The sequence below is a fragment of the Rhizobium sp. NZLR10 genome (assembly GCF_019685125.1).
In the GTDB taxonomy this organism is placed as follows: Bacteria; Pseudomonadota; Alphaproteobacteria; order Rhizobiales; family Rhizobiaceae; genus Rhizobium.
Genome location: NZ_JABDWE010000003.1, coordinates 1 through 56,335, shown reverse-complemented (window position 1 = coordinate 56,335; position 56,335 = coordinate 1). Strand labels below are relative to the sequence as shown.

Here is a 56,335-nt window from a genome sequence, read left to right as displayed (position 1 = left end):
GCACACTCTCCGTTACTCGCCAGCACAGGACGCGTTCTCTTTCACTCCCTGTTGAGCCGAATGTTGCAGCCGACCGCTGAACGGATTTTGAGTTCCACCCACGCATCCCGCACATTTTTCTCCCGATGCGCCTCCGCCCTTCCTTTCCGCCGCAATAGCTTCACAATCAACCGACAGAAAGTGGTTCCGGGAAACGACAACTAGGGAATGAAACATGGCGCCGATTCTCTCCAAAACTATTCTGATGACTGCCCTTCTGGCTCTGCCGCTTGGCAGCGCAGCGCCCGCATTGGCGCAGGAAGCAAAGCCGCGCGAGGCGGTGATCTCGGTGACGGGCGATGGCGAATCGGCCATCGCTCCCGATATGGCTGTCGTCAATCTCGCGGTCGTCAAGCAGGCGAAAACCGCCCGCGAAGCGCTCGACGAGAACAACAAGGCGATGAACGAGGTGCTTAAGGCGCTGAAGGACGGCGGCATCGCCGAGCGCGATCTACAAACCTCAGGCTTTTCCATCCAGCCGCAATATAACTATCCGCAGCCGGTCGATGGCCAGCAACAGCAGCCGCAGCTGATCGGCTACCAGACCATCAATTCGGTCACCGTCAGGCTGCGCGATCTCGCCAAACTCGGCCAGGTGATCGACCAGTCCGTCACCCTCGGTATCAACCAGGGCGGCGACATCCAGTTCACCAACGACAAGCCGGAAGCAGCCCTCGAACAGGCGCGCAAGAATGCCGTCGCCGAGGCCGTCAAGAAGGCGAAGACGCTGAGCGAAGCCGCTGGCGTCAAGCTCGGCCGGATCATCGAGATCAACGAGAACGTCCCTCGCCCGATGCCGCAGCCCGCCTATCGCGCCACGATGATGAAGGAAGCTTCCGACGCTGCCGTTCCCGTCCAGGGCGGCGAGAACAGTTACAATGTCAGCGTCACCGTGACCTTCGCCATCGATCAGTAAGCATGACAGCGCCGCGTGTCCTTCAGACGCGCGGCGCTGTCAAAGAATTACACAAAAAGAAAACCGCCCTTGCCGATCCGGGAGACTGGCAAAGGCGGTCGGTATTCTAGTCGATATCAGCGACGCAGAGCGGGGCAGCCGCGGACGTTGCCGAAGCTTATCTGGTCGGGGCCGCGACGTGTCCAGCCCTGGACGATGACGCGGCGCGGCGTGACGTCGACGACGCGGGCGCGGCGGAAGCCGAAATCGCGGGCCATATCTTCAGCGAGACGCGGATCGCAACCGCGCGGCCGGCGATCGTAGCCCAGAGGCGGACGGTCGTAGCCGGGCGGCGGACGGCGGTAATCCCGCGGCTGATCACGATCCTGATCGCCGATAATGATATTCAACTGCGCGGCGGCAGGCGCCATCGTGCCGGCAAGGGTGCCGGCTGTCAGCATGGCGGCAAGACCCGCCTTTGCCAAAAACTGCATCATTTAAAAACCTTTCGTTTGAAAGTCGGTGCGGCCGAGCCGCCCGCCTATTACTCCGCATTCCGCCGAAGCGTCATTTGGGAATCACCCATACGGGCTAGAGAAGAGACAAGTGAAAGTGTCGCCGTCAAGGCAAAAGCGGCCGGCAAGCGCCGTGTCGGTGCTTGCCGGCTCAGTCCTCAGCGCCGGATCAGCGGGCAGCCGCGGACATTTGCGAAGGTGATCCTGTCCCAGCCGCGACGCTCACGCCCCGCAACGACGACGACGCGCGGCGACATGCGGGTGATGCGGGCATCGCGCAGGCCGAAGTCGCGCGCCTTGCGCACCGCATGCATCGGCGAGCAACCGCGGATCGGACGATGGTATTGCGCTTCGACGACGAGGTTCGTCTGCTGCCCTGCGGCTGCCGCGGTCGAAGCCGTGACCGGAATGGAGCAGAGGGCGAGCAATGCGGCAAGCGAGGCTTTGGCGAGCAAATGCGTCATGGGGCGTCTCCGTCGATTTGTTCTTTGTTTTTACGCATGTCGTAATTGCGCGACATGCTCGAACTCTCCCTTCAGGGATTGTCTCGACAGTAAACGCTGCAAACTGAATGGCGTTCGAACCGCGCATTCAGTTCTCATTCAGAAGGATTAATCCTTTCAGGCACTGAGATGCAGGACGATTTCGCGCCGGTGCGGCCGGTCGCGATGTTCGAACAAATAAAGGCCCTGCCAGGTGCCGAGCATCAGCCGCGCCCTCGCGACGGGGATGCCGATCGACACCTGAGTGAGCGCCGCCTTGATATGCGCCGGCATGTCGTCCGGCCCCTCGGCCCTATGCACGACCCAGCCCATCGCGGGATCGGAGGCCGGCGGCACGAGGCGGCGGAAGAAGGCGAGAAGATCGGTTTGTACGTCGGGATCGGCATTTTCCTGGATCAGCAGCGAACAGGAAGTGTGCCGCACGAAGACGGTGAGAAGCCCCTCCTCCTGCCCAGCCGCTCTGACGAAGGCCTTCGCCTGGTCGGTGAATTCGTAAAGTCCCTGCCCACGTGTGGCTAGTGTAAGGACCGTCTGGGGCAAGGCGCTCTCCCGTCTCGGAGTGATATCCCCGCGAGTTGGCGCGTCATGGCGGCCAAGTCAATGCCTCGAAAAGCGGGAGCGCCGGCATCAGAGCCTGAGCAGCGTCTCGAAGCCACCATAGATCATCCGCTTGCCATCAAACGGCATCTGCCATTGGTCGCCTTTGAGCCTGGGATCGGCCATCACCTTGGCATTGATATCGTCGCGCTCCTGCCGCGACCGGTAGACGATCCAGGAAAACACCACCACCTCGTCCTCTTTGGCTTGCACGGCGCGAGGAAAGGAGGTCAGCGTGCCATAGGGCACGTCGTCGCCGATGCATTCGACATATTCGAGCGCGCCATATTCCTTCCAGATCGACCCGGCGAAGGCCGAGAATTCCTTATAGGCTTCGATATTCTCCTTCGGCACCGCCACGATGAAACCATCGACATAGGACATTGCACGCCTCCTCCATCTATCTCACGCTGACGGGAGAAATAGGAGACCAGTCGGGTAGTTCCAGACCGACCGACCGTTCACCCGATCGAAAGCGGGCTGGCAACACGGCTGTATCGAAATTTACTGATTTATTCTCCACTTATATAATGAACGCCTAAAATTTGACAGTATTGCTCCGCGATCTAATGTTACCTGACAGCACCCGCCTACGCGGCGTGTGCCCGCGTTCAGGCGTCGACATCAATACAGCTCTTGGAGGATGTATTCATGATCAAACTTGCTTCTATCGGAACAGCCGTCGCCCTTGGTATCGGAGCATTTACCTTCGCGTCTCACGCGAATGCGCTGACGATGAACGAATGCAGCGCCAAATACAAAGCGGCACAAGCGGCCAACAGCCTGAATGGAATGAAGTGGAACGATTTCCGTAAGGCGCAGTGCGGAACCGATGCCGCGGCAGCACCTGCGGCCACAGCACCTGCTGCGGGCGATGCCAAGAACGAAGAGCCGACGATGGCCAATACGGACAATGCATCCGAACCGCCGGCAACCACGACCAAGGCTCCGAAGGGCGTGGTCTTCCCCACCAAGGTCTCGGCGAAATACGCAAGCGAGACCCCGGGTAAGGCGAGAATGCATACCTGTCTCGATCAATACAAAACCGACAAGGCCAATGACAGCCTGGGCGGCCTCACCTGGATCAAGAAGGGCGGCGGCTATTACAGCATCTGCAACAGCAAACTCAAGTCCTGACGTCTTTTCGCTCGGCTATCACAGGCGTCGCCACGCGGCGGCGCCGATCACGATCTACACGGAGGATGCGATGAGTCTCTTTGATAATTTGGGCGGCATGCTGAGCAAGGCGATCAGCAACCATCCGGGCGGCCTCGGCGGACTGATGTCCGATGCCTTTTCCCAATTCGGCGGCCTGGACGGCGTGGTGACGAAACTGAACGACGCCGGCCTCGGGTCGCGTGTCAATTCCTGGCTCGGGCGTGGCGAAAACCAGCCGATCACCCCAGACGAAATCCGTTCCGCACTCTCGAACGAATATCTCGTCTCGCTTGCGCAGAAGCTTGGCGTGCCGACGGACCAGGTGGCGAATATCCTCGCGCAACACCTGCCGGTCGCGGTCGATCAGGCAAGCCCGGACGGCACGATCCGGACGCCCTGAGTCTCAACACGCCATAGCGGCCTTCCCTTGGCACGCTTCGGCCCGATCAGGGCCCATTGACCAGCTTGAGGATGAGCTGCTGGATATTTCCGCCGTCGCCGAGTTCGATCTTGTCGAAGTCGCGGCCGCTCTGGCGTTGCCTCATGGAAATCTCGCCGAGGCGGCGCGTCAGCTCGATCCGGATCTTCTTGCAGTCGGGATCATCGGCGACGGTGAGGCCGATGCTCATCGCCTCGATTTCCCTGACCATCGCCTTGATGGTGTCGCCATGCACCCGCTCATGGGCGTACACGCCCGTAATGAAGGCATCCCAGCTGCTTCTAACGGCAGGCGCCAGCGCTGCCGATGGCTTCGGCAGCGTATAGGTGATGATGAGCTTCGGCCGGTTGGTGATGATGACGCAGGCATTGCCCTGCGGTTCGTATTTCCGGGTCCATGTCAGCTTGAACGTCGTATGCGCGATCGCCCGGCTCGCGCCGGCTTCAGGCCCCCGCGCCCCGATCGATTCGTAGAGTTCGGCGCCGGTCGTTCCCGATATCGAATAGGGCCGCACCTCTTCCACAGCCTGCCAATCGGCCAGCGCCACGATCGGCGCCGATGCGAACACGGTCGCGAGCACACAGGATAGAAAAACTTTCGTCACGCGCGGTCCCCGCCGAATAATGTTTCGGGCGAACCTAACGGCGGCCGCCGCTGCTTTCAACGCACCAGCCATGCATCAGCCCTGCAGCGTCTTGACCTTGGTCAGGTCGGGGAAGAGCCGCACCCACAGGAGCACGACGATAACAGTGCCGAGCCCGCCGACGATGCCGGTGGCGACGGGACCGAGGGCTGCCGCCATCATGCCGGATTCGAATTCGCCGAGCTGGTTGGAGGTGCCGATGAACAGCGAGTTGACGGCGCTGACGCGGCCCCGCATCTCGTCCGGCGTCAGAAGCTGCACCAGCGAGCTGCGCACGACGACGCTGACCGTATCGGACGCGCCGACGACGAGCAGTGCGGCGACGGAAAGCGCGATATTGGTGGAGAGTGCAAAGACGATGGTGGCGACGCCGAATACCGCAACGGCGGCAAGCATTTTGCGCCCAACATTGCTTTCGAGCGGCCGGCGGGCCAGCACGATCGACATGGCGAGCGCGCCGACCGCCGGTGCGGCGCGCAAGAAGCCCAGTCCCCAGGGGCCGGCATGCAGGATATCGCTGGCAAACATCGGCAGCAGCGCGGTTGCGCCACCGAGCAGCACTGCGAAGAGATCGAGCGAGATGGTGCCGAGCATCACCGGCCGGCTGCGGATGAAGGAGACGCCGGCAAAGACCGAGGCAAGCGTCACCGGCTCGCGCTTGGCAGGCGCCCATTGCATGCGGATCGAGATGACGTTGACGCTCGCGACGGCAAAGAGCAGCGCCGACACGGCAAAGGGCGCGACCGGGTTCAGCCCGTAAAGCAGGCCGCCGAGTGACGGGCCGATGATCAGCGCCGTCTGCATCAGCGAAGTGGAGGTTGCGACCGCCTTTTGCAGCATCGAGGCCGGCACGATATTCGGCAGCAGCGCCGCCATGGTCGGCCGCTCGAAGGCGACGACGGCGCCGAGCACCGTGACCGCGACAAGAATGCCGGCTGGCGTCAGCCGTTGCTGCCAGGTGGCAACCGCCAGCACCAGCGCCGTCACCGACTCGATCACCTGGCAGACGAGGCCGATGCGCCGCCGGTCGAACCGGTCGGCGACATGGCCGACGACGAAGGTCAGCAGCGCCATCGGCAGGAACTGGCAGAGGCCGACGAGGCCGAGCGCAAAGGCGCTATGCGTCTGGTCATAGATCATCCAGCCCATGGCAATGCCGATGGACTGGAATGCAAGCGAGGAAAACACGCGGGAGGCAGCGAAGTTCAGATAGCCTGGGTGGCGAAGAACGCTCCGCGGGCCTTGGGATATGTCCATTGCGATGTCACCGGCAGGCCGCGGCTGCGCCAGCCTTCTTGGGAGTTCTGGGAAGGTCGGAACGGTGTTCTGCCCCGATACGCTGTTTGTCAATCGGAATGCGCTGGCGCGACCCGGTTACGCCATACGGGGCGCCGCATGACGCAAGCTTAATCCCGGGCGCTTTAGCGCGGCTCACTGTGGATGCTGAGATAGGCGGGATCGAATTCGGCGATTTCCTGCAGGCGCTCCCAATCGACGATGGTGATCGTCCGGTTCTCCCAGGTAAACACCCCCTCGCGCCGCAGCGCCTGCAGCGTCTTGTTCAGATGGACGACGGAAATGCCGAGCACGTCGGCCATCTCGATCTGCGTCAACGGAAATTGGAAGCTGGCGCCCCGCGTCCGCTTGACGACCTGCAAGCGCACGAAAAGCTCGCAGACGAGGTGGGCGATCTGAGCCCGTTTCGAGCGCCGGCCCATGGCGACGATCCATTCCCGGTGAATGGCGCCATCGATCAGAGTATCGAGCCAGAGCAGCCGGGTCAGATGCGGCATGCGCTCGGTGATCGCCCGGAGATCGCCATGATCGGCGAAAGCAACATGACAGGCCGAGAGCGCAACGATGCCGTGATCCATTTTCTTGAGGGGAAAGGCGTGCAGGTCGACGAAATCGCCGGCGACATGCAGCGCGGTGATCTGGCGGCTGCCATCGGCCATCACCTTGTAGCGCGCAGCGAAACCATCGAGCAGCAGCGTGCTGTAGGGCGGGCGGCTGCCTTCGGCGACAATATCCTCTCCGGCAGCAAAGTGCCGGTCCTTGACCAGGATCGACCTGAGACGGTTTTCCTCCTCGGTCGACAGCACATCGCGGCTTCCAAGGTTGAGCAGCAGGGCTTCAATCACGAGCTCGTCCGCCGAGTTCGAAAGAGGGGATCATGACGATGCGACCTGTATTTTCTATAGGAATCAATGCCTGGCCTCGGGAACAATTGTCTTCATCTGTAATTTCCCCTGTGACGCACAGGAAAGAACATGGCTCGCTATTTTTTCGATCTGCATAATGGCGAAGGTCCCACACGCGACGAGCACGGCACCGAGCTCAGATCGCGCGAGGACATTTCGAAAGAGGTGACCCGCATCCTGCTGGATGTGGCCCGTGACGAACTGCCTGCGGGTGATCGCGCCGTCATCGCCGTCACCGTTCGCAACGAAAGCGGCGACCCGGTGACGGTTGCCAGTCTCGTCTTCAACAATGAATGGCTCGACGTCTTGCGGTAGCGGCAACGGTTTCAGGGTTGCCGCAGGTCTCCGGCACCAATCCCACTCGGTCGCCGCTACGCTTAGGCTCTTTTTTTATGCATGTCGTTCGCCCGGAACCGCTGCACACCTCCGGGCGACATGCATTAAGACCCGCCTCCACCGCTGGCAATTAAATTTGACATAGTCGCGCCATTGCTCTGACAAACATCGCAAGCAGCATTCCGGCCTCGGCTATTTCGCGATTTCCTCGAGAATCAGCCGGATTTCCGCAATCGGCCGCCGGCTTTCGTCGAAGAGTTCGACCGACAGCATGTTCAGAGGTTCCGCCGGCAGGCCTTCGGCGGCCATCTCGGCGAGCACGCGCCGCGCCTCCGCTTTGGCGGCCTCGATGGAGGCGAATTGATATCCGGTCTCGGTCGCCCCGACACCATCACGATCGAGGAGCTGAAAGTAGAATTTAGGCACGACACATCCCCTGCTAGAACACGCTAACGATCCCGCGGGCAACATGTTCCGACTGCCGTGATCAGAAGGTGCCGGCTTCCGGTGAAGCCATTTCCTCGATGCCGTCGACCCGGTCGGGATAGAAGGCGAGATGGTCCTTGATATTGCTGACCGCGGCATTCGGCGCCTCGTACGTCCAGACCGCATTCTTCGACCGATCGCCGCCCGCAATGATACTGTAATAGGCGGCACCGCCCTTATAGGGGCAATGGCTGGTATGGTCGGTGCGCTGCAGCAGTGCCATGTCCACATCCTTGCGCGGAATATACTGCACCGGCGGATAGGAGGCTTCGCGAAGCGTCAGCGCATCGTGGCTATCGGCAATCACCTTGCCGTCAAGCGTGACGACGACGCGGGAGGGATTGTGTTCTACGGTGATCGGATGATCCGGCCCCGGGATCTTGATCGATTTGTCTGACATAGGGTTCGCCTCCAGGAAATGTCGATGCCGTGGAGATAGGGTGGGCATGCGGTTCGTCCAAGGCCTGAAACGCCGGCATCTAGAATTCGAAAAGCGGTGATCTCAGGCTCAGCATCGCCGTTTTCGGCGCCGCCGGCCAGTGACGTGTCAGTGCATCCGCGAGCGTTTCGATCAGCGTGCCGATATCCTCGGCCGCGGAGTCATGCAGGGCCTCGGCAACGATCAGCACCGAGTGCGTCGTCTGCCGCACCGCCGAAAGCCCGCTCTGCCGGTTCGTCCAGCGCCGAGCATGCGCCCTCTCTGCACTGTCTGCGAAAATCACTTCGTTCGGTTCCGGATGTTCGATTTCGCCGCCGAAGGTAAGATAGGTCTCGTGGCCCCCGGCTCGCCGGACCTCGAGATCATCAGTGATCTTCTCGGTGTCGAAGACGGCAATCGGAATGGCGAAGGCGAGCGAAATCGCATTGCAGAGATCGATCAGCGGATGCAGGCGCGGCAGGCCATGCTCCTGGCGGAAGCGGCGCAGCAGCGCTTCGGAGGCCGAGCGATATTGCGTCGGCTTCAGCCCCATTCGGGAAAAACCGCGCCGCCACGCCTGGATTTCAGGAAACTCGCCTTCCGGCGCTGCGGCCAGCCGGGCCTCGGCAATCGCGCCGAAGCTGGCGATCGCCGCCTCGACATCAGCATCCGCATGGATACTTTCCACATGAAGCGCACCGGCGCGAAGCTCCGGAAAGTCCTGCCAGATGGAATCGGAATGACGGAATTGCATGGCCTATCTCCCTCCGGATATTTTCAGCGCCACCCGGCTGTCGGCAAGGGCAAGCCCGAGCACGGCCGCCAGCACGCAGGCGATGCCGGCGATTTGGTTGAGCCCGACCGGCTCGCCGAGGATGAGGAAAGCCAGCATGACGGCGGAAACCGGCGCGAGCGCCGTGAAGAGCGCGGCTTCCGTGCCGCTCACCCTTGCCGCACCGGCATACCAGAGCAGGAAGCCGCCGACAGTCGGCACCAGCGCATAATAAACGACGGCAACGACAGCGCTTGCGGAAATCCCCGGCGCGACAGGCGCTTCGAACACCGCCGGGATGATGGCGACGACGAGGCCGATGCCAGCCATTAGCGTCGACTGGGCAAGCGGCGGGATCACCGCCCTCAGCCTCTTGTTCAGCAGGATGAACAGCCCTTCGCAGACGACGGCGCAGAAGATCAGCGCATTGCCGGAGAATGATCCGCCTGAAGCATCCGGGCTGAAGGCGATCGAAAACACGCCTGCCGTCGCCAGCGCCACTGCAACAAGCAGGGCGGGCTTCGGCCGTTCGCCAAGCAGCAGGATGGAGATCGCTGCCGACACCACCGGCAGGGTGCCGATGATCACGCCGGCGCCGGCCGCCGAGGTCAGGCGGAGGCCGGAAATCAGCAGCGTCGTATAACCGACGCTGCCGGCGCCGGCCTGAATGACGAGGATGAGGCAATCTTTCTTGGAGAGTTTCGGCAGCCGCACGCCGGTCACGCGCATCGCCACCAGCAAGATGGGAAAAGCCAGCGCGAAACGCAACGCCGTGGCACTGAACGGCGGCAAGCCGGACGCAATCAGCTTGCTGGCAATCACCGTGCTTCCCACAGTCAGCATGGCCAGCGCCAGATAGAAATACCCGTGAGCTTGTCTCGACATTCAACGTCTCCTGTTGGACGCGCCGAGGAAACAGCAGGGACGTGTTTGGGTCTTGAACGAAATTGCAGGCGCGGGCTCTTTACATAAAGCCGCCGGCATAGAGGCCCGGTGACAGGCCGTATTTGCGCACGAAAACCCGCGTCATGTGGCTCTGATCGGCAAAGCCGCTGGCAAAGGCCGCTTCCGCAAGCGGCGTTCCCTGAGCGATCAGCCGCCGTGCGAGGTGAATGCGGGCCTGGACGAGATAGGCATGCGGCGTCAATCCCGTCGCCTTGGCAAAACCGCGCAGCACCTGAAAGCGGCTGAGCCCGCTTTCCCGGGAGAGATCGGTCAGCGAGACGGCGGCGAGCGGATCGTCGTCGATCAGATCTCGGGCCGCGCGGATCGACGCGGGCACCGGCGGCTGCTCGTCGCTGCCGCCGCGTTCGCGCATGACATCGGCCACAAGCTGCAGAAGCAGTTGCTCGCGGAGCAGAGCATCGGCCACTCCACCGCCAGTAACCGCACGAAACAGGACCTCGAAACGGGCGGCGATCGCCCTATTGCGGATGACGGGATGCGGGATTTCTGATCGCCCTGCCCCGCCGTCGCCGATCTCTCGCGCCAGGCCGGCGACGATCTCAGGATCGAAATAGAGGATGCGCCACGACCGCCGCTGGCCGATCGGCGCGCCGTCATGCACTTCGTTCGGATTGACGGTGATGATGTCGCCGGCCTCGGCCTCCACCACGCCGCGGCCGCTCAGCGACGACTGCGCGCCGGCCGAAATCAGCCCGATGCCGAATTGCTCATGCGTGTGCCGGGAAAAACTGTGATGTGTTTCCGCTTCCACCGCTTCGACGCCCGCCAGCGCCGAGCGCAACATCCTGAATTGGTTTTTCGCCATCATCTGCCCGCAGATCCGATCGCCGGCCACTCTGCCAGCCGCGGCGACTTGACGCAATCGACCTAGAAGAACTCGTCGAGCAGCTGATAATAATCCAGCCTGGCCGGATCCGTGGCCGGCATGCCGTAACCATCGAGGAAAGGCTGCACCAGCGCCTCGCCGAAATTATGGGCGATGCTGCGGCAGGCGAGCGCGATATCCTGATAGCGATCGGCGACACCAAGCCGGCTGCAGTCGATATAGCCGGAAAAACCCTCTGCCCAAGCGATGAAATTCGGCAGGCAGGCATCGCCATGGGTGACGACGAGATCCTCGCCGCCAGGCTTTCTGCTTTCGAGTTCGGCAAACAGCGCCGTGGCACTTTTTCCAAGCCGCGTCTCGCCGAAATCGGTCTCGTCGACGATGCCGGCCAGCATCCGCGCTTTCGCCACCGCAATGCGGCTCTCCAGCCGGTGATCGAAGGGGCAGGATGCGATCGGCAGACGATGCAAGTCGAGAAGGGCCGCCGCCAGCAGTTCGACCCGTGCCAGCGGCGTCAGCGCCGATGCGCTGGCAAGATCATTCCCGGGCAGCGCGCTGATCAGCAGCCGGTTGCGCTCGCCGTCGCTCTCGCGGGCGATCACGTCAGGGCATGGCAAACCGCAGCCCTTGAGCCAGCTCAACCGGGCTGCTTCATCGGCAAGCTCGCCGAATGGCCCCATTGCCTCGACCTTAAGGTAGAGGACCGGCAAGCCCTCGCCTTCCAGCCGGAAGACGCTCGCTGCGGAACGACCCAGCGCATCCCGTTCCATCCGGTAGCCGGACAGCCGTGCGCCAAGCGATCCAGCCGGCAATCTCTCAGAAAATGTCAATGAATGGTGCCGGCAGGCGCGGCTTCGAGAAGGATTTCGAACGCCTCTTCCAGAGCCGCCACCAGAATATCGGTCAGCTCGTCGCCCTTGTTCTCCAGGAACAGTGCGCTCACGGCTTCATCCTGACGCTCAAGAAAATGCTCGATCTCGTTCGACATATCATTGTCCTCTTCTGCACCGTATCATCACGGCCATGAGGAGAGGCTAGATGCGGTTCCTTGCGTGTGGCTTGTTGCCGATGAGACGCGATCCCATCGCGAGGACTAGTCACGAATATCATACTTCGCATACTGACTGCGGGGGATCAACCCGCCAACTTCGTGGGCAAACGACACGACTTTCGTCGCTCCCTCATCTAACTCGCACCGGAAACGAACGTGGTACCAGCCTTTGGTTGTGCCAAAGGCCGCATCGTCCACGTTGAGAATGCTGCCGGCTCGCAACCCAAAACTGGGCAATGAGAAGGGGAAATAAGGCGGCGAACCGTGAACAAGTTGGGCCTGAAGCTCGGTGGCGCATAGCGTGGCCACTCGATTTTTACGTGGAAGGCCATCGATGGCAGTTTGCGCAATCAAACTGCCACCGTCCGTCTGTGAAAACAGCGTTTTCGCTTTGGGTAGATCGCTATTTTTAGCAATCGGTTTCGACGTCTCAGCAGTCTTTTGCTCAGGCGGTTTGGTCTGCTCGATAGTCGTATTGGCTTCGCCAGACACGTCTGCCGGCGGCCCATTGCGTTCCGGAGAAACGTCCGTCGTCGCAACCTCAGGAAGCTTCACATCATCTGGCACGGGTTTCGATGGAGGCTCGTCCGTTTTGGGTTTTTCGACCGCAGCCTTTGCAGGCACCTGCTCCGGTTCGATATCCTGCGGCGGCGGGGTCGTTGCGGGTTTGGTTTCACCCTGAGAAGAATTTCCCGTGAGCGACTTTTCGGGGCCGCTATTCTTGTCGCCAAACTCGATGACCGGGCGGAGAGTCGGCATCGGCTTCGCTTGCTCGGGAGCTTTCTTAGCCTCCGGTGGAGGTGGAGGTGGAGGTGGAGGTGGAGGTGGCGGCGGCGGTTGCTTCTTCGCCTGTTCCGGCGGCTTCGGCGCCGGTGGTTCCTCGGGCTTGGGCTCCGGCTTCTTCTCCTCCGGCGGCGGAACGAGCTCGACCTTCACGCTTTCGTCTTCGGCAGGTTTCGGCTCGATCTTCGGCAGCCCAAAGATTAGAAGCGCGACAAGGGGAACATGCAGAAGCACGGACGCGACGACACCCCAGCGGATTTCGGGCCGCTGCTTTCTCGTTTCGTGCTGCGTTTCCGCCGGTACAACGTCTTCTTCTGTCACAGCAGCGATGTGGCCTTTAAAGCGAGCAGCATCAAGCCACAAAAGAAAAAAACCGCGTGATCGCAGCAGCGATTGAAGTCATTGGTCGGCAGCCCCGTCGTCGGCCACCAGATCATGCGCCTGCCATTCACCTTGCGGAATGGCATCGCCGACCAGAAAGGCAAAGGACATAACCTTGCCGGAGCCGGCATCGAGCCCGCATTGGAACTGAATGTTGTACCACGCCCTCTTGCTACGGAAGGCGCCGCCTCTCACCTCGACGCTGTTGCTGCTGACCTTCTCCGGCGCCATCGCAAAGGGGGCGACCGTATCCGGCCGCATATCCGGCCGCGCGCGGCGCACCTGCTCCAGCGCCTCGAGGTCGCAGAGCTGCAGATTGCGCTCGCCGCCAGCAAGGCCACGCAACGCCTCGCGGGCGCGCCGGCTGCGCGGATCGGCAAGCACTTTGTCGGAAAAAAGCCGGCTTGCCGCGACGAATTCAGCCGGCTTTGGCACCAGTGGAGCGATTGGTGTCACAGAAGGCATTGCCGCAGCAGCCGGATTATTCGCAACCGGCGCATCCCGCTCGGCCTGGGGCTTTGCCTGTTCCGGCGAAGGCGCCTTGACGAGCTCGGGCGTTTTCAGCGATTCCACGGGCTGCGGAACGATCTCCACCGAGAAACCGTCATCGGGCAATGGTGGCGGCTCGGCCTTCGGCAACAACAGCAGAAGAAGCAGGAGCGCAGCGGCATGCAACGCAAACGACGCAGCCGCGCCCCGCTGGATCCCGCCATCCCATTTGCCCGCCGCCAGTTCCATCGGTCAGCAAGCGGCAATCGGACGATCGATGACGATCATGAAACTGAGGAGCGCGTTCATCATGAAGTTTGCCGAAAAATCGGGCCGGTAGCCCTGCCGCGGAATCTGAAGCACGACCTGACACTGCCAGCACAGCCGAAGCCATGCAACAGGCAAAATACACAATCATTAATTGCATTCAGCCGAGCGAGCCGATAAGATCCCGATAGGCCGCTTCCGGGAATGCCTTCAGCGTCTCGGTCCGCACATTGCCGCCCATGGCGAGCGAGAGCGTAAAATGCGCCATCACCGCGTCATCGGGCGCCTCGCAGACGGCAACCATGTCATGCCCGCCCATCGTCAGGAAGAACTGGTTGAATGAGCCGCCGACGCCGGCGAGCAATTTCTTCGCCGCGTCCAGCCGCTTTGTCGAGTCGCGAACGTAGCGAATGCCCTGATCCGTCCAATCGATTAAAAGAATGTAAGTGGTCATGTCGCACCTCCCAACGGAGGATTGGCCTACGCAAGGCTACGTCGACCTCGTTCGCGCGTCGCGATCGATCCTTCCCCCGTGGGCCGGGATTATAGCCTTGTCACCACTAAGGGACAAGAAAGCCATCGCGATCATTGGTGTTAATCACAAAAGCAAAAGCCGGACATGAAGCCCGGCTTTTCCAATCATAACGTTGTCGTCGAAGTCTTAGCTGTCGAGGAACGAGCGCAGCTTTCTCGAGCGGCTCGGATGCTTGAGTTTGCGCAGCGCCTTCGCTTCGATCTGGCGGATACGTTCGCGGGTGACCGAGAATTGCTGGCCGACTTCTTCGAGCGTGTGGTCGGTGTTCATGCCGATGCCGAAGCGCATGCGCAGAACACGTTCTTCGCGCGGCGTCAGCGAGGCGAGGACACGGGTCGTCGTCTCGCGCAGGTTCGCCTGGATGGCGGCGTCGATCGGCAGCAGTGCGTTCTTGTCCTCGATGAAATCGCCGAGATGCGAATCCTCTTCATCGCCCACCGGGGTCTCGAGCGAGATCGGCTCCTTGGCGATCTTCAAGACCTTACGGACCTTTTCGAGCGGCATGGCGAGCTTTTCGGCCAGTTCTTCCGGCGTCGGCTCGCGGCCGATCTCATGCAGCATCTGGCGCGATGTGCGGACGATCTTGTTGATCGTCTCGATCATGTGCACCGGAATGCGGATCGTGCGGGCCTGGTCGGCGATCGAACGGGTGATCGCCTGGCGGATCCACCATGTCGCATAGGTCGAGAACTTGTAACCGCGGCGGTATTCGAACTTGTCGACCGCCTTCATCAGGCCGATATTGCCTTCCTGAATGAGGTCGAGGAACTGCAGGCCGCGGTTCGTGTATTTCTTGGCGATGGAGATGACGAGGCGAAGGTTCGCTTCGACCATTTCCTTTTTGGCGATGCGCGCTTCGCGCTCGCCCTTCTGCACCATATGCACGATGCGGCGGAATTCCGAGATCGAAATACCGGTTTCCGTCGCCAAGTTTTGGATTTCCTGGCGGATGTCGCGGATCGTCGTGTTTTCGCCCCTGGCGAATTCCTTCCAGCCGCGGGCGGCCAGATTGCCGATCGACTTCATCCAGTTCGGATCGAGCTCGGCGCCCTGATACTGCTCAAGGAAGGAGTCGCGCTTGACGCCGTAGGATTCGGCGAGACGCAGCAGGCGGCCCTCGTTGGAAACAAGGCGCTTGTTGATATCGTAAAGCTGCTCGACCAAGGCGTCGATGCGGTTCTGGTTCAACGACAGCGACTTGACGGCCTTGATCAGCTCGTCCTTGAGCTCCTTGTAGCGGCGCTCCTGGGCGGTCGACAGCGTGCCGGATGCCGACAGGCGCTGCTCGACCTGCTGGTCCTGCAGCTTGCGCAGCTTCTTGTAGGTCTCGGCGATCGTATCCAGCGTCTCCATCACCTGCGGGCGAAGCTCGGCTTCCATCGCCGCCAGCGAAAGGTTGGATTCGTCCTCGTCCTCTTCCTCCTCCTCGGGGGGCAGGCCCTCGCCGCCGACATCGGTAATGTCGTCGTCGCCGGAGCGGGCGCGGCGGGTCTTTTCCTTCTCTTCGGCGGCCTTGCGGTCGGCCTCGATCTTCTCGGGGCTCTGGAACTGCGGCGCAGCCTTGGCTTCAGGACCGGAATAGGTCGTTTCGAGATCGATGATCTCGCGCAACAGCGTCGTGCCTTCGTTGAGTTCGTCGCGCCAGATGATGATCGCCTGGAAGGTCAGCGGGCTTTCGCAGAGGCCTGCGATCATCGTTTCGCGGCCGGCCTCGATGCGCTTGGCGATGGCGATTTCGCCCTCGCGGGAAAGAAGCTCCACCGAGCCCATCTCGCGCAGGTACATGCGCACCGGATCATCGGTACGGTCAGTCGGTTCTTTCTTCTTGGCGGTAGCAAGCGCCGTGCCGCTCGAAGGCGCGAGTTCGCCGCCTTCGCTCTCCTCGTCGGAACTGGCGTCGTCATCATCGCCGCCGCTGGAAGCACCGGCTTCCTCGGCTTCTTCGTCCTCGATGACGTTGATGCCCATATCCGAAAGCATCGACATCGTGTCTTCGATCTGCTCGGAAGTGACTTCCTCGGACGGCAGGACAGCATTGAGCTCGTCCATCGTCACATAGCCGCGCTTCTTGGCGGCCTTGATCATCTTCTTGACCGCGTCGTCGGAAAGATCGAGAAGAGGGCCGTCGGTTGCGCTGTCGCGTTCGACTTCCGCGTCTTCGTTCTCTTTGACCTTGGTTGCCATTTATATCGTCGCCTTCCTGACGCTATCCAATCTCGCTGCGGTAATGGGCCGTCTCAGGGCCGGACGCGTCGCTCGCGCCGCCCTCGAATCACCATTGCCCACCTAACGGGATGACATTTAAAGCCTGATTAACCACGATCGCCGGCACCGGACAGCAAAGCTTTCTTGCCTTTGGATTTCCGGCAATGGTTGCGCGATCCGCCTTGACCCAGTTCACCGTTTCAACAAGTCGAACGGTGATTCCCACATTTTTTGCTCTCGTCAAGCTTTTCCACAAAAAAAGCTCACGAAAAATCGGAAAAAGCCTTATCCACAGGCTTTGAACCGCGGCAGCGATTGCGAACCCCTTATTTAAGACGCGGCGAACAAAAGACAAGGGCAGCAAAGATTTTGCGCGCCGCGCCAGTTATTCGCGCTATTTTTGCAGTCCTATCGTTGATCTATTCGCCTCTGTCCGGACGAATCTTTGTTACTTTGCCTCGCCATCATAGGCCGTCACCTTCAGCGCGCCGAGATCGACCGCGGGAATACAGCGCAGATTGATCGAAGCCATCGCCGCACCGTCCGGGGCCACGCCTTCGCCGAACGGCGCGATGCCGCAATTGGCGCAGAAGTGATGCCGGATGACATGCCTGTTGAATGTATAGGTCGAAGGATCGGCTTCGGGTGTCTTCAGCACCAGCTTGTCGCGCGGCACGAAGGCCAGAAGCCCGCCCCGCCGGCAGAACGAACAATTGCAATCGAGAGCCTCGGTGAATTCACCTTCGACCTCGAAAGCGACCTTGCCGCCGGCAGCTTCCTTCATAGAGCATCTGACCACCTCACATCCAATCCATGACGACTTTGCCGGAGTTGCCCGACCGCATCGCCTCGAAACCGTCGCGAAATTCGCCGATCTTGATACGGTGGGTGATGATCGGCGCAAGGTCGAGACCACCTTGGACGAAGGCGATCATCTTGTACCAGGTCTCGAACATTTCGCGGCCATAGATGCCCTTGAGATTGAGCATCTTGAAGATCACTTTGTTCCAGTCGATCTCGAAGCCCGCCGGCGCAATGCCGAGAATGGCGATTTTGCCGCCATTGTTCATCTTGTCGATCATGTCGCGGAAGGCGGGTGCGGCGCCCGACATTTCAAGCCCGACGTCGAAACCTTCGGTCATGCCGATCGCCTTCATCACATCGGCGAGATTTTCGTTCGATGCGTCGACAACGTGGTCGATCCCGAGCTTGCGCGCCAGCGCCAGCCGGTGCGGATTGATATCGGTGATCACAACCTTGCGGGCGCCGGACCGTTTGGCGACGAGCGCGCCCATGATGCCGATCGGCCCGGCGCCGGTGACAAGCACGTCCTCGCCGACCAGATCGAAGGAAAGCGCGGTGTGCACCGCATTGCCGAACGGATCGAAGATCGCGGCGATCTCGTCGGATATATCCTCCGGGATCGCCACCACATTGCTTTCGGGAATGCAGACGAACTCGCCGAACGAACCCGGCCGGTTGACGCCGACGCCGAGCGTGTTGCGGCAGAGATGGCCACGGCCGGCCCGGCAGTTGCGGCACTTGCCGCAGACGATATGGCCCTCGCCGGAAACCCGCTCGCCGACATGATAGCGGGTGACCGCCGAACCGATCTCGGCGATCTCGCCTGAGAATTCATGGCCGACGACCATCGGCACCGGAATGGTCTTCTGCGCCCACTGATCCCAGTTCCAGATATGCACGTCGGTGCCGCAGATCGCCGATTTTTTCACCCGGATCAGCACGTCGTTCGGCCCGACCTCCGGCACCGGCACATTCTCCATCCAGAGCCCGACTTCGGCCTTCGACTTGACCAGCGCCTTCATCATGTTCGACATCGACAATATCCCGCCCTTGTTCTGGTTCCGGACCTTGCGACTCCCTCTTCTCCCACCGGGGAGAAGGTGCCCGTAGGGCGGATGAGGGGGCCACACGGCACGCCATGACTTTACTTTGTTTCTCGCTTGCCGCTCGAAACGTCGCTTTGCTCCTCCCCCTCATCTGTCCTGTCGGACATCTTCTCCCCGCTGGGGAGAAGAGGAAGATGGCAGCCCCATTCTCAAATCACGCCCAGTTCCCGCCCTGCCTCGGCAAAGGCCGCGATCGCCCGCTCCACATCCGCCCTGGAATGCGCGGCCGACATCTGCGTGCGGATGCGTGCCTGGCCCTTCGGCACGACGGGGAAGGAGAATCCGATCACATAGATGCCCCTCTTCAGCATCAGGCTCGCCATGTCCTGGGCAAGCTTGGCATCTCCCAGCATGACCGGGATGATCGGATGGCCTTTGCCGGCGAGCGTGAAGCCGAGCTTGGTCATTTCGGTGCGGAAGAGATCGGCATTGTCGGACAGGCGCTTGCGCAAGGCATCACCGTTTTCGATCAGGTCGAACACCTTGAGCGAGGCAGCGGCGATGACCGGCGCCAGCGTATTCGAGAACAGATAGGGCCGCGAACGTTGCCGCAGCCATTCGACGACCTCGGCCTTGGCCGAGGTATAACCGCCGGAGGCGCCGCCGAGCGCCTTGCCGAGCGTGCCGGTGATGATGTCGATCCGGCCTTCGACGCCGCAATGTTCTGGGGAGCCACGGCCGTTCTTGCCGACGAAGCCGACCGCATGGCTATCATCGACCATGACCATCGCGCCGTATTTCTCGGCGAGATCGCAGACGCCGCCCAAATTGGCGATGATGCCGTCCATCGAGAAGACGCCGTCGGTGGCGATCAGCTTGAAGCGGCTGCCTTCGGCCTTCTTCAATTCCTCTTCGAGTGCCGCCATGTCGTTGTTGGCGTAGCGGAAGCGCTTGGCCTTCGAAAGCCTGACGCCGTCGATGATCGAGGCATGGTTCAGTGCGTCCGAGATGATCGCGTCTTCCTCGGAGAGCAGCGTTTCGAAAAGGCCGCCATTGGCGTCGAAGCAGGAAGAATAGAGGATCGTGTCTTCCATGCCCAGGAAGGTGGAGATGCGCGCTTCGAGCTGCTTGTGCTCCTCCTGCGTGCCGCAGATGAAGCGCACCGAAGCCATGCCGTAGCCGTAGCGATCGAGTGCCTGCTTGCCCGCCTCGGCCAGCTCCTCGTTGTCGGCAAGGCCGAGATAGTTGTTGGCGCAGAAATTCAGCACCCGTTCGCCGGTCGAAATCACGATCTCGCCCGCCTGCTTGGAGCTGATGATGCGCTCGGATTTGTAGAGGCCGGCATCCTTCAGCGCCGAAATCTCGGCTTGGAGATGGGAGAGAAATTGCGAGGTCATGGGCGGCCCTTCGTAGAGATTTCCGTGCCAGCCGGGTTAGCATATCGCCGCCGGCTTGTCTTCTTCAGCGCTGGACGGAGATCAGCAGGAACATCGGCCGGTCCAATTCCTGGACCCAATCGGGATTGTTCTGCAATTCCAGATCATTCGGGCTCCACTCCTCGACATGGCGGATGGCGAAACCAGCCGCGATCAAGGTGTTGAGCGTCGTTCCAAGCTTGCGATGCTGTTTGACGACATCCTTGGCGAGCCAGTCGGTCGTGCGCGGACCCTCGACGGCATAGCGGTCGAGCGGCCAGACACGCCGACCTTCGACATCGGTAGACCAGTCCGGGTTGCTCGGCGCCATGAAGATCGGATGCTCGATGGTGAAGACGAATTGCGATCCCGGCAAAAGCGCGTCATGCACGGTGGCAACGACACCGGCAAAGTCCTCGACATAGTGCAGCGCCAGCGAGCTATAGGCGAAATCGAAGGAGGCTCCGGCAAGCTGGAGATGCTCGAGATCGGCGATCTCGTAGGTGATCGCGGCTTCCGATGTATCGGTCCGCGCTCGGGCGATCATCTTTTCCGAAATATCAAGCGCGAGAACGCTTGCAGCACCTTGGCCCACGGCAAATCGCGAAAACCAGCCGAAGCCGCAACCGAGGTCAATAACGCGTTTGCCGGTAAGGTCAGGCAGAAGTGCTCGAACCGCCGGCCATTCGGACGCTCCGTCCAGCCCGCGGACGGAGCGGCTAAGTTCGCTGTATCCGGCGAAGAATTCCACTCGATCGTAGATATTTCGGGTCATCAGCGCTCCTCCTGCGAGGCAGCATCTACCATGCCTCCTGTGCCGATCTCAACAATTGGCCGCCGGCTCAGCCTCCGGTTCAAGCACTGTCGTGCGAGAGAATGATCTCCAGAAACGCGTCGCCGTAACGCTCGAGCTTCGCCTGCCCGACGCCGGATATGGCGAGCAATTCCTTGCGGTTCTGCGGCTTCTCGGTGGCAAAGGCGATCAGCGTCGTATCGGGAAAGACGACATAGGGCGGCACGCCGAGCGATTTTGCGATCGCCATGCGCTCAGCCCGCAGCGCCTCGAACAGCGTGCCGTCGGCGCCCGACAGTCCCGATTTGCGTTCGCTGCGTTCCGCCTTCTTCGTCCGCCGCTCGGAGGCCGGCCGGTCCTTGCGGAAGAACACCGGCCGCTCATGTTTGAAGACGGTGCGCGCCTCCGGCTCCAGCTTCAGCGCTCCGTAAGCCTCGTGATCGACGCGAACCAGCCCCATGGCGAGCATCTGACGGAAGACCGATTGCCAGACGCGCGCCGGAATATCCTTGCCGGCGCCGAAGACCGGCATCTCTGAGTGGCCGAAGCGCTCGGTCTTCTCGTTGACGTTGCCGACGAGCACGTCGACGACATGGCCGGCGCCGAAGCGCTCGCCGGTGCGGTAGATCGCAGCCAACGCCTTGATCGCTGCTTCCGTCCCCTCCCAGGTTTCGACCGGCTTCAGGCATGTATCGCAATTGCCGCATTGTCCGGCATGCGCCTCGCCGAAATGCGCAAGGATCGCCTGCCGGCGGCAGGAAGCGGTCTCGCAGATCGCCAGCAATGCATTGAGCTTGGCGCGCTCGACCCGCTTGATCTCCGCGCCAGCACTGCCCTCGTCGATCATCCGGCCGCGCTGGATGACGTCGGCCATGCCATAGGCCATCCACACCTCGGACGGCAGGCCGTCACGGCCTGCACGCCCGGTCTCCTGGTAGTAGGCTTCCACCGAGCCCGGCAGGTCGAGATGAGCGACATAACGCACATTCGGCTTATCGATACCCATGCCGAAGGCGACGGTGGCGACCAGGCAGAGGTTTTCTTCTTTCAGGAAGGCATCCTGATTGGCGTCGCGAACCGCCCTGTCCATGCCGGCATGGTAGGCAAGCGCGCGCACACCCTGCCCGTTCAGCCACTCGGCCGTATCCTCGACCTTGGCGCGCGACAGGCAATAGACGATGCCGCTGTTTCCCTTGTGGCCGGACAGAAACCGCAAGAGCTGTTGCCGCGGCTGGTCACGTTCGACGATCTCATAGGCGATGTTCGGCCGGTCGAAGCTGGTGGTGAATATCTGAGCAGCATCAAGCCCCAACCGCTCGATAATGTCGTCGCGCGTATGCGGATCGGCCGTCGCCGTCAGCGCCACCCTGGGCACGCCGGGATATTGTTCGCCGAGCCGGCCGAGCGCGCGATATTCCGGCCGGAAATCATGGCCCCATTGCGAAACGCAGTGCGCCTCGTCAATCGCGAACAGCGCGATCTTTTCGTTGGCGATCAGTTCGCGGAAGCCGTCGGTGAGGATGCGCTCAGGCGTCACGTAGAGAAGGTTGAGCTGACCTGCCGAAAGCGCGCGGCGGACCGCGATAAACTCCTCGCGCGACAGCGACGAGTTGAGCGCGGCCGCCCGGATGCCGAGCTGCTTCATCGCCTCCACCTGATCGCGCATCAGCGCAATCAGCGGCGAAACGACGATGCCGACACCGTCGCGGCAGAGCGCAGGAATCTGAAAGCACAGCGATTTGCCCGCCCCTGTGGGGAAGAGCACAACGGCATCGCCGCCGGCGACCACATGCTCGACCACCTGCTGCTGCTTGCCGCGGAAGGAGGAATAGCCGTAGACCTGCTTGAGGATTTCGAGCGGCGCGCGACCAGCGGAAAACAGCGCATCGGAGGCGGAAAAGCCCGGTTCGTTCCTTTCGGTCAGCGGCATCAGTGGTTCGCCGCCCCTTTAACGCGGCCGGAAAGCACGCCGAAGCCGTCAATGATCGCCTCCTGGTTCTCAAGCCGCACCCCTTCGAAATGCACTTCCTGCTGGGCTCGTATCAGCTGAACGATCGCCTCGCCGTCGCCGGCTTCGGTCGCCAGCGCAATCTCGCGTTCGAGCTCCATCTTCTGTCGGCGCAAAGCCTTCGCCCGCTTGTGGAAGGCGAGCGCCTGGCGATAACCTTCACGCGCATCCTCCATCGCCGCCTCCTCGGTCGCCGTCCAGAGCCTGGCATTGCGCACCTGCTGGTCGAGGCTCTTGATGAGAGGTCCGAAGCCTTCGAATTCCAGCCGCTCGGTCAGATATTCACGCGTCAGATGCGGGCCGGCAACGGCAGCCGCTGCCCCAAGCATGGCCGACCAGAGCCGCTGCAGCTCGCGGCTGTCGTAGTCGATCGCGGCGATCTCGTCATAATCGTCGATCATCAGGGCCGGATGATTGACGATGGTCAGCGCCAGCACGCTTTCGCGCAACGCCGTATTGTCCCGGTGGCCACGCACCGGGCCCGAGCGGGCGAGCCGGTCGGAAATGACGCTGGGGCTTTTCGGCCCTGCCTTGCCCGCATTGTCGCGGCCCGTCCGGGAATTGCCGTTGCCGTTGAAGCCGCGGCGTTCGCCATTGTTGCGGTTCTGGAACTGCGGCTGGAAGAAGGTGTTCAGCCGGTCGCGAATATCTTGCTGGTAATGGCGGCGCACATTCTCGTCGGCGATGACGGCAACCAGCTGCTTCAGCCGCGCCTCGAGTTCGGCGCGCGCCTCGGGCGTGTCGAACTTGCCGGTGTTGATCTCCCGGCTCCACAGCATCTCCGAAAGCGGCTTTGCCTGGCTCATCACCTTGTCGAAGGGTGTGCGCCCATCGTCGCGCACGAGATCGTCCGGGTCCTTGCCATCAGGCAGAAGTGCGAAGCGGACGGAACGGCCAGGCTTCAGATGCGGCAGCGCCAATTCGGCGGCGCGATTGGCGGCGCGAATGCCGGCGCCGTCACCGTCGAAGCAGAGCACCGGTTGCGGCACCATCTTCCAGAGCAACTCGAGCTGGTTTTCGGTGAGCGCCGTGCCGAGCGGCGCGACGGCATTCTCGATGCCCGCCTGATAGAGCGCGATCACGTCCATATAGCCTTCGACGGCGATGATGGTGCCGGTCGCATTGTCGTCCTGAGCATCGCTGCGGCCCGGACCCTGGATCGCGCGGCGCGCGCGGGCGAAATTGTAAAGGACATTGCCCTTGTGGAAGAGTTCCGTCTCGTTGGAGTTCAGATATTTCGCCGGCGCATCGGCCGACATGGCACGGCCGCCGAAAGCGATCACCTTTTCCCGCGACGAGAGGATCGGAAACATGATGCGGTCGCGAAAGCGATCGTAGGACACCGGCACGTTTTCATGAACGACCAGGCCGCAGGCCTCGATCTGTTCTTTGAGTACGCCCTTGCCGGCGAGAAATTCCTTCAGCGCATTGCGGCTATCGGGCGCATAGCCGAGCCGGAAGGTTTCGATGGTGCGCCCGGTCAGCCCGCGGTCGCGCAGATAGGCGCGCGCTCTCGCCCCATTCGCCGTCTGCAATTGATCCTGGAAAAATTGTGTCGCCATTTCCATGACGTCGATCAGCGAGCCGCGCTCCTTCTCGCGCTTTTCCATCACAGGATCGGCAAGCGGCATCGGAACGCCGGCCATATCGGCGATCTGCTGCACCGCCTCGGGAAAGCTCAGGCCTTCCAGCTCGGTAAGGAAGCGAAAATGGTCGCCGGTGACGCCGCAGCCGAAGCAGTGATAGCGGCCCTTCCGGTCCTCGCAGTGGAAGCTCGGCGACTTCTCGCCGTGGAACGGGCAGCAAGCCCAGTAATCGCCGCGCGACACGTTGGTCTTGCGCTTGTCCCAGCTCACGCGGCGCGCGATCACGTTCGAAATCGGAACGCGGTCGCGGATATCATCGAGAAAGGTGTTGGAAAAGCGCATTTATACCTCTTGGCCAACCTCCATATAAGCTGCTTTGCCGCTCCATGCCACGAAACTTGTCATCAAAACCCGCTATTCACAGGCAAGTGCACCCATGGCCATCAGCGCTGTTTATCCCATCAACAACGCGTTATCGCCCCCTGCGACAGGGTGCGACATTATTGTCTTTCAAGCACCGAAATTCCACCGTTGCAAATGTCTCGGCTAGAGCGTCGACCCTTAGCAGAATTGAATTAAAACGTTCTAAAACAGACACTTATCTCGCGCATCGATTGTGCAACTCTATTCCGCCGGCGCCTGCCGAGCCTTTGCTGCGGCGCCTCCAAAATCGATGTTTTCGGCAATTATTATTTTTTTGTAATTTGAACAAGCCGCCGCACCGCAATAGGTTCGATCTCAACAAAGCGATCCCCGAGCGAAGCACCATCCCTACCCCCGGCGCCGCTTCGCAAGGGTGCCTTTGCAAATACCCTCCGGCTTGGGCCTCGGCCCTGCGTTTGCCGGCGGAAGCAAAGAGCAAGAAGGCAGGAGCGCCCCCAGCTCCTGCCTTCTTAAATTTTGGCTCCCTTTGCGACAACTCTCCTTTGAAATTAACCGCTTATTGACAAAACCGTTGACAGGCAGCGCTTGCATGAAAGATGTATGCGCCGAACTCCTGGACCCCTCCAAATGGCTTTTACCGCGGAAAACCTCGCAGCCGACGATCGCTTTCTCGCTGCGATCCTGCATTGCGCCGATCAGATGCTCTCGATCTATCGCGAGAGCCCGCGCATCGCCTCGATTTTCGCCGCGCAGCAGCGCTGGCTGATGGCCCATGCCGGCTTCGCGCTTCATTACGGTTATCCCGACGACGGCAAGAGCGGCCTCTATTCCGGCCGCTTCATCGATTTCGCGGTCAGGAACGACATCGCCAGCCGCAATACAGCCGCGGCCTTCATGCAGGAAATGTTGGCCTATCGTTTCCTGCGGCCGGTTCCCGGCCCCGACAAGCGCACGCGCTATCTGGAGCCCACGGAAACCGCTGAGCAGCATTTCACCCGATGGCTCGTTGCCCATCTGATGATCCTCGACAACCTCGATGGCGGTGAACGCGCCGGCAAGGTCACCGCCGATCCCTCGGCGTTGATGGCAGCGATCCAGCCGCGGATCGCCAGGGCGATCATTGGCAGCGAGGCGGTGCGCAATCCAGGCCCCACCTTCAACCTCTTCAACTGGGCAAATACCGGCGGGCTGGTGATGGACTACCTGATCTCGCGCCTTCCGGAATTTCCTCGGACGGCCGAACGTGTCGTGCTCGGCCCTCTGTCTCTCAGGGAAATCCGCGAACAGTTCATGATCTCCAACACCCACCTGAAGCGGCTTCTGACACAGGCAGCGGCGATGGAGAGTGTCGGGTGGACAGCACCCTCCCGCAAGGGCGACTTCTGGCTGTCGCGCCGCTTCATCCTCGAATATTGGAACTATCAGGCGGCGAAATTCGCCATCATCGATGCCGCAGCCGAAGCGGTGCTGGGGCCTGCGGTCCGCGACGAACCGCAAGCAAGACGTGTCAGCTGAGCAATTCCAGGAAAAGTGTGAAGCGGTTTTCCCAGGCAAAGCGCGAAGTGCTTTTGCCGGGAATTGCGTAAAACAAAATTGGAGCGGTTCAGCTTCCATGAATGCAGGACCGCTCCAAAGACGGATCAGCTCAACAATTCCTTGACGGTCGCCGACGCCTTGGCGAAATCCATCTGGCCGGCATAACGCTCCTTCAGCGCCGCCATCACCTTGCCCATGTCCTTGGCACCCGCGGCGCCCGTCTCGGCGATAATTGCCGAGACATTGGCGCGCACCTCACCGTCCGAAAGTTGCTTCGGCATGAAATCCTGGATGACGATGATTTCGGCGCGCTCCTTGGCGGCAAGCTCCGGCCGGGAATTCTCCTCGTAGATCTTTGCCGACTCGTCGCGCTGCTTTACCATCTTGGCGAGAATCTGCAGAATCTCGTCGTCGCTCGCCTGCTCCTTGCCGGTGCCGCGATTGGCGATATCGCGGTCCTTGACCGCGGCCTGAATCAGCCGGACGGTGGAAAGCCGCTCCGCATTCTTGGCCTTCATCGCCTCTTTCAGCTGGGTGGCGAGTTGATCGCGCAGCATGGTCTTTACTCCTGTTTTGATGCCGCTTCATAAACCACGCTGATGCGGCGGATCAAATAAATTGCGCGGTCGACGCGATAAACCGCAGGAAAACGGCGGCAATCTCGGCTAGAAAGATTGACCGCAGACGAATGCATGGCTATCTACCGCCACCTGCACCAAAATTCGTGATCAGGCCTGAAGCGCGCGGCATAGCCGTGTCCACACGCCTGCGAGATCAAATGGCGACGAGCGCCGCAACGCGCGCACCGGCCGCCGGAAACGGGATGAAGATGACCGCGACAGCACCCTGGACAATCGAAAAGCCGACCGCCCTGCTCGTTCTTGCCGACGGCACGGTCATCGAAGGCAAGGGCATCGGCGCCACCGGCAAGGTGCCGGCCGAAGTGGTCTTCAATACGGCGCTGACCGGTTATGAGGAGATCCTGACCGACCCCTCCTATCTCGGCCAGATCGTCACCTTCACCTTTCCGCATATCGGCAATATCGGCACCAACGATGAAGACATCGAGGACCTGACGCCTGCCGCCCGCCACGGCGCCGTCGGCGTCATCTTCAAGGCCGACATCACCGACCCTTCGAACTATCGCGCCGCCAAGCATCTCGACCAATGGCTGAAGGCGCGCGGCGTCGTCGGCCTCTGCGGCATCGACACGCGCGCACTGACCGCCTGGATCCGCGAGAACGGCGCCCCGAACGCGGTGATCGCCCACGATCCGAACGGCGTCTTCGACATCGAGGCGTTGAAGGCCGAAGCCAAGGCCTGGAGCGGCCTCGAAGGCCTCGACCTTGCCAAGATCGCCTCGTCGGGCCAGTCCTCGCAATGGACGGAAACGCCGTGGGTCTGGAACGAAGGTTACGGCCAGCTCAGTGCAACGGACGCGAAATACCACGTTGTCTGCCTCGACTACGGCGTCAAGCGCAACATCCTGCGCCTGTTTGCCGGTCTCGACTGCAAGGTGACCGTCGTGCCGGCCGCAACGAGCGCCGAAGACGTGCTCGCCATGCAGCCGGACGGCATCTTCCTGTCGAACGGCCCGGGCGATCCGGCGGCAACCGGCGAATATGCCGTGCCTGTGATCAAGACGCTAGTTAAGACCGATATCCCGGTCTTCGGCATCTGCCTCGGCCATCAGATGCTGGGTCTTGCCCTCGGCGCCAAGACCGAGAAGATGCATCAGGGTCATCACGGCGCCAATCATCCCGTCAAGGATCATACCACCGGCAAGGTCGAGATCGTCTCGATGAACCATGGCTTCGCGGTCGACTCGAAATCACTGCCCGATGGCGTTGAAGAGACTCATATTTCGCTTTTCGACGGCACCAATTGCGGCCTGCGCGTCCTCGGCAAACAGGTCTTCTCCGTCCAGCACCATCCGGAAGCCTCTCCCGGGCCCCAGGACAGCCACTATCTCTTCCGCCGCTTCATCAACATGGTGCGCGAGAAGAAGGGCGAGCCGGCCCTCGCCGAACGCTGATTTCAATGCCGCCCCCATTTCAGATGAAGGCTCGCCTATAGGCGAGCCTTTAACATATTGACAAACCTCACTCTTCGTCATCCTCGGCCTTGTGCCGAGGATCTGCTGCCATATCGACTGGAGGCAGATGCTCGGGACAAGCCCGAGCATGACGAAAGTTGTGTTGGCGCGCTTGTCAGCAGTCTAAGGGTTCGCACCGCGAGCCTTTTTCTTTGCCCTGCATGTTGACCTCGACTTAACTTGAGGAATTACAAACTCCCCGCAGACATCTAATGCAGGAGAAAATAGATGAGCGGAGCCTACTTTCGTGTCGACAAATTCGTCGTGCCGGCCGCGGCGCGTGAGGAATTTCTCGTCAAAGTGATGATGACCCACAAGCTGCTGGAGGCCCAGGAGGGTTTCATCGACCACAGAGTGCTGGAACAGGTCGCTGGTCCCGGCGAGTTCAACTTCGTGACCATCGCCCAATGGGAAAGCGCCGAGGTCGTCGAGCGTGCGCGGGCAGCCGTCGCCGCCGCGTACGAGGCGGCGAATTTCGATCCGCAGGAACTGTTCGCGCGCCTCGGCATCCGCGCCGATATCGCCAGCTACAAGCCTGTCGCGGCGTGAGCTACGCGGCCGGCTCAGGCGCCGGCCGTCGCTCCCTCCCGGCGAAGGAGAAGGTAGAACCGCCAGCAGAGCATGACGGCCGCCGCCGCCAGCCCGACGAGGAACCCGAACCAGATACCGATGCCGCCGAAGCCGAGCGGGAAGGCAAAGGCCCAGGCAAGGAAGAAGCCAATCGGCCAATAGGCAATCAACGCCATGATCATCGGCACACGTGCGTCCTTGAGGCCGCGCAGCAATCCGTTGGCGATCACCTGCAGGCCATCGACCAACTGGAAAAGCCCGGCGACGACAATCAACGGTCCGGCATAGGCAAGCACCTGGGGCGCCTCCGGCGAGTGAACGTCGAGGAACCAGCTGCCGAGGAATTGCGGCATAGTGGCAAACAGCACCGAGCCCACCGCTGAAATGGCGCAGGCAAGGATGAGCACCATGATCGAAGCGCGTACCACCCCCCGGTAGTCACCCTGCCCGTGGGCGACGCCGACGCGCACCGTCGCCGCTTGGCTGAGGCCGAGCGGGATCATGAAGGCGATCGAGGCCCATTGCAGGGCGATGCCGTGGGCGGCGAGCTCGATGGTGCCGATATACCCCATCAACAGCGACGCCACGGTGAACAGGCTGACCTCGGCAAGGATGGTCACGCTGATCGGCAGACCAAGCCGGATGACCTCCAGCAAAGCATGCCAGTCGGGCTTCCAGAACCGCACGAAGATCTCGTAGCGCCGCGTCTCTTCCCGCCGCTGCACAAAAGCCAGGATGAAGAGGAAACCAGCTGTCTGGACGACGACCGAAACGATCGCCGCTCCCTCGAGCCCCATCGCCGGAAAGCCGAAATGGCCAAGCACGAGGGCATAGGCGAAGATCGCGTTCATCACCAGCGTGACGACGGTGACGTTGAGGATGATGCCCGCCTTGCCGATGGCGCTGACCAGCGCGCGCATGACGTTGAAGAGCAGCGCCGGCAGCAGGCCGAACTGGCCGATCATGATGTAGCCATGAGCGAGCTTGGCCACTTCGGGCTTTTGCTGTGCGAAGAGAAGGATCCGCTCCGAATTGAAGAAGGCCGGCTGCATGATGACCCAGTATGCGATCACTACCCACAGACCCATGCGCAACGCCCGGCGCACAGAGACGACGTCGCCGCGGCCATAGGCCTGCGCCACCATCGGAATGACGGCGATGGCAAAGCCCGAGCCGAAGATCAGGATCGTGAACAGGAATTGCGCCGAAAGCACCATCGCCGCCAGATGTTCGGCGCCGAGACGACCGACGATCATCACGTCGGTGGTGTTGATGCCGAGTTGGGCAAGCTGCGCGCCGATCAGCGGAATGCCGAGCGCCAGCGTTGCACGGAAATGTGCGCCCCAACGATTATCGGTTGCCGGCGCAAGCCTGCGCGCGTCGATCGGCGTGTCCATGACACCAGTCCTGTGATTGAAATATGTGTCACCGCAACTTGCGGCGAAATATCCTTCGGGCTTAGATCAAAGTCCCGCAAAGAACTACCCCAAAGCAGGCAGATGATGAAAAATTCATCATCGCATCATCATTTCTGATCGATCAACCCGCCGCTTCCAGCGCCTCGTCCGGCTCACGGACCCGGACCCGTACGAGAAACACGCCTGAAGCCAGCAGGATGAACAGGGCGGCGGTCAGATAGGGTGCGCCGGCAAAGGTGACGGGCGCCTCCGGCCGGGTGAAATAGCTGAACAATTGCGTGAAGATCAGCGGCCCGAGGATGGTGGTGATGCTGCTGAGGCTGGTTAGCGCACCCTGCAGTTCCCCCTGCGCCGAGGGCGGCACCTTGCCGGCGGCGATACTGCGCAGCGGCGGATCGGCGACGTTCTCCATGACGGTCGCGACGATGACGACATAGACCACCCAGCCTTCCCAGGCAAAAGCATAGCCGGTGAGTCCGACGGCCGAGAAACAGAGGCCGAGCAGAGCCGTCTTCCACTCGCCGAGAACCGGCACGATACGCGGCAGAACCAGCCCCATGATGAGCGCCGCGCCGATGCCGTAAATACCGAGCGACAGGCCGATCTGTCCCTCGCTCCAGCCGTAGCGATAGGTCGAGACGAACGACCAGACCGAGGGATAGACGGCATGCGCCAGGAAGAACAAGAACATCACGAGGCTGACCCAGCCGATGCCGGGATAGTGGCGCATCTGTCGCAACGCGCCGAGCGGATTGGCACGTTTCCACTCGAACCGGCGGCGGTTTTTCGCCTCCAGGGTTTCCGGCAACAGGAAGCAGGCGGCGATGAAATTGAGGAGAGACAGCGCAGCCGCGCCGAGGAACGGCACACGCGGGCCGAATTCGCCGAGCACACCGCCGATGACCGGGCCGATCGTGAAACCGACGCCGAAGGCGATGCCGATCAATCCGAAATTCTTTGCCCGGTTCTCCTCCGTGCTGATGTCGGCGATATAGGCCGAGCAGGTGGCAAAACTGCCGCCGCTGATGCCGGCAAGCACGCGGCCGACGAACAGCATCCAGAAGCTGGTGGCGATGCCGCAGATGAAATTGTCGATCGCAAAAGTCAGCACCGAAAGCAACAGGATCGGCCGGCGGCCGAACCGGTCGGAGAGATTTCCGAGCAGTGGCGCGAACAGGAATTGCATGCCGGCATAGACGAGCATCAGCCAGCCCCCGTCGATCGCCGCATCGCTGACGCCGCCGCCGGTCAGTTGCTCCAGATAGGCGGGCAGCACCGGCATGATGATGGCAATGCCGATAATGTCGAGGAAAAGGATGATGAAGACCAGAAAAAGGCCGCGGCGAACGAATTTAGGATCAAGCATGAGGCATCTCTACGGCGGTTGGTCCTGAAAAGACGATCTCGTCGCCGAGAAAGTGACATAGCTCAGAACATAAACCGAAACAATCCGTGAACATTTCAAAGTTTTTGATAGTGCTGAACGGGCAATTTATAATTTGCCTCAACCGCAGAGCGCGGCAACGTGATCATTGCCTCCCTTGCAATCGCGATAACGGCATCCAGATCATTCTAAAAAAGATCGTTCATTGTGCATTCCGCCGCACGGCCCGTTCGACGCCATCCGGATTATCGCGCAGGAGCGAAGGCTGTAAAACAGCACCCGACAGCACTGCTCGGCGCTGATGAGGAGAAGACAATGCAGACCTATCGTCTGGGAAAGACCGGACCCGAAGTCTCGGCCATCGGCCTCGGCTGCATGGGCATGTCGGGCATGTACGGCCCCTCCGACAGAGCAGAAAGCATCGCGACGATCCATGCCGCGCTCGATGCCGGCATCAACCTGCTCGACACCGGCGATTTCTACGGCATGGGCCATAACGAGATGCTGATCGGCGAAGCACTGAAGGGCCGCAGGCGCGAGGATGCCGTCATCAGTGTCAAGTTCGGGGCCTTGCGCGATCCTGCAGGCGGCTGGAACGGCGTCGACGCCCGGCCGGTCGCGGTGAAGAACTTCCTCACTTATACACTGCAGCGCCTCGGCGTCGACTATATCGACATCTACCGCCCGGCCCGGCTCGATCCGAACGTGCCGATCGAGGACACGGTCGGCGCCATCGCCGATATGGTTAAAGCGGGTTATGTCAGGCACATCGGCCTGTCGGAAGTCGGCGCCGACACCATCCGCTGCGCCGCCACCGTTGCCCCGATCGTCGACCTGCAGATCGAATATTCGCTGATCTCGCGCGGCATTGAAGAGAAGATCCTGCCGACGACACGCGAACTCGGCATCTCGATCACCGCCTATGGCGTACTCTCGCGCGGCCTGATCAGCGGCCACTGGCAAAAGGGCCAGGGTGCGACGGCCGGCGATTTCCGTGCCTACAGCCCACGCTTCCAGGAAGGCAATATCGAGCAGAACCTCGCTTTGGTGGAAAAGCTGCGTGAGATTGCGGAGGTAAAAAGCGTCTCGGTCGCCCAGATCGCCATCGCCTGGGTCGCCGCCAAGGGCAAGGATATCGTCCCGCTCATCGGCGCCCGCCGCCGCGACCGGCTGACCGAGGCTCTCGGCTCGCGCGCGGTCGACCTATCGAAAGAAGATTTCGTCGCCATCGAACGCGCCGTGCCGAAGGATGCGGCTGCCGGTAGGCGCTATCCCGAGCATATGCTGCAGCATATGGACAGTGAGAGGTGAGCGGGTGGAAGGGCAATCACCACTCTTCCAACACAGCGTTATTCCCTCACCCTCAAACCGGCCCTGAGAACGTGTCGCAAGCCGACAGCTGGCCGCTGTCGAAGCCGCGCTTGAACCATCTGACGCGCTGTTGTGATGTGCCGTGGTTGAAACTCTCAGGCACGACATAACCCTGCGACCGTTTCTGCAGGGTATCGTCGCCGATCTGCTGAGCGGCGTTCAGCGCTTCCTCCAGATCGCCTGACTCCAGCAGGCCTTTCTGCTGGGTATATTTGCCCCAGATGCCGGCGAAGCAATCGGCCTGCAGCTCGACGCGCACCGACATCTTGTTGGCCTCCTCCTCGCTCATGCGCTGGCGGGCCTGGTTGAACTTCGGCAGGATGCCGAGCAGGTTCTGCACGTGATGGCCGACCTCGTGAGCGACGACATAGGCCTCGGCGAAATCGCCCGACGCGCCGAACCGGTCGGAGAGCTCCTGGAAGAAATCCGTGTCGAGATAGAGCTTATGGTCACCGGGGCAGTAGAACGGCCCGGTTGCAGCCGATGCTGAGCCGCAGGCCGATGCCGTCGAGCCCGAAAACAGCACGAGACGCGGCTCCTCGTACGTCTGGCCTTGCGCCTGGAAGATGCCCGTCCAGGTATCCTCGGTTTCGGCAAGCACGGTACGCATGAAGGCGGTCATCTCATCATTGGCAGGCGTGCGTGCTCCTCCAGACTGGCTCTGCTCGTAGCCGGGGCCGCTCGTCGTGCCGCCGTTATCAAGCACCTGCATCAGATCGATGCCCATTGCCTTGAAGATAAAATAGATGACGACGAGGAAGATGATCGTGCCGATGCTCAGGCCACCGCCGGCACGGCGAACGCCGCCGCCGGAGGGAAAATTGAAGCCACCGCCGCGGCCAAAACCGCCGCTGCTCGGGTCGCCGCGGCGATCTTCGATATTGTCGGACTGACGCCGGCCTCTCCATTCCATCTTCGTTCTCCCCGGCAATGCCGTGCTTGCACCTTAAGGAATCTATATATCCGTCGACGGCCGGAATTCCAGCGGCTTCATCGGGCAATCAGACCATGCCTGGGGCAAGATCGTGGACCGCTGCAGCGCTTCCACCCAAGGGCATTGCACCGAGGTAGTGACCAGCCGCGGGCGAGAACCGAAACGCTCTGAAGCAAGCCGCCGCGACGACGCGGGCGCCGATCTCTCTGCTTCTGGCCGGATCAGGGTCGTGCCGCTGCATCCAAGCGGATCGGGCTTCACGAAGCCGCGGTCGACCTCGCCCGTCCGGCGCGTCATGGCGAAATCTGGGTGCTCGTCCTGCCTGAGGGGAAACAGCCTGCCGCGCGGCGTTGGATTCCTGTCGATTCCGCGATTTATGGGGTTCCGTTTGCAAGTACATTTGCCTATAAGCCGCTTCTAGCCTGAAAAGACCCTCAATGCGCGACCCGACCCGGTGATCTCCCACCCTGGCCGGCTTTTTGCGCAGCCAGACAATGGATATCGCCCATGCCGAAGCGCCAAGACATCAAATCGATCCTCATCATCGGCGCGGGACCGATCGTTATTGGCCAGGCTTGCGAGTTCGACTATTCCGGCACCCAGGCCTGCAAGGCGCTGAAGGAGGAGGGCTACCGCGTCATCCTCGTCAATTCCAACCCGGCGACGATCATGACCGATCCGGGCCTTGCCGACGCCACCTATGTCGAGCCGATCACCCCAGAGGTCGTCGCCAAGATTATCGCCAAGGAGCGCCCGGATGCGCTGCTGCCGACCATGGGCGGCCAGACGGCGCTGAACACCGCGCTTTCATTGAAGCGCATGGGCGTGCTCGACCGTTACAATGTCGAAATGATCGGCGCCAAGCCCGCCGCCATCGACATGGCCGAGGACCGCGCGCTGTTTCGCGAAGCGATGGCCCGGATCGGGCTGGAAACGCCGCGCTCGATGCTGGCGAACGCCACCGACATCAAGGACCTCGACCGCAAGACGCACGAGGCCGAGCGCAACAAGCTGCGCGACAGCCTCTCCGGATCCGACCTCGACAAGGCACTGGACGAGCTGGAAAACCAGTGGAACCTCGGCGAGAGCGATCGTAAGCAGCGATACATCAGCCACGCCATGGCGATCGCCGCCCAGGCGATCGACCATGTCGGCCTGCCCGCCATCATCCGCCCCTCCTTCACCATGGGCGGCACCGGCGGCGGCATCGCCTATAACCGGTCGGAATTCTTCGAGATCGTCGGCGGTGGCCTCGACGCCTCGCCGACCACCGAAGTGCTGGTCGAGGAATCGGTGCTCGGATGGAAGGAATATGAAATGGAGGTCGTCCGCGACAAGGCGGACAACTGCATCATCATCTGCTCCATCGAAAACATCGACCCGATGGGCGTCCATACCGGCGATTCGATCACCGTCGCGCCGGCGCTGACGCTGACCGACAAGGAATACCAGATCATGCGCAACGCCTCGATCGCGGTGCTGCGCGAGATCGGCGTTGAGACCGGCGGCTCGAACGTCCAGTTCGCCGTCAATCCGAAAGACGGCCGCCTCGTCGTCATCGAGATGAACCCGCGCGTCTCGCGTTCGTCGGCGCTGGCATCCAAGGCCACCGGCTTCCCGATCGCCAAGATCGCCGCCAAGCTCGCCATCGGTTATACGCTCGACGAATTGGACAACGATATCACCGGCGGCGCAACGCCCGCCTCGTTCGAACCGTCGATCGACTACGTCGTCACCAAGATCCCGCGTTTCGCCTTCGAGAAATTCCCCGGCGCCTCGCCGGTGCTGACGACCGCGATGAAGTCGGTCGGCGAAGTCATGGCGATCGGCCGCACCTTCGCCGAATCTCTGCAGAAGGCGCTGCGCGGCCTCGAAACCGGCCTGACCGGCCTCGACGAAATCGAGATCCCCGACTCCGAGGAAGGCGAATCCAGCCACAACGCCATCCGCGCCGCCATCGGCACGCCGACACCGGATCGCCTGCGCATGGTCGCCCAGGCATTGCGCATGGGTCTCAGCATCGAAGAGGTGCATGAAGGCTGCAAGATCGATCCCTGGTTCATCGCCGAGCTTAAGAACATCATCGACACGGAAGCCCGTATCCGCGAGCATGGCCTGCCCGAAGATGCCGATAACCTCCGCATGCTGAAGGCGATGGGCTTTTCCGACGCCCGTCTGGCGACGCTGACCGGCAAGCGCCCCAAGCAGGTCGCCGAATTTCGCAACAGCCTGAACGTCCGCCCTGTGTTCAAGCGCATCGATACCTGTGCGGCCGAATTCGCCTCGCCGACTGCCTACATGTATTCGACCTATGAGACGCCCTTCGTCGGCGCCGCCCGCTCCGAGGCGGACGTGTCCGACCGCAAGAAGGTCGTCATCCTCGGCGGCGGCCCGAACCGCATCGGCCAGGGCATCGAGTTCGACTATTGCTGCTGCCATGCCGCCTTCGCGCTGAAGGATGCGGGTTATGAAGCGATCATGATCAACTGCAACCCTGAAACCGTCTCGACCGACTACGACACCTCGGACCGCCTCTATTTCGAGCCGCTGACGGCCGAGGACGTGATCGAGATCCTGCGCGCCGAGCAGGAAAAGGGCGAAGTCGTCGGCGTCATCGTCCAGTTCGGCGGCCAGACACCGCTGAAGCTTGCCGAAGCGCTTGAGAAGAACGGCATCCCGATCCTCGGCACTGCGCCTGATATGATCGACCTCGCCGAGGACCGCGACCGCTTCCAGAAGCTGCTGATGAAGCTCGATCTCAACCAGCCGAACAACGGTATCGCCTATTCGGTCGAGCAGGCCCGCATGGTCGCTACCGAAATCGGCTTCCCGCTGGTCGTGCGCCCCTCCTACGTGCTCGGCGGCCGCGCCATGCAGATCCTGCATTCGGAAGGCCAGCTGCAGAGCTACCTGCTCGACACGGTTCCCGAACTGGTGCCGGAGGACATCAAGCAGCGCTATCCCAACGACAAGACGGGCCAGATCAACACCCTGCTCGGCAAGAACCCGCTGCTCTTCGACAGCTATCTCTCTCATGCCATCGAAGTCGATGTCGACTGCCTGTCCGACGGCACCGACGTCTATGTCGCCGGCATCATGGAGCATATCGAGGAAGCCGGCATTCATTCCGGCGACAGCGCCTGCTCGCTGCCACCGCGCACGCTCTCCCCCGAAATGCTAGACGAGTTGGAACGCCAGGCGAAGGCGATGGCCAAGGCGCTCAACGTCGGCGGCCTGATGAACGTCCAGTTCGCCATCAAGGACGGCACCGTCTACGTTCTCGAAGTCAATCCGCGCGCCTCGCGCACCGTGCCCTTCGTCGCCAAGACCATCGGCGCGCCGATCGCCAAGATCGCCGCCCGCGTCATGGCTGGCGAGAAACTCGATGCAGCCTTTGCCGCCTATGGCGAAAAGCCCGATCCACGCAAGCTGAAGCACATCGCCGTCAAGGAAGCCGTCTTCCCCTTCGCCCGTTTCCCCGGTGTCGACACGCTACTCGGCCCGGAAATGCGCTCGACCGGCGAAGTCATCGGCCTCGACACCGATTTCGCTCTCGCCTTTGCCAAGTCGCAGCTCGGCGCCAGCGTCGAGCTGCCGCGTGACGGGACGGTCTTCGTCTCCGTGCGCGACGCGGACAAGCTGCGCGTACTCCCGGCGATCCGCATCCTCGTCGAACAGGGCTTCAAGGTGCTGGCGACCGGCGGCACGGCCCGCTTCCTCGGCGAAAACGGCATCACCGCCACCAAGATCAACAAGGTGCTGGAAGGCCGCCCGCACATCGAGGACGCTATCCGCAACCGTCAGGTCCAGCTCGTCATCAACACCACCGACGGCAACAAGGCGATCTCCGACTCCAAGTCGCTGCGCCGCGCGACGCTGATGCAGAAGGTGCCTTATTACACGACGATGGCAGGTGCTGAGGCCGCCGCCCAGGCGATCAAGGCGCTGAAGGCCGGCAATCTCGAAGTGCGGCCGCTGCAGAGCTACTTCGCCTGAGATTAATGCATGTCGCCCGGAAGTGTGCAGCGGTTCCGGGACAACGACATGCATAAAACAAAGGGCTAAAGCGCGTCGCATGAATCAAATTTGATGCGTCGCGCTTTAGAGCAATTCCAGCAAAAGAGTGCCGCGGTTTTGCGTCCGGAATTGCCTAAGAACAAAGAGACAGCGCCATCGCTCGATGAGCGGTGGCGGCAGCTCAAGCGGAATCAATTTATTCGGCGGCTGTCATAAGCCGCTGAATTTTCATCATGTCCTCGCGAAATCGCGCGAGCTCCTCCGCCTTCAGCCGCTCGTCGGGGATACGCAGCAGATAGGATGGATGCACCGTCACGAAGAGCGTGCGTCCTCCATCGATCGCCATTGCTTTCCCCCTGACATCTTGCAGGCGCTGTTTGACATCGGTCAGCGCCGCGAGCGCCGTTGCCCCCATGGCAACGATGAGCTTCGGCTCGACCAGCCCCATCTCCAGATTGAGCCACCAGCGGCAGTGCTTTACCTCGCCCATATTAGGCTTCTGGTGGATACGGCGTTTGCCGCGCGGCTCATATTTGAAATGCTTGACGGCATTGGTAACGTAAAGCGTCGAGCGGTCGATGCCCGCCTCGGCGATCACCTGGTCGAGGAGCCGGCCGGCCGGACCGACGAAGGGGCGTCCTGCTATATCCTCCTGGTCGCCCGGCTGCTCGCCGACGAACATCACCTCTGCATCGCGCGGTCCCTCCCCGAAGACGGTCTGCGTCGCCTTGGCATGAAGCGGGCAGCGGGTGCAGACGTCAGCTTCCGCGCGCAACGCTTCCAGCGTGCCGGCCGGCGCCTCGGGTTCGGCAGGGATATTGCGCGCCGCGTCCTGCAGGCGGTCGTGAAAGGGCAGCGATTGCGTCGCCTCGCGCGCGGCCATGGCCCGCACCTTGCTCTCCGCCGATGCGATCAGCCCGGGGATGAGGTCGGCCTCCGGCAGGTTCTTCCAATATTTTTTTGGCATTTCCGCTTGCATCGCCTTCAGCTTCAATCGCGCCGGGTTGAAGATGCTGGCATAGTAGGTGCGCCAGAGTTCATCGGTGGCATCGGTGAGATTGGGCTTCTCGCATGGCGCGTCGCTCATCGTCAGCCGCTCGCCGTCCCAGGCGGCCGACCCCTTAGGCGTGACGATCAGCCAATCCATGTCAGTGAAACGGCGCTGGAAGAAGGGCGCCGTGCGCCGGACGATATGGTGGTCCGGCTCAAACCAGGCGAGGAATTTTCGACGATCTGCCGTTGCGGCACCAACCTCCTTGAAGCGGACGAAAGCGGTCATCTTGTGCGCGTCACGCCGAACGTTTTTCGCCATCAGCCGGGCCCGCACGACGTCCTCGTCGGAGGCCACTTCCAGCAATTGCCGGTCCAGTTGCAGTCGCCAGAGCAGTCGGTAAAGCAACGAGAACCGTGCCGGATCGGAATTGCAGAGAACCGTTTCCGCCAGCTCGATGAAGGCTGGCGGCACCGTCATCGGCTTGCGTGTTATCGCAGGCGTCGGCGGCATGGCGTCGCGTTGAAATGCAAGATCCGGCTCCGCGGCTTTTTCGCGCCAATCGATTTCATCAGGCAATATGCCGGCGGCGGCAAAAGCGCGCGCGGCATCGCGCCATTCGGCAAGCTCGCCCCGTCCTGCAAGCACGACCCGGCGCATCACAGCAACGACAATTGTTCGGGTTTCGGCTCGAACATGGCGCGAAGGTCCGGCCGGTCGATCAGCCGGCGCGGCGACCAGCCTTCCGCCGAGATGAAAGATCGGACCTTCTTGATCGACACGCCGAGCCGCGAGAGATCGTCGAGCCGCAGGCGACGAAACCGGCGTGCCGAAACGATCGCTTTGACGGTCTTGGTCCCCAGACCCGGCACACGCAGCAACCGCTCGCGCTCGGCCCTGTTGATATCAACAGGAAAATCGGCGCGGTTGGCGAGCGCCCAGGCAAGTTTGGGGTCGAGGTTCAGATCGAGCATGCCGCCTGCCTGGTTGGCGGTGACCTCATCGATGCCGAAACCATAGAATCGATAGAGCCAGTCGGCCTGATAGAGCCGGTGTTCGCGCATCAGCGGCGGTTTGATCAGCGGCAGGTTTTTGGACGAATCCGGGATCGGGCTGAAGGCGGAATAATAGACACGCTTCAGGCCGTAGCTGCTGTAAAGCCTGCCGCTGGTCGCCAGGATCGTCGCATCGTTCGCTCCGTCGGCGCCAACGATCATCTGCGTGCTCTGGCCGGCCGGCACGAAACGCTGACGCTTCTTTGTCTGCAGCGTCGGTTCGCCGGCGGCTTCGATCTTCAGCCTGAGATCGCCCATTGATCGGCGGATATTGGCGGGTTTCTTTTCCGGCGCAAAGCGGCTGATGCCGTTATCCGTCGGCAACTCGATATTGAGCGACAGCCGGTCGGCATAGAGTCCCGCCTCCTCGATAAGACGCGGCGATGCTTCGGGGATTGATTTCAAATGGATATAGCCGCTAAAATTATGCGTCACACGCAGTTCGCGGACGATGCGGACCATCTCTTCCATCGTGTAGTCGGACGAACGAATAATGCCCGAGGAAAGAAACAAGCCTTCGATATAGTTGCGGCGGTAGAATTCCAGCGTCAGCCAGATGACCTCCTCGGGCGTGAAGCGCGCCCGTTCGACATTGCTCGACGAACGATTGACGCAATAGGCGCAGTCGTAGACGCAGAAATTGGTCAGCAATATTTTGAGAAGCGAAATGCATCGCCCATCCGGGGCATAGGCATGGCAGATGCCGGACCCCTCGGTCGAGCCGAGCCCGCCGCTTGCCGCCGAATCGCGTTTCACCGTGCCGCTGGACGCGCAGGAAGCATCATATTTCGCTGCGTCGGAAAGGATGGCCAAGCGTTCTGTTAGCGACTTCTTCATTAGAATGTTCACTATATGTTCCTTGGAACAAAGTCAACCGCGGTGGTCCGATCTTTTGCCGGTTTTTGCGACGGACGACCCGCTGTCGCGGCGGCTCGCATTTCGTTTATCCGAATTTTCTGGAAATCGGCCTTGGCGATCTGCTATAAGCACTTAACTAGGATTGTGGCACGGTTCCGAAGCTCCCCTTCGGGACCTGTTTTCTTTTGTGTTTGCGCCTAACTGCGTGGATACAAGGAGTGAAGGACAGAAAAATGGTTGAAAAGGTACCAATGACACCGGGTGGCTTCGTCAAGCTGCAGGAAGAACTGCGCTGGCGTCAGCAGGAGGAGCGCCCTCGAATCATCGAGGCGATCGCCGAAGCCCGTGCCCATGGCGACCTTTCCGAAAACGCCGAATATCACGCCGCCAAGGAAGCCCAGAGCCACAATGAAGGCCGCATCAGCGAACTGGAAGACCTGACGGCGCGCGCCGAGGTCATCGACCTGACGAAGATGTCGGGCGACAAGATCAAGTTCGGCGCCAAGGTGAAGCTCGTCGACGAGGACACCGAGGAAGAAAAGACCTACCAGATCGTCGGTGACCAGGAAGCCGACGTCAAGGCCGGCCGCATCTCCATCTCCTCCCCGATCGCCCGTGCGCTGATCGGCAAGGAGGTCGGCGATTCCATCGAGGTCAATGCGCCCGGCGGCGCCAAGGCCTACGAAATCCTCCAGGTTTCCTGGGGCTGATTGGCCGCCAGATACGAGACCCCTCCCGTGCCGGACATTCGTGACGTCGAGATCATCGCGCCCAATTTCAAGCGCCGGCTCTCCGGCGTCACCTCGACCATCGTCCAGCTCATCCCCTGCCAGATCCGGCTCGGCATCAGGATCGCAACTCTCGGTCCCGGCCTGCCGGAGGGCCTGCCGAAACTGAGATGGTCACAGCTCCTCGGCCTCTGGCGCCAGCCGGCGCGCCGGCGCCAGCGCGTCTGGCACGCCCGCCGCAACAACGAGATGGCCGTCGGCATAATGCTTCGCCATCTCCTGCGCATGCAGCTGAAGCTGCTTTTCACCTCGGCCGCCCAACGCCGCCATACCGCCTATACGAAATGGCTGATCCGCCGCATGGACGCTGTTATCGCGACCAGCGACCGTTCCGGCTCGTTCCTCGAGGTGCCGCACACGGTCATCCAGCACGGCGTCGACCTTGCCCTGTTCCATCCGCCGGAAACGACAGACGACGGCATCGCCGCTGCCGGTCTGCCCGGCCGCCATCTCGTCGGCTGCTTCGGCCGCGTGCGCCATCAGAAGGGCACCGATCTTTTCGTGCAGGCGATGATCGAACTTTTGCCGCAGCATCCCGAGTGGACGGCGGTCGTCTCCGGCCGGGTAACGGCGGAGCACATGGCATTCGCAGACAGGCTCAAGGCCGATGTCGCCGCCGCCGGGCTTAGCGACCGTATCCTCTTCCTCGGCGAAGTGCCTGATATCAAGGTCTGGTATCGCCGCCTGACGCTTTACGTCGCCCCCTCCAGAAACGAGGGCTTCGGCCTGACGCCACTCGAAGCCATGGCCTCGCGCACTGCCGTCGTGGCATCGGACGCGGGCGCCTATTCCGAACTCGTCGTCACGGGCGAGACAGGGGCGGTGATCGCCGCCGGCGATGGCAAGGCGCTGAGTCGGGCCATCGCCCCCTATATCGCAGATCCCGGTCTGGCGATCGCGCATGGCGAGAATGCACTGCGTCATGTCAGGGCGCACTTCGCGCTGGAGAAGGAAGCGAGTGCGATCGGCGCCGTTTACGACCGGCTTCTTGGCGACAATAACCGCTGATGCAGAAAGAGAAACGGCCCGTCGAATAACGGGCCGCTCCGTAGATGCGATGAAGTGACTGGTTATTCGGCGGGCTGGAGACCTGCGGCCGAAATATCCTCACCGGTCTGGCCGCCCAACGCTCTGGCAAGCTGCGCGGTATCCAACTCGTTTTCCCAACGCGCCACGACGATCGTCGCCACGGCATTGCCGACGAGGTTGGTCAGCGCCCGGCATTCCGACATGAAGCGGTCGATGCCGAGGATGAGCGCCATGCCGGCGACCGGCACGGAGGGCACGACGGAAAGTGTGGCGGCAAGCGTGATGAAGCCGGCGCCGGTGATACCAGCCGCACCCTTCGAGCTCAGCATCGCGACCAGCAACAGCAGGATCTGGTCACCCCAGGAGAGATTGATGCCGGTTGCCTGGGCAATGAACAGGGCCGCCAGCGTCATATAGATGTTGGTGCCATCGAGATTGAAGGAATAGCCGGTCGGGATCACGAGACCGACGACCGAGCGCTTACAGCCGGCCTTTTCCATCTTGTTCATCAGCCCCGGAAGTGCGGCCTCCGAAGACGAGGTGCCGAGAACCAGCAGCAGCTCTTCCTTGATATAGCGCAGCAGCGCCAAGATCGAGAAGCCGTTATAGCGGGCGACGGCGCCGAGAACGACGAGGACGAAGAGCAGCGAGGTGAGGTAGAAGGTGCCGATCAGCATGGCGAGGTTGGCGATCGATCCGATGCCATACTTGCCGATGGTGAAGGCCATGGCGCCGAAAGCGCCGATCGGGGCGGCCTTCATGAGGATGGCGACGAGCTTGAAGACCGGAGCCGTCAGGGCATTGAGGAAATTGACGACCTGCTCGCCCTTTTCGCCGACCATAGCCAGCGCGATGCCGAACAGCACCGAGAAGAACAGCACCTGCAGAATGTCGCCATCGGCAAAAGCGCCGACGATCGTCGTCGGAATGATGTTGGTCAGAAAGCCGACGATGCTCTGCTCGTGCGCCTTCGAGGCAAAGGTGGCGACGGCGGCGGGATCCAGCGAAGCCGGATCGATGTTCATGCCGGCGCCGGGCTGGACGACATTGGCGACGATCATGCCGATGACCAGCGCCAACGTCGAGAAGGTTAGGAAGTACAACATCGCCTTGCCGGCAACGCGGCCGACCTTCTTAAGGTCGCTCATGCCGGCAATGCCGGTCGCTACCGTCAGGAAGATGACCGGCGCGATGATCATCTTGACGAGCTTGATGAAGGCATCACCAAGCGGTTTCAGCTGGGCGCCGAGTTCGGGGTAGAAATGGCCGAGAACGATACCGGCGGCGATGGCCGCAAGAACCTGAACGTAAAGATGGGTGTAAAAGGGCTTCTTTTTGCCCTTGCTGTCTGCGACTGCATCGAATGGTGCTGCGATCATGATATCCTCCTATGGCTCGTCCGGAACGAACTCCGGCCTCCCGAGCCTTCGCTTCAATCCAACAGCTCAGCCGTTGTTGCCATTTTCTTCGCAATCACCGTGCCAGTTTCGAGTGTTTTTATAACCTTTTGATTTTTTTAAATAAAAATTTCAGGAGGCCCGGCGCACTCATGGACAAATGCGGAAATCCGCACAAATCCATTTGCATCCAGTGCAGAAAAATGCACAAATCCGCCATGTCCTTGTCTGTCTCGCAAAGGCTGTGGCCTGCCCTGCCTCTGCACCACCGCATCCGCCGGATGTGGTGGGCCTATGCGGTGATCGCACTGCTTGCCGTCGTCGCAAGTCTCTGGGCCGGCGGCGAGATCGGCCGGCACCGGGCGGAGGCTGCCCTTGAGGAACAGGCCCGCATGGATGCGAGGCTGAATGCGGCTTTGCTGCGCACCGTTCTTGAGAAATACCGGGCCCTGCCCTTCGTGCTGTCGCAGGACGCTGCACTCGCCGCGGCACTGGCGGGAAACGATGCCGGCACGTTCGAGCGGCTCAGTCAGAAGCTGGAAAAGCTGGCGGCGGGCACGAAGGCTGCCGTCATCTATGTCATCGACAAGGACGGCATGGCTGTTTCGGCCAGCAACTGGCGCGAACCGACGAGTTTCGTCGGCAATGATTACCGCTTCCGGGAGTATTTTCGAGGCGCGGCCGAAAGAGGACAGGCCGAGCACTTCGCGCTCGGCACGGTCAGCAAAAAACCGGGTCTCTATATCTCCCAGCGGATTTCGAGCAGCAATGGCCTGCTGGGTGTCGTTGTGGTCAAGGTCGAATTCGACGACGTCGAGGCGGATTGGAATGCCTCGAACACCCCGTCCTACGTCGTTGACGAGCGCGGCATTGTTCTGATCACCAGTATTCCATCATGGCGGTTCATGACGATCGGTCGGATCGCCGAAGACCGGTTGACCGCGATCCGCGAAAGCCTTCAATTCGGCGCTGCACCGCTTCAGCCCCTGCCGCTGGATTTCGTCCGGAACCTCGGCGACGGCCTTGATGTCGCTGAGATCGTCATGCCCGGCGATGCCGGAAAAACCAGGTTTCTCGATGTCGGGATGCCGGTTCCTGCAACCGGCTGGCAGCTGCAGCATCTCGTGGCGCTTGGGCCATCCATCGATGCGGGAATTCGCGAAGCCCGTATGCTGGCCTTGCTCATACTCTTGCCGCTGCTGGCGGGAGCAGCGTTTCTGCTGCGCCGGCGCCATGCGATCACCTTGCGGATTTTCGGAGAACAGCAGGCGCGAGAGGAGTTGGAACGGCGCGTCGCCGAGCGGACCCTGGATCTCAGCCAGGCGCGCGATCGGCTGCAGGCTGAAATCATCGGCCATAAGAGCACCGAACAGCGGCTGCAGGCCGTGCAGCAGGATCTGGTGCAGGCCAACCGGCTGGCAATTCTCGGTCAGGTGGCCGCCGGCGTCGCTCATGAGATCAACCAGCCGGTGGCGACCATCCGTGCCTATGCGGACAACGCCCGCACCTTCCTCGCTCGCGGGCAGGCCGCACCTGCCGGTGAAAATCTCGAAAGCATCGCGGCTTTGACGGAGCGCATAGGTTCGATCACCGAGGAGCTGAAGAGTTTTGCCCGAAAGGGTCGCGGCAGCGCCGAGCCCACAGGATTGAAGGATGTGATCGAGGGCGCGGTGATGCTGTTGCGCAGCCGGTTTGCCGGTCGCATGGATACGCTCGACATCGACCTGCCGCCGGCCGAACTGCGGGTCATGGGAAACCGCATCCGTCTCGAGCAGGTGCTCATCAATCTGCTTCAGAACGCCCTGGAGGCGGTGGCGCCGAAGGCCGGAGAGGGTCGTGTCGAGGTCAGGACATCAGCCGATGCAGACATGGTAACGGTGACGGTCGCCGACAACGGCCCCGGTATTCCGCCGGATATCCGCAAGGGCCTGTTCACGCCGTTCAATACCTCGAAGGAAAGCGGTCTCGGCCTGGGGCTGGTCATCTCCAAGGATATTGTCGGCGATTACGGCGGCCGGATGGAGGTCGCCAGCGACAGCAGTGGAACCCGGTTCATCGTTCATCTGAGGAAGGCTTGAGGTCATGGCCACAATGATACCCGTTGCCCTGATCGACGACGACAAGGATCTGCGCCGCGCCACCGCCCAGACGCTCGAACTCGCCGGATTCTCCGTTTTCGCCTATGAGGGAGCGAAGGCCGCGCTGGCCGACCTGTCAGCCGACTTTGCCGGCTCCATCGTCACCGATATCCGCATGCCGGACATCGACGGGCTGCAACTCTTCGCCACGCTGCAGACCATGGATGTTGACCTGCCGGTGATCCTGATGACAGGACACGGCGATATTCCGATGGCGGTTCAGGCAATCCAAGACGGTGCTTATGACTTCATCGCCAAGCCCTTCGCAGCCGATCGGCTCGTCCAAAGCGTTCGTCGCGCCAGCGAGAAGCGGCGGCTTATCCTGGAAAACCGCATGCTGCGCAAAGCTGCCGAGGATGCGCAGGAGAATTCGCCGCTGATCGGCCAGACGCCTGTCATGGAAAATTTGAGAAGAATTCTTCGCCACATCGCCGATACCGATGTCGACGTGCTTGTTGCCGGCGAGACGGGCAGCGGCAAGGAAGTGGTTGCTCAGATCCTGCATCAGTGGAGCCACCGCCGGAAGGGCAATTTCGTGGCGCTGAACTGCGGCGCCCTGCCCGAAACCGTCATCGAAAGCGAGTTGTTCGGCCACGAGGCCGGCGCCTTTACCGGCGCCCAAAAGCGCCGCACCGGCCGCATCGAACATGCAGGCGGCGGCACGCTTTTCCTCGACGAGATCGAGAGCATGCCTGTTGCCACGCAGGTCAAGATGTTGAGGGTGCTGGAGATGCGCGAGATCACGCCGCTCGGCACCAATGAGGTACGCCCGGTCGATCTGCGCGTCGTCGCGGCTGCCAAGATCGACCTCGGGGATCCCGCTGTGCGGGGGGAATTTCGCGAGGATCTCTATTACAGGCTGAATGTCGTGACGATCTCCATTCCGCCGCTGCGAGAACGCCGCGACGACATTCCGCTGCTGTTTTCCCACTTCGCCGCCCGCGCCGCAGAACGCTTTCGCCGTGATGTCCCGCCACTTTCAGAGGGAGTGCGGCGACATCTCGCCTCGCATTCGTGGCCGGGCAATGTCCGCGAACTTTCGCATTATGCCGAACGCGTCGTGCTTGGCGTCGAAGGTGGAGCGCCGGCGGCCACTCCGCAGCCGACGGACGCCACGCTTCCCGAACGGCTGGAACGGTACGAGGCGGAGATCATCCGCGACGCGCTGTCGGCCAATGATGGCGACGTGCGTCGCACCATCGAGGCACTCGGCATTCCGAGAAAGACGTTCTACGACAAGCTTCAGCGCCACGGTATCAACCGGGGTGGCTATGCCGCTCGCAAATAAGCGGGAATAAAGTCCGACGTCGCGTCAGACTTCCACCAGCCCGAGCTTCTTCACCTGCCGGATCGTCAGCATGGTGCGCACGGTGTCGACGTGTTCGTTCGCGGTCAGAACCTCGATGACGAAATCTTGGAAGCGGGTGAGGTTCTCGGCCACGCAATGCAGCAGGAAATCGCTGTCGCCCGAGACCATCCAGGCCTGGCGCACCAGCGGCCATTCGGTAGTGGCGGCGGCGAAGGCCTTGAGATTGCCTTCCGACTGGTGCTTGAGGCCGACCATGCAAAAAGCGACGAGGTCGAAGCCGAGCCGCGGGCTGTTCAGCATCGCGTGGTAACCCTCGATGATGCCCGCTTCCTCGAGCTTGCGCACCCGGCGCAGGCATGGCGGCGCCGAGATGCCGACGCGATCGGCAAGCTCCACATTGGTCATGCGGCCGTCGGCCTGCAGCTCCCGGAGGATCTTTATGTCGATGACGTCGAGTTCGGCGCGACCCACATCATTGCCTTTCTTTAATTCTCCGCGGGGAGCTTCTATATAAAGCGGCGGAATACGCAAGAATGTTTCACGCCGATGACGGATTCTTGCACATCCGGGCGATTTGCCTTGTTGGTAACGCAAGGCTGCCCTTGAATAAAAGCATTGGACGTTCATAAATGGCCCATGGACCGCGAAACGGCCGCAATCGCCACTTAGCCGCCGCCATCCTGCCAGTCGAAAGGAAATGACATGCCCGCCCGCCACACCAAGGTGCTCATCATCGGTTCCGGACCCGCAGGCTATACCGCCGCGGTCTATGCCGCGCGCGCCATGCTGAAACCGGTTCTGATCGCCGGTCTCGAACAGGGCGGCCAGCTGATGATCACCACCGATGTGGAGAATTATCCGGGCTTTGCCGATCCGATCCAGGGTCCCTGGCTGATGGAACAGATGCTGCAGCAGGCAAAACATGTCGGCGCCGAGATCGTCAACGACGTCGTGACCGAAGTCGACATGAACCAGCGTCCCTTCGTCGCCCGCACCGACAGCGGCCAGGTCTGGACCGCTGATACGCTGATCATCGCCACCGGCGCCAAGGCCAAGTGGCTCGGCATCGAGAGCGAGCAGCATTTCCAGGGCTTCGGCGTTTCGGCTTGCGCCACCTGCGACGGTTTCTTCTATCGCAACAAGGATGTGATCGTGGTCGGCGGCGGCAACAGCGCGGTCGAGGAGGCGCTTTATCTCTCCAACATCGCCAAGTCGGTGACATTGGTTCACCGCCGCGACTTTTTCCGGGCCGAGAAGATCCTACAGGAACGCCTGTTCTCCAAGGATAATATCAAGGTGCTGTGGAACACCGAAGTGGCCGAAATCACCGGCACGCCGGCCAAGCCGCCGATGCCGCAATCTGTCTCCGGCGCGCGCCTGCGTGACGTCAGGACCGGCGCGATCACCGAGATGGTGGTCGACGGCGTCTTCGTTGCCATCGGCCATGCGCCGGCAACCGAGCTCTTCAAGGACAAACTGAAGCTGAAGGACAATGGTTATCTCTGGACCGCGCCTGATTCGACCGCGACCAGCCTGGAGGGGGTCTATGCCGCCGGCGACGTGACCGACGATACGTTCCGCCAGGCGATCACTGCCGCCGGCCTGGGGTGCATGGCAGCGCTTGAAGCCGAGCGATACCTGACGGGCCACATGCCCGTCGCCGTGGCCGCGGAGTAAGATCGGCATGAGGGGTGGGGGAATGCCATTGGATTGGGACAAGCTGCGTATTTTTCACGCAGCTGCCGAGGCGGGTTCGTTCACGCACGCGGCGGACAAACTGCATCTGTCCCAATCCGCCATCAGCCGCCAGGTCAGCGCGCTGGAGCAGGATGTCGGCACCAAGCTGTTTCATCGCCATGCGCGCGGCCTGATCCTGACGGAACAGGGTGAGCTGCTGTACCGCACTGCCCATGACGTGCTGCTGAAGCTTGAAACGGTGAAGATGCAGCTCACCGAGACCAATGAGACGCCGTCCGGCAAGCTGCGCGTCACCACGACGGTCGGCCTCGGGCAAGGCTGGCTGACGGACAAGATCCAGGAATTCCTGCAGCTCTATCCCGACGTACAGATCCAGCTGATCCTCGACAATGAGGAAGTAGACGTGAACATGCGCCATGCCGACTGCGCAATCCGCCTGCGCCAGCCGCAGCAATCCGACCTCATCCAGCGCAAACTGTTCACCGTGCACATGCACGTCTATGCGGCCCCCTCCTACATCAATCGCCATGGCGAGCCGCAGAAGATCGAGGATCTCGACAATCACCGCATCATCACTTTCGGTGAGCCGGCACCGAGTTACCTGCTCGACGTCAACTGGCTAGAGGTCGCCGGCCGTTCGTCAGACAACAAGCGAATCCCGCATCTGCAGATCAACAGCCAGACCTCGATCAAGCGCGCCGCCCTCCTCGGCATCGGTGTCGCCTGCCTGCCGGATTACATCGTCGGCCGCGACCCAGGCCTGATTCAGTTGGCGATCAATGCCGACGTTCCCTCCTTCGACACCTATTTCTGCTATCCCGACGAGATCAAGAACGCCGCCAAGCTGAAAGCTTTTCGCGATTTCATCGTCAGCAAGGCCAGAAACTGGAACTTTTGAGCCAGATTTATAGAATGATTTCCATACTATGCGGAATGCGCATAACTGGCATGCACAAATAAGGGTTGCCGTTTGCACATTAAACCACCATATCGCTTATAGCTGATGCACATGGTGGCTTTTCCTCCCAGTTCCACCGCATTAGCTGTTCCCCTCTGGAGGTTTTTGACCTTCACACTTATAAAGGGCCCTGGTTTTCCAGTGGCCCTCTTTTTTTGCCTTGCCTCCTCGGGAAATGCCGCACCGCAAAAAATTTGTGCGGCGCATAGCAGATATGCACAAAAAAGCATTGAAACCTGCCCAAGGAAGCACCATATCCCTCTCAGCTGATGCATCTTGTGGTTTCTCTCCCAGTACCACCGCATTAGCTGTTCCCCTCTGGAGGTTTTTAACCTTCACAATTATAAGGGCCCTGGTTTTCCGGTGGCCCTCTTTTTTTGCCCAAAATTTACCCAATCCATAAAACTCGCCGCCTCACGCCTCCGTGATTTGCATATCGACGTCCAACGATCGATATATCGATAGAACACGATTTATAGTTCGGTGAATAACGATGGAAAAAGACGAGATCATCAAGGCACTCGCCCATCCGACCCGGATGGAAATTCTGAACTGGCTGAAAAATCCAGAGCAACATTTCCCCTCGCAGGAGCATCCTTTCGAAATGGGCGTCTGCGCCAGCCAGTTCGAGCGCTGCGGCCTGTCGCAGTCGACGGTCTCGGCCCATTTGGGAACGCTGCACCGCGCCGGCCTCGTAAGCACAAAACGTGTGGGACAGTGGATTTTCTACAAACGCAACGAAGAAACGATCGCCGCCTTCCTGAAGCAACTGACGCAGGACCTTTAGAATGCCCCTCGCCCTCCTCGTTCTCGCCTTGAGCTCGTTTGCGATATGCACCACCGAATTCGTCATCATGGGTCTGTTGCCCGAGGTCGCCGCCGATCTCTCGGTCAGTATCCCGCAGGCCGGATGGCTGGTGACCGGTTATGCGCTGGCGGTGGCCATCGGCGCCCCGGTAATGGCTGTTTCGACTGCGAAGCTGAAGCGCCGCACCGCCCTGATCGCGCTGATGGCCTTCTTCGTCGCTGGCAACCTGCTCTGCGCGCTGGCGAGCGACTACTGGGTGCTGATGATCGCCCGCGTCGTGACCGCGCTTTGCCACGGCGCCTTCTTCGGCATCGGTTCGGTCGTTGCCGCCGGGCTCGTCGCCGAAGACCGCAAGGCCCGCGCAGTCGCACTGATGTTTACCGGCCTGACGCTTGCCAACGTTCTCGGCGTACCGCTCGGCACCGCAATCGGCCAAGCCTATGGCTGGCGCGCCACCTTTGGGGTCGTCACCGTCATCGGCGTCGTCACCATTCTCGGCCTGATCGCCATCCTGCCCAGGGATACGCAGCAGGAAAACGGCAGTATCCTGCGCGAAATCGCGGCGCTCAGGAATGGCCGCCTGTGGCTGGCGCTCTCCACCACCGTCTTCTTCGCTGCCTCGATGTTCGCCCTCTTCACCTATCTCGCCCCGTTGCTGCGCGACGTCACCGATGTTTCGCCGGAAGGCGTCACCTGGACGCTGTTCCTGATCGGCCTCGGACTGACCATCGGCAATCTCGTCGGCGGCAAACTTGCCGACTGGCGTCTTGGCGCGACGCTTGCCGGCGTCTTCGCCGCGATCGCCCTCACCTCGATCGTCTTCAGTTATACGAGCCGCTTCTTAATCCCGGCTGAAATCACGCTCTTCCTCTGGGCACTAGCAAGCTTCGCCGCCGTGCCGGCGCTCCAGGTCGGCGTCGTCAGCTTCGGCAAGGACGCCCCGAACCTGGTTTCAACCATTAATATCGGCGCCTTCAACACCGGCAATGCACTCGGCGCCTGGGTTGGCGGCCTCGTCATCGATGCCGGCTTCGATCTCACCCGCGTGCCGCTCGCCGCAGCCTTAATGGCCCTGATCGGCCTCGGCGCGACGGCGCTCACCTATCTCTCCGCCCGGGGCCGAGCCGCCCTCGCCCCCGCCGAGTGATCCTCCCGCAAAAGAAAGGACCATCATGGCCAAGCTTTTCGAACCCACCAAGGTCGGCGATATCGCAGTCAAGAACCGGATCGTCATGGCGCCGCTCACCCGCAACCGCTCGCCGGGCGCCATCCCGAACGACCTCAACGTCGAATATTACCGCCAGCGCGCTACGGCTGGCCTGATCATCACCGAAGCGACAGCGATCACCCATCAGGGCCAGGGTTATGCCAACGTGCCCGGTCTCTATAGCAAAGAGGCTCTCGACGGCTGGAAGCGCGTAACCAACGCGGTCCATACAGCAGGCGGCAAGATCGTCGTCCAGATGTGGCATGTCGGCCGCATCTCGCACACGACGCTGCAGCCGAACGGCGGCAAGCCGGTCTCTTCGACCGACCGCGTCGCCAAGGCCAAGACCTATCTGGTCAACGGCGACGGCAGCGGCAGCTTTGCCGACACCTCCGAGCCGCGCGCGCTCGAAACTACCGAAATCCCCGGTATCGTCGAAGATTACCGCAAGGCCGCCCGCGCGGCGATTGACGCCGGTTTCGACGGCGTCGAGATCCATGGCGCCAACGGCTACCTGCTCGACCAGTTCATCCGCGACGGCGTCAACGAGCGCACCGACCAATATGGCGGCTCGATGGAAAACCGCACCCGTCTGACCTTCGAGGTCGTCGATGCCGTTGTGAGCGAAATCGGCGCAGGCCGCACCGCGATCCGCATCTCACCGGTGACGCCATCGGGTGAAAGCTACGATTCCGATCCGCAGGCGACCTTCACCCATGTCGTCGAAGGTCTGGCAAAATACGATCTCGCCTATATCCATGTGATCGAAGGCCAGACCGGTGGTGATCGCGACTACCGCCAGGGCGACAATCCGTCCTTCGACTATAAGGCGTTGCGCCAGGCTTATGAAACGGCAGGCGGCAAGGCCGACTGGATGGTCAATAACGGTTATGACCGGGAACTGGCGGTCGACGCCATCGAAAGTGGCCGCGTGGATCTCGTCGCCTTCGGCAAGCCCTTCATCGCCAATCCCGATCTGGTAGAACGGCTGGCGAAGAACTTGCCGCTCAACACGCCAGACCAGTCGACCTTCTATGGCGGCACCGCCAAGGGTTATGTCGATTACCCCGCCCTCGAAAAGGTCGCCTGAGCCTTTCCACGCCAACGCGAATCCCGCCGAAAGGCGGGATTCCATTTCCGAGGTGTCTCTGTAGGGTGCCATCATGTTCGCTCCCCATCTTGATCGCTGGTCGCTAATTGCCGACGGCGAGCCCATCATCACCCATTCAAGCCGCCTGCTGCCGGTCCTTTGGCAGGACAGGCCCGCCATGCTGAAAGTGGCGGCCGATATTGACGAACGATACGGCGCGCTGTTGATGCAATGGTGGGCGGGTGATGGCGCAGCCCATGTCTATGCCCAGGAAGGCGACGCCGTGCTTTTGGAAAGGGCGATGGGAAAACGCTCGCTGCTTGCCATGGCGATGAACGGCGAGGACGACGAGGCGAGCCGCATCCTCTGCCGAACGGCGGCACGGCTGCATGCGCCGCGCGAAAAACCGCTTCCTGATCCCGTGCCCCTCGCCCACTGGTTCCGCGATCTGGAACCGGCAGCCAAAAAACATGGCGGCACGCTTGCCAATTGCTCAGCGATTGCCGACGCCCTGCTTGCCGACCAGCGCGACCTCACCGTCCTGCATGGCGATATTCATCACGACAACATTCTCGACTTCGAGGCGCGTGGTTGGCTGGCGATTGATCCGAAACGGCTCCATGGCGAGCGCGGCTTCGATTTCGCCAATATCTTCGCCAATGAGGAACTGCCTGTTATCACCGATCCCGCCCGTTTCCGCCGCCAACTCACCGTCGTTTCGGCCGAGGCCCGGCTGGAGTCAAAACGGCTGCTGCGATGGATTGCGGCCTATTCCGGCCTTTCCGCCGCTTGGTTCCTCGGGGACGCAAACACGCGGCAGGCGGAGACGGCTCTGACAGTCGCCCGGCTCGCCCTCGCTGAATTAGAGGCCTAACCCGCATTCTCATGCGAAGGCGCGATCAAGCCGGTCATCATGTCATGATGCGATTCAGGCAGGCAGCCGAGCGCCACGAGCGAAGCCCTGACCGCCTCGTCGATCGGCGTCTGCGGCTCTTTGCCGAGTTCGGCAACCAGCTTGCCGTTCCTCATCCGCAACGGCACCTTCCAGAGATAGCGCATCTCCCTGATCTCCCGCATCACAGCAACAAACGGCGCCGCCAGCGGCACGATCCACCAGGGGAAGCCGCCGATTTTCGCCTTGCCGCCGGCGACACGTTTGATGGCTTCGGCCATCTGCATGCCATCCGCATCCCAGAAGCCTTCCATATGATAGACGGCAAAGGGCGGCAGCCGATCGGCCCGCTCGGCAAGCCGAGCGATTGTTTCCGCCATGTCGGGCAGATAGGCCCACTGATGGCCGACGCCGTGCCGTCCCGGATTCTTGATCGTGCCGACCGGCTTGCCCGGCGTCACCAGGCCGGATGAGAACCAGCTGTTTCCAGTCGCACCCGGACCGAAGAAATCCCCGGCCCTGACGATGATGACGCCCGCGCCGGATTGCGACGCCGCCTTCAGCCGCTTCTCCATTTCGACACGGACTAGCCCCTTCTTCGTCACCGGATGCTGCGGGCTATCTTCCGTCGGCGCCGGCAGGGCATCGGGGCCGAAATTGTAGACGTTGCCCGGCAGCACGATGCGCGCGCCGACGGCGCGAGCAGCGGCAATGCTATTGTCGAGCATCGGCAGCACCAGCGTTTCCCAGTCGCGGTAACCGGGCGGATTGACGGCGTGGACGATCAGGTCGACGCCTTCAGCCGCCCTCAACACGTCGCCGGCATTCATCGCATCGCCCTGCATCCATTCGAAAGCCGGCTCGCGCCTCGACGCCTTGGCGGCATCACGGTTGAGCGCCCGGATGCGCCAGCCGCGGGCAAGCAGCTTGCGGGCAACCGCTCCGCCGATGCCGCCGGTGGCGCCGAGAATGAGCGCCGTCGTGTTCATTTTGCTGTTCATGACAATCATCTCCATCGATCCGATAAAAGGACTATGCCACCGGGAGGAGATAAACAAAATTGACGAAATAAATGCAGCTGCTATACAAAAATACATGATCGCTGAACCGAGCTGGGATTTCTACCGCAGTTTCCTGACCGTGCTCCAGCAAGGGTCGCTTTCGGCCGCCGCCCGCGAACTGGGGCTGACGCAGCCGACCATAGGTCGTCATGTCGACGCACTGGAAATGGCAATCGGCGCCGAACTCTTCACTCGATCCCCGAACGGGCTATTGCCGACCGACGCCGCACTGGCGCTGAGACCCTATGCCGAGACGCTGGCGGCAACCACTGCCGCCCTTTTGCGCACCGCATCCGGCGAGCGCGATCGCGTGGCTGGAACCGTCAGGATCAGCGCCAGCGAGGTCATCGCCATCGAAGTGCTGCCTGGGCTTCTTGGACGGCTGCAGGAGACATATCCCGAACTCCAGATCGAGCTGTCGGCTTCCGATACGATAGAGGACCTGGTGAACCGCGAGGCCGATATCGCCGTGCGCATGGCCGAGCCGCAGCAGGGTGCGCTCGTCGTGCGTCGCATTGGCGATATCCCGCTCGGCTTCCATGCCCATCGCCGCTATCTCGAACGATACGGCATTCCGCAAACCTTGGCTGACCTCGCAAACCACCGGCTCATCGGCTTCGACCGGCAGACGGCCTATGTCCGTATGGTGATGAAGCGCTACGCGGTTCCCGGCATCAACTTCTCCTACAGGACCGACAGCAATCTCGCCCAGCTTGCCGCGGTCCGCGCCGGCGTCGGCATCGGCCTCTGCCAAGTCGGGCTTGCACGTGAAAACCCCGATCTGGTGCACGTGCTACCCGATGCTTTCGGCCTACCGCTCGGCACGTGGGTGGCGATGCATGAGAGCCTGAAGACCTCGCCGCGCTGCCGCGCCACCTTCGACGCACTGGTCAAGGGGCTTCAGGACTATCACCGATATTCGACCAGCACATAACCTCCAAATCCGGAATCGATTTTCGCAAAGAATCATGCGCAAATTCAACGTGATTGAGCATCTAAAGCATGTCGCGCAAAAGTGTTCAGCGGTTTTGCGCTAACGACATGCGTAAAAACAAAGACCTAACAGGCTGCTGAAAAACCCACTGGCTTTTGGGCTGGACACATGATTCCATCTTGCAAGTGATTTCGAGGGAATTTGGATGCGCGGCGGGGATGATCGGACGGGGTCGCTGTTTTCGTATGTCGACCTT

The 56,335-nt window shown here is 61.5% G+C and carries 53 protein-coding genes and 1 pseudogene; 20 read left to right on the top strand and 34 right to left on the bottom strand.

Annotation, left to right across the window (positions count from 1 at the left end; all coding sequences use genetic code 11):
• Positions 1–214: 214 nt before the first annotated feature.
• Positions 215–955: an SIMPL domain-containing protein gene (locus HJB82_RS05920; RefSeq protein WP_221115826.1), complete on the top strand. Its 741-nt coding sequence runs from the start codon at positions 215–217 to the stop codon at positions 953–955.
• Positions 956–1,071: 116 nt separating this feature from the next.
• On the opposite strand, the gene HJB82_RS05915 is transcribed toward HJB82_RS05920, so the two are convergent.
• The 4 genes from HJB82_RS05915 to HJB82_RS05900 all read right to left on the bottom strand — a co-directional run bounded on the left by HJB82_RS05915 (position 1,072) and on the right by HJB82_RS05900 (position 2,933).
• A complete protein-coding gene (locus HJB82_RS05915) occupies positions 1,072–1,431 on the bottom strand; it encodes a hypothetical protein (RefSeq protein ID WP_221115827.1) in 360 nt (119 codons plus the stop codon).
• Between the two features lie 176 nt (positions 1,432–1,607).
• The gene (locus HJB82_RS05910; RefSeq protein WP_221139707.1) at positions 1,608–1,913 is read right to left on the bottom strand and encodes a hypothetical protein; all 306 of its coding nucleotides are present in this window, start codon (positions 1,911–1,913) and stop codon (positions 1,608–1,610) included.
• Positions 1,914–2,069: 156 nt separating this feature from the next.
• Positions 2,070–2,492, bottom strand: a complete 423-nt coding sequence (locus HJB82_RS05905) for a secondary thiamine-phosphate synthase enzyme YjbQ (protein WP_221139706.1) — start codon at positions 2,490–2,492, stop codon at positions 2,070–2,072.
• An 87-nt stretch (positions 2,493–2,579) separates the two neighbouring features.
• Entirely contained in the window at positions 2,580–2,933 is a 354-nt protein-coding gene (locus HJB82_RS05900) for a DUF1428 domain-containing protein (protein ID WP_207581206.1), read from the bottom strand.
• A 267-nt stretch (positions 2,934–3,200) separates the two neighbouring features.
• Between HJB82_RS05900 and HJB82_RS05895 the strand changes: the two genes are divergently transcribed.
• Both HJB82_RS05895 and HJB82_RS05890 read left to right on the top strand, forming a co-directional pair.
• Entirely contained in the window at positions 3,201–3,686 is a 486-nt protein-coding gene (locus HJB82_RS05895) for a hypothetical protein (protein WP_207581207.1), read from the top strand.
• A gap of 70 nt (positions 3,687–3,756) precedes the next feature.
• The gene (locus HJB82_RS05890) at positions 3,757–4,107 is read left to right on the top strand and encodes a YidB family protein (RefSeq protein ID WP_221139705.1); all 351 of its coding nucleotides are present in this window, start codon (positions 3,757–3,759) and stop codon (positions 4,105–4,107) included.
• A 46-nt stretch (positions 4,108–4,153) separates the two neighbouring features.
• On the opposite strand, the gene HJB82_RS05885 is transcribed toward HJB82_RS05890, so the two are convergent.
• From HJB82_RS05885 to HJB82_RS05875, 3 genes are all read right to left on the bottom strand, one after another.
• Positions 4,154–4,822, bottom strand: a complete 669-nt coding sequence (locus HJB82_RS05885) for a DUF922 domain-containing Zn-dependent protease (RefSeq protein WP_221139704.1) — start codon at positions 4,820–4,822, stop codon at positions 4,154–4,156.
• Between the two features lie 3 nt (positions 4,823–4,825).
• Complete coding sequence (locus tag HJB82_RS05880) at positions 4,826–6,046, bottom strand: MFS transporter (protein ID WP_221139703.1); 1,221 nt, start codon at positions 6,044–6,046, stop codon at positions 4,826–4,828.
• 164 nt (positions 6,047–6,210) lie between these two features.
• On the bottom strand, positions 6,211–6,930 hold the full coding sequence (locus HJB82_RS05875) for a Crp/Fnr family transcriptional regulator (protein ID WP_221139702.1): 720 nt from the start codon (positions 6,928–6,930) through the stop codon (positions 6,211–6,213).
• Positions 6,931–7,059: 129 nt separating this feature from the next.
• Between HJB82_RS05875 and HJB82_RS05870 the strand changes: the two genes are divergently transcribed.
• Positions 7,060–7,305, top strand: coding sequence for a DUF6894 family protein (locus HJB82_RS05870; RefSeq protein ID WP_207581212.1), 246 nt, complete (start codon positions 7,060–7,062; stop codon positions 7,303–7,305).
• A gap of 213 nt (positions 7,306–7,518) precedes the next feature.
• Here HJB82_RS05870 and HJB82_RS05865 read toward each other — a convergent pair whose 3' ends face one another.
• The 18 genes and pseudogenes from HJB82_RS05865 to dnaG all read right to left on the bottom strand — a co-directional run bounded on the left by HJB82_RS05865 (position 7,519) and on the right by dnaG (position 24,499).
• Positions 7,519–7,752, bottom strand: coding sequence for a DUF6894 family protein (locus HJB82_RS05865; protein ID WP_221139701.1), 234 nt, complete (start codon positions 7,750–7,752; stop codon positions 7,519–7,521).
• Between the two features lie 61 nt (positions 7,753–7,813).
• Positions 7,814–8,212, bottom strand: coding sequence for a DUF427 domain-containing protein (locus tag HJB82_RS05860; RefSeq protein WP_221139700.1), 399 nt, complete (start codon positions 8,210–8,212; stop codon positions 7,814–7,816).
• Positions 8,213–8,291: 79 nt separating this feature from the next.
• A complete protein-coding gene (locus HJB82_RS05855; RefSeq protein WP_221139699.1) occupies positions 8,292–8,984 on the bottom strand; it encodes a B3/4 domain-containing protein in 693 nt (230 codons plus the stop codon).
• 3 nt (positions 8,985–8,987) lie between these two features.
• A complete protein-coding gene (locus HJB82_RS05850; protein WP_221139698.1) occupies positions 8,988–9,887 on the bottom strand; it encodes a DMT family transporter in 900 nt (299 codons plus the stop codon).
• Positions 9,888–9,966: 79 nt separating this feature from the next.
• Entirely contained in the window at positions 9,967–10,773 is an 807-nt protein-coding gene (locus tag HJB82_RS05845; RefSeq protein ID WP_221139775.1) for an AraC family transcriptional regulator, read from the bottom strand.
• Between the two features lie 62 nt (positions 10,774–10,835).
• Positions 10,836–11,624, bottom strand: coding sequence for an APH(3') family aminoglycoside O-phosphotransferase (locus tag HJB82_RS05840; RefSeq protein ID WP_221139697.1), 789 nt, complete (start codon positions 11,622–11,624; stop codon positions 10,836–10,838).
• On the bottom strand, positions 11,621–11,782 hold the full coding sequence (locus HJB82_RS05835) for a hypothetical protein (RefSeq protein WP_204330488.1): 162 nt from the start codon (positions 11,780–11,782) through the stop codon (positions 11,621–11,623). Before HJB82_RS05835 ends, HJB82_RS05840 begins: the two co-directional genes overlap by 4 nt.
• Before the next feature lie 105 nt (positions 11,783–11,887).
• The gene (locus HJB82_RS05830) at positions 11,888–12,991 is read right to left on the bottom strand and encodes a DUF930 domain-containing protein (protein ID WP_221139696.1); all 1,104 of its coding nucleotides are present in this window, start codon (positions 12,989–12,991) and stop codon (positions 11,888–11,890) included.
• A gap of 36 nt (positions 12,992–13,027) precedes the next feature.
• A complete protein-coding gene (locus HJB82_RS05825; RefSeq protein WP_221139695.1) occupies positions 13,028–13,747 on the bottom strand; it encodes a DUF930 domain-containing protein in 720 nt (239 codons plus the stop codon).
• Positions 13,748–13,925: 178 nt separating this feature from the next.
• Positions 13,926–14,219: a GYD domain-containing protein gene (locus tag HJB82_RS05820; protein ID WP_221139694.1), complete on the bottom strand. Its 294-nt coding sequence runs from the start codon at positions 14,217–14,219 to the stop codon at positions 13,926–13,928.
• A 207-nt stretch (positions 14,220–14,426) separates the two neighbouring features.
• Positions 14,427–16,484 (bottom strand): RNA polymerase sigma factor RpoD, encoded by a 2,058-nt coding sequence (rpoD, locus tag HJB82_RS05815; protein WP_207581222.1) that lies wholly within the window; start codon positions 16,482–16,484, stop codon positions 14,427–14,429.
• A gap of 88 nt (positions 16,485–16,572) precedes the next feature.
• Positions 16,573–16,869, bottom strand: a complete 297-nt coding sequence (locus tag HJB82_RS05810; protein WP_221115837.1) for a hypothetical protein — start codon at positions 16,867–16,869, stop codon at positions 16,573–16,575.
• 84 nt (positions 16,870–16,953) lie between these two features.
• Positions 16,954–17,296 (bottom strand): annotated as a pseudogene (locus HJB82_RS05805) (GFA family protein).
• 9 nt (positions 17,297–17,305) lie between these two features.
• Positions 17,306–18,343 (bottom strand): L-threonine 3-dehydrogenase, encoded by a 1,038-nt coding sequence (gene tdh / locus HJB82_RS05800; protein WP_207581225.1) that lies wholly within the window; start codon positions 18,341–18,343, stop codon positions 17,306–17,308.
• A 221-nt stretch (positions 18,344–18,564) separates the two neighbouring features.
• Positions 18,565–19,752 (bottom strand): glycine C-acetyltransferase, encoded by a 1,188-nt coding sequence (locus HJB82_RS05795; protein WP_221139693.1) that lies wholly within the window; start codon positions 19,750–19,752, stop codon positions 18,565–18,567.
• Positions 19,753–19,816: 64 nt separating this feature from the next.
• Complete coding sequence (locus tag HJB82_RS05790; RefSeq protein WP_221133246.1) at positions 19,817–20,545, bottom strand: bifunctional 2-polyprenyl-6-hydroxyphenol methylase/3-demethylubiquinol 3-O-methyltransferase UbiG; 729 nt, start codon at positions 20,543–20,545, stop codon at positions 19,817–19,819.
• Positions 20,546–20,624: 79 nt separating this feature from the next.
• On the bottom strand, positions 20,625–22,493 hold the full coding sequence (gene recQ / locus HJB82_RS05785; RefSeq protein ID WP_221139692.1) for a DNA helicase RecQ: 1,869 nt from the start codon (positions 22,491–22,493) through the stop codon (positions 20,625–20,627).
• A complete protein-coding gene (gene dnaG, locus HJB82_RS05780; RefSeq protein WP_221139691.1) occupies positions 22,493–24,499 on the bottom strand; it encodes a DNA primase in 2,007 nt (668 codons plus the stop codon). Before dnaG ends, recQ begins: the two co-directional genes overlap by 1 nt.
• A gap of 669 nt (positions 24,500–25,168) precedes the next feature.
• Between dnaG and HJB82_RS05775 the strand changes: the two genes are divergently transcribed.
• On the top strand, positions 25,169–26,056 hold the full coding sequence (locus tag HJB82_RS05775; protein WP_207581230.1) for a hypothetical protein: 888 nt from the start codon (positions 25,169–25,171) through the stop codon (positions 26,054–26,056).
• A 125-nt stretch (positions 26,057–26,181) separates the two neighbouring features.
• Here the strand turns inward: HJB82_RS05775 and HJB82_RS05770 are convergent, their stop codons facing one another.
• The gene (locus HJB82_RS05770) at positions 26,182–26,634 is read right to left on the bottom strand and encodes a GatB/YqeY domain-containing protein (RefSeq protein ID WP_207581231.1); all 453 of its coding nucleotides are present in this window, start codon (positions 26,632–26,634) and stop codon (positions 26,182–26,184) included.
• Between the two features lie 272 nt (positions 26,635–26,906).
• Between HJB82_RS05770 and carA the strand changes: the two genes are divergently transcribed.
• Both carA and HJB82_RS05760 read left to right on the top strand, forming a co-directional pair.
• Positions 26,907–28,112: a glutamine-hydrolyzing carbamoyl-phosphate synthase small subunit gene (gene carA / locus HJB82_RS05765; protein WP_207584346.1), complete on the top strand. Its 1,206-nt coding sequence runs from the start codon at positions 26,907–26,909 to the stop codon at positions 28,110–28,112.
• Positions 28,113–28,400: 288 nt separating this feature from the next.
• The gene (locus HJB82_RS05760; protein WP_207581232.1) at positions 28,401–28,721 is read left to right on the top strand and encodes an antibiotic biosynthesis monooxygenase; all 321 of its coding nucleotides are present in this window, start codon (positions 28,401–28,403) and stop codon (positions 28,719–28,721) included.
• A gap of 14 nt (positions 28,722–28,735) precedes the next feature.
• Here the strand turns inward: HJB82_RS05760 and HJB82_RS05755 are convergent, their stop codons facing one another.
• On the bottom strand, positions 28,736–30,139 hold the full coding sequence (locus HJB82_RS05755) for an MATE family efflux transporter (RefSeq protein WP_221115839.1): 1,404 nt from the start codon (positions 30,137–30,139) through the stop codon (positions 28,736–28,738).
• A gap of 142 nt (positions 30,140–30,281) precedes the next feature.
• Positions 30,282–31,526 (bottom strand): TCR/Tet family MFS transporter, encoded by a 1,245-nt coding sequence (locus tag HJB82_RS05750; RefSeq protein ID WP_221139690.1) that lies wholly within the window; start codon positions 31,524–31,526, stop codon positions 30,282–30,284.
• 333 nt (positions 31,527–31,859) lie between these two features.
• On the opposite strand from HJB82_RS05750, the gene HJB82_RS05745 reads away from it, so the two are divergent.
• Positions 31,860–32,855: an aldo/keto reductase gene (locus tag HJB82_RS05745; protein WP_207581235.1), complete on the top strand. Its 996-nt coding sequence runs from the start codon at positions 31,860–31,862 to the stop codon at positions 32,853–32,855.
• 52 nt (positions 32,856–32,907) lie between these two features.
• On the opposite strand, the gene HJB82_RS05740 is transcribed toward HJB82_RS05745, so the two are convergent.
• Complete coding sequence (locus HJB82_RS05740; protein WP_207581236.1) at positions 32,908–33,828, bottom strand: neutral zinc metallopeptidase; 921 nt, start codon at positions 33,826–33,828, stop codon at positions 32,908–32,910.
• Positions 33,829–34,356: 528 nt separating this feature from the next.
• On the opposite strand from HJB82_RS05740, the gene carB reads away from it, so the two are divergent.
• Positions 34,357–37,845 carry a carbamoyl-phosphate synthase large subunit gene (gene carB, locus HJB82_RS05735; protein WP_207581237.1) on the top strand — a complete coding sequence of 1,163 codons (3,489 nt, stop codon included), beginning with the start codon at positions 34,357–34,359 and terminating at the stop codon, positions 37,843–37,845.
• Positions 37,846–38,062: 217 nt separating this feature from the next.
• Here carB and HJB82_RS05730 read toward each other — a convergent pair whose 3' ends face one another.
• Together HJB82_RS05730 and HJB82_RS05725 are read right to left on the bottom strand one after the other, a co-directional pair.
• The gene (locus HJB82_RS05730) at positions 38,063–39,517 is read right to left on the bottom strand and encodes a UdgX family uracil-DNA binding protein (RefSeq protein ID WP_207581238.1); all 1,455 of its coding nucleotides are present in this window, start codon (positions 39,515–39,517) and stop codon (positions 38,063–38,065) included.
• Positions 39,517–40,749: a putative DNA modification/repair radical SAM protein gene (locus HJB82_RS05725; protein ID WP_221139774.1), complete on the bottom strand. Its 1,233-nt coding sequence runs from the start codon at positions 40,747–40,749 to the stop codon at positions 39,517–39,519. Before HJB82_RS05725 ends, HJB82_RS05730 begins: the two co-directional genes overlap by 1 nt.
• A gap of 254 nt (positions 40,750–41,003) precedes the next feature.
• Here HJB82_RS05725 and greA point away from each other — a divergent pair, with 254 nt between their 5' ends.
• Entirely contained in the window at positions 41,004–41,480 is a 477-nt protein-coding gene (greA, locus tag HJB82_RS05720) for a transcription elongation factor GreA (protein WP_164013475.1), read from the top strand.
• A gap of 27 nt (positions 41,481–41,507) precedes the next feature.
• Positions 41,508–42,566 (top strand): glycosyltransferase family 4 protein, encoded by a 1,059-nt coding sequence (locus HJB82_RS05715; protein WP_221139689.1) that lies wholly within the window; start codon positions 41,508–41,510, stop codon positions 42,564–42,566.
• Between the two features lie 62 nt (positions 42,567–42,628).
• Here the strand turns inward: HJB82_RS05715 and HJB82_RS05710 are convergent, their stop codons facing one another.
• Positions 42,629–43,966 carry a dicarboxylate/amino acid:cation symporter gene (locus tag HJB82_RS05710; RefSeq protein WP_207581240.1) on the bottom strand — a complete coding sequence of 446 codons (1,338 nt, stop codon included), beginning with the start codon at positions 43,964–43,966 and terminating at the stop codon, positions 42,629–42,631.
• 221 nt (positions 43,967–44,187) lie between these two features.
• On the opposite strand from HJB82_RS05710, the gene HJB82_RS05705 reads away from it, so the two are divergent.
• On the top strand, positions 44,188–46,062 hold the full coding sequence (locus HJB82_RS05705; protein ID WP_207581241.1) for an ATP-binding protein: 1,875 nt from the start codon (positions 44,188–44,190) through the stop codon (positions 46,060–46,062).
• Between the two features lie 4 nt (positions 46,063–46,066).
• Positions 46,067–47,410 (top strand): sigma-54 dependent transcriptional regulator, encoded by a 1,344-nt coding sequence (locus tag HJB82_RS05700; RefSeq protein WP_221139688.1) that lies wholly within the window; start codon positions 46,067–46,069, stop codon positions 47,408–47,410.
• Positions 47,411–47,434: 24 nt separating this feature from the next.
• On the opposite strand, the gene HJB82_RS05695 is transcribed toward HJB82_RS05700, so the two are convergent.
• The gene (locus HJB82_RS05695) at positions 47,435–47,902 is read right to left on the bottom strand and encodes an Lrp/AsnC family transcriptional regulator (protein WP_164013485.1); all 468 of its coding nucleotides are present in this window, start codon (positions 47,900–47,902) and stop codon (positions 47,435–47,437) included.
• A gap of 231 nt (positions 47,903–48,133) precedes the next feature.
• Here HJB82_RS05695 and trxB point away from each other — a divergent pair, with 231 nt between their 5' ends.
• The 6 genes from trxB (at position 48,134) to HJB82_RS05665 (ending at position 54,066) form a co-directional block, all read left to right on the top strand.
• Positions 48,134–49,108, top strand: coding sequence for a thioredoxin-disulfide reductase (gene trxB / locus HJB82_RS05690; RefSeq protein WP_207581243.1), 975 nt, complete (start codon positions 48,134–48,136; stop codon positions 49,106–49,108).
• Positions 49,109–49,130: 22 nt separating this feature from the next.
• Positions 49,131–50,027: a LysR family transcriptional regulator VtlR gene (locus HJB82_RS05685; RefSeq protein WP_003593139.1), complete on the top strand. Its 897-nt coding sequence runs from the start codon at positions 49,131–49,133 to the stop codon at positions 50,025–50,027.
• A 553-nt stretch (positions 50,028–50,580) separates the two neighbouring features.
• Positions 50,581–50,874, top strand: a complete 294-nt coding sequence (locus HJB82_RS05680) for a helix-turn-helix transcriptional regulator (protein WP_207581244.1) — start codon at positions 50,581–50,583, stop codon at positions 50,872–50,874.
• Position 50,875: 1 nt separating this feature from the next.
• Positions 50,876–52,042, top strand: coding sequence for an MFS transporter (locus tag HJB82_RS05675; protein WP_221139687.1), 1,167 nt, complete (start codon positions 50,876–50,878; stop codon positions 52,040–52,042).
• Positions 52,043–52,067: 25 nt separating this feature from the next.
• Positions 52,068–53,192, top strand: coding sequence for an alkene reductase (locus tag HJB82_RS05670; protein WP_221139686.1), 1,125 nt, complete (start codon positions 52,068–52,070; stop codon positions 53,190–53,192).
• Positions 53,193–53,265: 73 nt separating this feature from the next.
• Positions 53,266–54,066: an aminoglycoside phosphotransferase family protein gene (locus HJB82_RS05665; RefSeq protein WP_221139685.1), complete on the top strand. Its 801-nt coding sequence runs from the start codon at positions 53,266–53,268 to the stop codon at positions 54,064–54,066.
• On the opposite strand, the gene HJB82_RS05660 is transcribed toward HJB82_RS05665, so the two are convergent.
• Positions 54,063–55,085: an NAD(P)H-binding protein gene (locus HJB82_RS05660; RefSeq protein ID WP_221139684.1), complete on the bottom strand. Its 1,023-nt coding sequence runs from the start codon at positions 55,083–55,085 to the stop codon at positions 54,063–54,065. The genes HJB82_RS05665 and HJB82_RS05660 overlap by 4 nt on opposite strands.
• Before the next feature lie 94 nt (positions 55,086–55,179).
• Between HJB82_RS05660 and HJB82_RS05655 the strand changes: the two genes are divergently transcribed.
• Entirely contained in the window at positions 55,180–56,079 is a 900-nt protein-coding gene (locus tag HJB82_RS05655; protein ID WP_221139683.1) for a LysR family transcriptional regulator, read from the top strand.
• Positions 56,080–56,335: the final 256 nt, after the last annotated feature.

What these genes read in the sequence shown, in the direction of transcription:
- HJB82_RS05920 (WP_221115826.1), top strand. Translation starts at nt 215, where the DNA reads ATGGCGCCGATTCTCTCCAAAACTATTCTGATGACTGCCCTTCTGGCT.
- HJB82_RS05915 (WP_221115827.1), bottom strand. Translation starts at nt 1,431, where the DNA reads ATGATGCAGTTTTTGGCAAAGGCGGGTCTTGCCGCCATGCTGACAGCC.
- HJB82_RS05910 (WP_221139707.1), bottom strand. Translation starts at nt 1,913, where the DNA reads ATGACGCATTTGCTCGCCAAAGCCTCGCTTGCCGCATTGCTCGCCCTC.
- HJB82_RS05900 (WP_207581206.1), bottom strand. Translation starts at nt 2,933, where the DNA reads ATGTCCTATGTCGATGGTTTCATCGTGGCGGTGCCGAAGGAGAATATC.
- HJB82_RS05895 (WP_207581207.1), top strand. Translation starts at nt 3,201, where the DNA reads ATGATCAAACTTGCTTCTATCGGAACAGCCGTCGCCCTTGGTATCGGA.
- HJB82_RS05890 (WP_221139705.1), top strand. Translation starts at nt 3,757, where the DNA reads ATGAGTCTCTTTGATAATTTGGGCGGCATGCTGAGCAAGGCGATCAGC.
- HJB82_RS05885 (WP_221139704.1), bottom strand. Translation starts at nt 4,822, where the DNA reads ATGGCTGGTGCGTTGAAAGCAGCGGCGGCCGCCGTTAGGTTCGCCCGA.
- HJB82_RS05880 (WP_221139703.1), bottom strand. Translation starts at nt 6,046, where the DNA reads ATGGACATATCCCAAGGCCCGCGGAGCGTTCTTCGCCACCCAGGCTAT.
- HJB82_RS05870 (WP_207581212.1), top strand. Translation starts at nt 7,060, where the DNA reads ATGGCTCGCTATTTTTTCGATCTGCATAATGGCGAAGGTCCCACACGC.
- HJB82_RS05860 (WP_221139700.1), bottom strand. Translation starts at nt 8,212, where the DNA reads ATGTCAGACAAATCGATCAAGATCCCGGGGCCGGATCATCCGATCACC.
- HJB82_RS05855 (WP_221139699.1), bottom strand. Translation starts at nt 8,984, where the DNA reads ATGCAATTCCGTCATTCCGATTCCATCTGGCAGGACTTTCCGGAGCTT.
- HJB82_RS05850 (WP_221139698.1), bottom strand. Translation starts at nt 9,887, where the DNA reads ATGTCGAGACAAGCTCACGGGTATTTCTATCTGGCGCTGGCCATGCTG.
- HJB82_RS05845 (WP_221139775.1), bottom strand. Translation starts at nt 10,773, where the DNA reads ATGGCGAAAAACCAATTCAGGATGTTGCGCTCGGCGCTGGCGGGCGTC.
- HJB82_RS05835 (WP_204330488.1), bottom strand. Translation starts at nt 11,782, where the DNA reads ATGTCGAACGAGATCGAGCATTTTCTTGAGCGTCAGGATGAAGCCGTG.
- HJB82_RS05825 (WP_221139695.1), bottom strand. Translation starts at nt 13,747, where the DNA reads ATGGAACTGGCGGCGGGCAAATGGGATGGCGGGATCCAGCGGGGCGCG.
- HJB82_RS05820 (WP_221139694.1), bottom strand. Translation starts at nt 14,219, where the DNA reads ATGACCACTTACATTCTTTTAATCGATTGGACGGATCAGGGCATTCGC.
- rpoD (WP_207581222.1), bottom strand. Translation starts at nt 16,484, where the DNA reads ATGGCAACCAAGGTCAAAGAGAACGAAGACGCGGAAGTCGAACGCGAC.
- tdh (WP_207581225.1), bottom strand. Translation starts at nt 18,343, where the DNA reads ATGTCGAACATGATGAAGGCGCTGGTCAAGTCGAAGGCCGAAGTCGGG.
- HJB82_RS05795 (WP_221139693.1), bottom strand. Translation starts at nt 19,752, where the DNA reads ATGACCTCGCAATTTCTCTCCCATCTCCAAGCCGAGATTTCGGCGCTG.
- HJB82_RS05790 (WP_221133246.1), bottom strand. Translation starts at nt 20,545, where the DNA reads ATGACCCGAAATATCTACGATCGAGTGGAATTCTTCGCCGGATACAGC.
- recQ (WP_221139692.1), bottom strand. Translation starts at nt 22,493, where the DNA reads ATGCCGCTGACCGAAAGGAACGAACCGGGCTTTTCCGCCTCCGATGCG.
- dnaG (WP_221139691.1), bottom strand. Translation starts at nt 24,499, where the DNA reads ATGCGCTTTTCCAACACCTTTCTCGATGATATCCGCGACCGCGTTCCG.
- HJB82_RS05775 (WP_207581230.1), top strand. Translation starts at nt 25,169, where the DNA reads ATGGCTTTTACCGCGGAAAACCTCGCAGCCGACGATCGCTTTCTCGCT.
- HJB82_RS05770 (WP_207581231.1), bottom strand. Translation starts at nt 26,634, where the DNA reads ATGCTGCGCGATCAACTCGCCACCCAGCTGAAAGAGGCGATGAAGGCC.
- carA (WP_207584346.1), top strand. Translation starts at nt 26,907, where the DNA reads ATGACCGCGACAGCACCCTGGACAATCGAAAAGCCGACCGCCCTGCTC.
- HJB82_RS05760 (WP_207581232.1), top strand. Translation starts at nt 28,401, where the DNA reads ATGAGCGGAGCCTACTTTCGTGTCGACAAATTCGTCGTGCCGGCCGCG.
- HJB82_RS05755 (WP_221115839.1), bottom strand. Translation starts at nt 30,139, where the DNA reads ATGGACACGCCGATCGACGCGCGCAGGCTTGCGCCGGCAACCGATAAT.
- HJB82_RS05750 (WP_221139690.1), bottom strand. Translation starts at nt 31,526, where the DNA reads ATGCTTGATCCTAAATTCGTTCGCCGCGGCCTTTTTCTGGTCTTCATC.
- HJB82_RS05745 (WP_207581235.1), top strand. Translation starts at nt 31,860, where the DNA reads ATGCAGACCTATCGTCTGGGAAAGACCGGACCCGAAGTCTCGGCCATC.
- HJB82_RS05740 (WP_207581236.1), bottom strand. Translation starts at nt 33,828, where the DNA reads ATGGAATGGAGAGGCCGGCGTCAGTCCGACAATATCGAAGATCGCCGC.
- carB (WP_207581237.1), top strand. Translation starts at nt 34,357, where the DNA reads ATGCCGAAGCGCCAAGACATCAAATCGATCCTCATCATCGGCGCGGGA.
- HJB82_RS05730 (WP_207581238.1), bottom strand. Translation starts at nt 39,517, where the DNA reads ATGCGCCGGGTCGTGCTTGCAGGACGGGGCGAGCTTGCCGAATGGCGC.
- HJB82_RS05725 (WP_221139774.1), bottom strand. Translation starts at nt 40,749, where the DNA reads ATGAAGAAGTCGCTAACAGAACGCTTGGCCATCCTTTCCGACGCAGCG.
- greA (WP_164013475.1), top strand. Translation starts at nt 41,004, where the DNA reads ATGGTTGAAAAGGTACCAATGACACCGGGTGGCTTCGTCAAGCTGCAG.
- HJB82_RS05710 (WP_207581240.1), bottom strand. Translation starts at nt 43,966, where the DNA reads ATGATCGCAGCACCATTCGATGCAGTCGCAGACAGCAAGGGCAAAAAG.
- HJB82_RS05705 (WP_207581241.1), top strand. Translation starts at nt 44,188, where the DNA reads ATGCACAAATCCGCCATGTCCTTGTCTGTCTCGCAAAGGCTGTGGCCT.
- HJB82_RS05700 (WP_221139688.1), top strand. Translation starts at nt 46,067, where the DNA reads ATGGCCACAATGATACCCGTTGCCCTGATCGACGACGACAAGGATCTG.
- trxB (WP_207581243.1), top strand. Translation starts at nt 48,134, where the DNA reads ATGCCCGCCCGCCACACCAAGGTGCTCATCATCGGTTCCGGACCCGCA.
- HJB82_RS05685 (WP_003593139.1), top strand. Translation starts at nt 49,131, where the DNA reads ATGCCATTGGATTGGGACAAGCTGCGTATTTTTCACGCAGCTGCCGAG.
- HJB82_RS05680 (WP_207581244.1), top strand. Translation starts at nt 50,581, where the DNA reads ATGGAAAAAGACGAGATCATCAAGGCACTCGCCCATCCGACCCGGATG.
- HJB82_RS05675 (WP_221139687.1), top strand. Translation starts at nt 50,876, where the DNA reads ATGCCCCTCGCCCTCCTCGTTCTCGCCTTGAGCTCGTTTGCGATATGC.
- HJB82_RS05670 (WP_221139686.1), top strand. Translation starts at nt 52,068, where the DNA reads ATGGCCAAGCTTTTCGAACCCACCAAGGTCGGCGATATCGCAGTCAAG.
- HJB82_RS05665 (WP_221139685.1), top strand. Translation starts at nt 53,266, where the DNA reads ATGTTCGCTCCCCATCTTGATCGCTGGTCGCTAATTGCCGACGGCGAG.
- HJB82_RS05660 (WP_221139684.1), bottom strand. Translation starts at nt 55,085, where the DNA reads ATGAACAGCAAAATGAACACGACGGCGCTCATTCTCGGCGCCACCGGC.
- HJB82_RS05655 (WP_221139683.1), top strand. Translation starts at nt 55,180, where the DNA reads ATGATCGCTGAACCGAGCTGGGATTTCTACCGCAGTTTCCTGACCGTG.